The 57,671-nt window shown below is 64.9% G+C and carries 50 protein-coding genes (2 of these 50 cut by a window edge); 30 read left to right on the top strand and 20 right to left on the bottom strand.

Going from position 1 to position 57,671, the window contains the following annotated elements; genetic code table 11:
• From EYQ35_03620 to EYQ35_03640, 5 genes are all read left to right on the top strand, one after another.
• Positions 1–938: the 3' portion of a type II/IV secretion system protein gene (locus EYQ35_03620; GenBank protein ID HIF63229.1), read on the top strand. 268 nt of this gene lie to the left of the window's left edge; 938 of the gene's 1,206 nt are visible here — the last part of the coding sequence; its start codon lies beyond the left edge, outside the window; the stop codon is at positions 936–938.
• The gene (locus tag EYQ35_03625) at positions 935–2,035 is read left to right on the top strand and encodes a hypothetical protein (GenBank protein ID HIF63230.1); all 1,101 of its coding nucleotides are present in this window, start codon (positions 935–937) and stop codon (positions 2,033–2,035) included. The genes EYQ35_03620 and EYQ35_03625 overlap by 4 nt, the downstream gene beginning before the upstream one ends.
• Positions 2,032–2,466, top strand: coding sequence for a prepilin-type N-terminal cleavage/methylation domain-containing protein (locus EYQ35_03630; protein ID HIF63231.1), 435 nt, complete (start codon positions 2,032–2,034; stop codon positions 2,464–2,466). Before EYQ35_03625 ends, EYQ35_03630 begins: the two co-directional genes overlap by 4 nt.
• A gap of 171 nt (positions 2,467–2,637) precedes the next feature.
• Complete coding sequence (locus EYQ35_03635) at positions 2,638–3,450, top strand: prepilin peptidase (protein HIF63232.1); 813 nt, start codon at positions 2,638–2,640, stop codon at positions 3,448–3,450.
• Positions 3,451–3,458: 8 nt separating this feature from the next.
• Entirely contained in the window at positions 3,459–4,124 is a 666-nt protein-coding gene (locus EYQ35_03640) for a DNA-3-methyladenine glycosylase 2 family protein (protein HIF63233.1), read from the top strand.
• A gap of 47 nt (positions 4,125–4,171) precedes the next feature.
• On the opposite strand, the gene EYQ35_03645 is transcribed toward EYQ35_03640, so the two are convergent.
• Positions 4,172–4,582 carry an MAPEG family protein gene (locus tag EYQ35_03645; protein ID HIF63234.1) on the bottom strand — a complete coding sequence of 137 codons (411 nt, stop codon included), beginning with the start codon at positions 4,580–4,582 and terminating at the stop codon, positions 4,172–4,174.
• A gap of 236 nt (positions 4,583–4,818) precedes the next feature.
• Here EYQ35_03645 and EYQ35_03650 point away from each other — a divergent pair, with 236 nt between their 5' ends.
• Positions 4,819–5,547, top strand: a complete 729-nt coding sequence (locus EYQ35_03650) for an enoyl-CoA hydratase (protein ID HIF63235.1) — start codon at positions 4,819–4,821, stop codon at positions 5,545–5,547.
• A gap of 16 nt (positions 5,548–5,563) precedes the next feature.
• On the opposite strand, the gene EYQ35_03655 is transcribed toward EYQ35_03650, so the two are convergent.
• The 3 genes from EYQ35_03655 to EYQ35_03665 are packed head-to-tail and all read right to left on the bottom strand — an operon-like array spanning position 5,564 to position 8,972.
• Positions 5,564–6,643 carry an acyl-CoA dehydrogenase gene (locus EYQ35_03655; GenBank protein ID HIF63236.1) on the bottom strand — a complete coding sequence of 360 codons (1,080 nt, stop codon included), beginning with the start codon at positions 6,641–6,643 and terminating at the stop codon, positions 5,564–5,566.
• A 2-nt stretch (positions 6,644–6,645) separates the two neighbouring features.
• Positions 6,646–7,839 carry an acyl-CoA dehydrogenase gene (locus tag EYQ35_03660; protein HIF63237.1) on the bottom strand — a complete coding sequence of 398 codons (1,194 nt, stop codon included), beginning with the start codon at positions 7,837–7,839 and terminating at the stop codon, positions 6,646–6,648.
• A gap of 47 nt (positions 7,840–7,886) precedes the next feature.
• Entirely contained in the window at positions 7,887–8,972 is a 1,086-nt protein-coding gene (locus tag EYQ35_03665) for a ferritin-like domain-containing protein (GenBank protein HIF63238.1), read from the bottom strand.
• A 276-nt stretch (positions 8,973–9,248) separates the two neighbouring features.
• Here EYQ35_03665 and EYQ35_03670 point away from each other — a divergent pair, with 276 nt between their 5' ends.
• The 10 genes from EYQ35_03670 (at position 9,249) to EYQ35_03715 (ending at position 17,654) form a co-directional block, all read left to right on the top strand.
• The gene (locus EYQ35_03670) at positions 9,249–10,742 is read left to right on the top strand and encodes a hypothetical protein (protein ID HIF63239.1); all 1,494 of its coding nucleotides are present in this window, start codon (positions 9,249–9,251) and stop codon (positions 10,740–10,742) included.
• On the top strand, positions 10,561–11,784 hold the full coding sequence (locus EYQ35_03675; GenBank protein HIF63240.1) for a tRNA glutamyl-Q(34) synthetase GluQRS: 1,224 nt from the start codon (positions 10,561–10,563) through the stop codon (positions 11,782–11,784). The genes EYQ35_03670 and EYQ35_03675 overlap by 182 nt, the downstream gene beginning before the upstream one ends.
• 48 nt (positions 11,785–11,832) lie before the next feature.
• Complete coding sequence (locus EYQ35_03680) at positions 11,833–12,285, top strand: type II secretion system protein (GenBank protein ID HIF63241.1); 453 nt, start codon at positions 11,833–11,835, stop codon at positions 12,283–12,285.
• Complete coding sequence (locus EYQ35_03685) at positions 12,282–12,632, top strand: hypothetical protein (protein ID HIF63242.1); 351 nt, start codon at positions 12,282–12,284, stop codon at positions 12,630–12,632. Before EYQ35_03680 ends, EYQ35_03685 begins: the two co-directional genes overlap by 4 nt.
• On the top strand, positions 12,629–13,141 hold the full coding sequence (locus tag EYQ35_03690) for a hypothetical protein (protein ID HIF63243.1): 513 nt from the start codon (positions 12,629–12,631) through the stop codon (positions 13,139–13,141). Before EYQ35_03685 ends, EYQ35_03690 begins: the two co-directional genes overlap by 4 nt.
• Positions 13,142–13,202: 61 nt before the next feature.
• Positions 13,203–13,523 carry a hypothetical protein gene (locus tag EYQ35_03695; protein ID HIF63244.1) on the top strand — a complete coding sequence of 107 codons (321 nt, stop codon included), beginning with the start codon at positions 13,203–13,205 and terminating at the stop codon, positions 13,521–13,523.
• 70 nt (positions 13,524–13,593) lie between these two features.
• Positions 13,594–14,235, top strand: a complete 642-nt coding sequence (tmk, locus tag EYQ35_03700; GenBank protein ID HIF63245.1) for a dTMP kinase — start codon at positions 13,594–13,596, stop codon at positions 14,233–14,235.
• Positions 14,232–15,296 (top strand): DNA polymerase III subunit delta', encoded by a 1,065-nt coding sequence (locus EYQ35_03705; GenBank protein ID HIF63246.1) that lies wholly within the window; start codon positions 14,232–14,234, stop codon positions 15,294–15,296. Before tmk ends, EYQ35_03705 begins: the two co-directional genes overlap by 4 nt.
• A gap of 16 nt (positions 15,297–15,312) precedes the next feature.
• Positions 15,313–16,878, top strand: coding sequence for a methionine--tRNA ligase (gene metG / locus EYQ35_03710; GenBank protein HIF63247.1), 1,566 nt, complete (start codon positions 15,313–15,315; stop codon positions 16,876–16,878).
• On the top strand, positions 16,875–17,654 hold the full coding sequence (locus EYQ35_03715; GenBank protein HIF63248.1) for a TatD family deoxyribonuclease: 780 nt from the start codon (positions 16,875–16,877) through the stop codon (positions 17,652–17,654). Before metG ends, EYQ35_03715 begins: the two co-directional genes overlap by 4 nt.
• A gap of 3 nt (positions 17,655–17,657) precedes the next feature.
• Here EYQ35_03715 and EYQ35_03720 read toward each other — a convergent pair whose 3' ends face one another.
• The 4 genes from EYQ35_03720 to EYQ35_03735 form a co-directional block, all read right to left on the bottom strand.
• The gene (locus EYQ35_03720; GenBank protein HIF63249.1) at positions 17,658–19,964 is read right to left on the bottom strand and encodes a c-type cytochrome; all 2,307 of its coding nucleotides are present in this window, start codon (positions 19,962–19,964) and stop codon (positions 17,658–17,660) included.
• A gap of 102 nt (positions 19,965–20,066) precedes the next feature.
• Positions 20,067–20,438 (bottom strand): transcriptional repressor, encoded by a 372-nt coding sequence (locus tag EYQ35_03725; GenBank protein HIF63250.1) that lies wholly within the window; start codon positions 20,436–20,438, stop codon positions 20,067–20,069.
• A gap of 63 nt (positions 20,439–20,501) precedes the next feature.
• On the bottom strand, positions 20,502–20,831 hold the full coding sequence (locus tag EYQ35_03730; protein HIF63251.1) for a hypothetical protein: 330 nt from the start codon (positions 20,829–20,831) through the stop codon (positions 20,502–20,504).
• A gap of 21 nt (positions 20,832–20,852) precedes the next feature.
• A complete protein-coding gene (locus tag EYQ35_03735) occupies positions 20,853–21,581 on the bottom strand; it encodes a hypothetical protein (GenBank protein ID HIF63252.1) in 729 nt (242 codons plus the stop codon).
• A gap of 125 nt (positions 21,582–21,706) precedes the next feature.
• Here EYQ35_03735 and EYQ35_03740 point away from each other — a divergent pair, with 125 nt between their 5' ends.
• From EYQ35_03740 to EYQ35_03750, 3 genes are read left to right on the top strand one after another with little or no spacing between them, the layout of a single operon-like run.
• Positions 21,707–22,570, top strand: coding sequence for a carbon-nitrogen hydrolase family protein (locus tag EYQ35_03740; protein HIF63253.1), 864 nt, complete (start codon positions 21,707–21,709; stop codon positions 22,568–22,570).
• Between the two features lie 2 nt (positions 22,571–22,572).
• Positions 22,573–23,832, top strand: coding sequence for a molybdopterin molybdotransferase MoeA (locus EYQ35_03745; GenBank protein ID HIF63254.1), 1,260 nt, complete (start codon positions 22,573–22,575; stop codon positions 23,830–23,832).
• Between the two features lie 15 nt (positions 23,833–23,847).
• Complete coding sequence (locus EYQ35_03750) at positions 23,848–25,467, top strand: hypothetical protein (protein ID HIF63255.1); 1,620 nt, start codon at positions 23,848–23,850, stop codon at positions 25,465–25,467.
• An 8-nt stretch (positions 25,468–25,475) separates the two neighbouring features.
• On the opposite strand, the gene pyrF is transcribed toward EYQ35_03750, so the two are convergent.
• From pyrF to rpoD, 6 genes are all read right to left on the bottom strand, one after another.
• Positions 25,476–26,204 carry an orotidine-5'-phosphate decarboxylase gene (gene pyrF, locus EYQ35_03755; protein HIF63256.1) on the bottom strand — a complete coding sequence of 243 codons (729 nt, stop codon included), beginning with the start codon at positions 26,202–26,204 and terminating at the stop codon, positions 25,476–25,478.
• A 14-nt stretch (positions 26,205–26,218) separates the two neighbouring features.
• On the bottom strand, positions 26,219–27,931 hold the full coding sequence (locus EYQ35_03760) for a proline--tRNA ligase (GenBank protein HIF63257.1): 1,713 nt from the start codon (positions 27,929–27,931) through the stop codon (positions 26,219–26,221).
• Positions 27,932–27,991: 60 nt separating this feature from the next.
• Complete coding sequence (locus EYQ35_03765) at positions 27,992–29,014, bottom strand: ROK family protein (GenBank protein HIF63258.1); 1,023 nt, start codon at positions 29,012–29,014, stop codon at positions 27,992–27,994.
• The gene (locus EYQ35_03770; protein ID HIF63259.1) at positions 28,954–29,592 is read right to left on the bottom strand and encodes a DUF502 domain-containing protein; all 639 of its coding nucleotides are present in this window, start codon (positions 29,590–29,592) and stop codon (positions 28,954–28,956) included. The genes EYQ35_03765 and EYQ35_03770 overlap by 61 nt, the downstream gene beginning before the upstream one ends.
• Positions 29,589–30,686, bottom strand: coding sequence for a flippase-like domain-containing protein (locus EYQ35_03775; protein HIF63260.1), 1,098 nt, complete (start codon positions 30,684–30,686; stop codon positions 29,589–29,591). The genes EYQ35_03770 and EYQ35_03775 overlap by 4 nt, the downstream gene beginning before the upstream one ends.
• Before the next feature lie 68 nt (positions 30,687–30,754).
• Positions 30,755–32,674, bottom strand: coding sequence for an RNA polymerase sigma factor RpoD (gene rpoD / locus EYQ35_03780; protein HIF63261.1), 1,920 nt, complete (start codon positions 32,672–32,674; stop codon positions 30,755–30,757).
• Positions 32,675–32,945: 271 nt separating this feature from the next.
• On the opposite strand from rpoD, the gene EYQ35_03785 reads away from it, so the two are divergent.
• Positions 32,946–34,385, top strand: coding sequence for a hypothetical protein (locus EYQ35_03785; GenBank protein ID HIF63262.1), 1,440 nt, complete (start codon positions 32,946–32,948; stop codon positions 34,383–34,385).
• 10 nt (positions 34,386–34,395) lie between these two features.
• Here the strand turns inward: EYQ35_03785 and EYQ35_03790 are convergent, their stop codons facing one another.
• Entirely contained in the window at positions 34,396–35,151 is a 756-nt protein-coding gene (locus EYQ35_03790; GenBank protein HIF63263.1) for a hypothetical protein, read from the bottom strand.
• Positions 35,148–36,974 (bottom strand): hypothetical protein, encoded by a 1,827-nt coding sequence (locus tag EYQ35_03795; protein HIF63264.1) that lies wholly within the window; start codon positions 36,972–36,974, stop codon positions 35,148–35,150. The genes EYQ35_03790 and EYQ35_03795 overlap by 4 nt, the downstream gene beginning before the upstream one ends.
• Before the next feature lie 75 nt (positions 36,975–37,049).
• Here EYQ35_03795 and EYQ35_03800 point away from each other — a divergent pair, with 75 nt between their 5' ends.
• The gene (locus tag EYQ35_03800; GenBank protein HIF63265.1) at positions 37,050–38,240 is read left to right on the top strand and encodes an MFS transporter; all 1,191 of its coding nucleotides are present in this window, start codon (positions 37,050–37,052) and stop codon (positions 38,238–38,240) included.
• On the opposite strand, the gene EYQ35_03805 is transcribed toward EYQ35_03800, so the two are convergent.
• Positions 38,210–39,124 (bottom strand): PDZ domain-containing protein, encoded by a 915-nt coding sequence (locus EYQ35_03805; GenBank protein ID HIF63266.1) that lies wholly within the window; start codon positions 39,122–39,124, stop codon positions 38,210–38,212. The genes EYQ35_03800 and EYQ35_03805 overlap by 31 nt on opposite strands.
• Positions 39,125–39,201: 77 nt before the next feature.
• Here EYQ35_03805 and EYQ35_03810 point away from each other — a divergent pair, with 77 nt between their 5' ends.
• Together EYQ35_03810 and EYQ35_03815 are read left to right on the top strand one after the other, a co-directional pair.
• Positions 39,202–40,581: an anthranilate synthase component I family protein gene (locus tag EYQ35_03810; protein ID HIF63267.1), complete on the top strand. Its 1,380-nt coding sequence runs from the start codon at positions 39,202–39,204 to the stop codon at positions 40,579–40,581.
• The gene (locus EYQ35_03815; GenBank protein ID HIF63268.1) at positions 40,578–41,489 is read left to right on the top strand and encodes a hypothetical protein; all 912 of its coding nucleotides are present in this window, start codon (positions 40,578–40,580) and stop codon (positions 41,487–41,489) included. The genes EYQ35_03810 and EYQ35_03815 overlap by 4 nt, the downstream gene beginning before the upstream one ends.
• Before the next feature lie 29 nt (positions 41,490–41,518).
• On the opposite strand, the gene EYQ35_03820 is transcribed toward EYQ35_03815, so the two are convergent.
• Both EYQ35_03820 and EYQ35_03825 read right to left on the bottom strand, forming a co-directional pair.
• Positions 41,519–41,836, bottom strand: a complete 318-nt coding sequence (locus EYQ35_03820) for a hypothetical protein (protein HIF63269.1) — start codon at positions 41,834–41,836, stop codon at positions 41,519–41,521.
• A gap of 4 nt (positions 41,837–41,840) precedes the next feature.
• Positions 41,841–43,010 carry a 1-deoxy-D-xylulose-5-phosphate reductoisomerase gene (locus EYQ35_03825; protein HIF63270.1) on the bottom strand — a complete coding sequence of 390 codons (1,170 nt, stop codon included), beginning with the start codon at positions 43,008–43,010 and terminating at the stop codon, positions 41,841–41,843.
• Here EYQ35_03825 and EYQ35_03830 point away from each other — a divergent pair.
• From EYQ35_03830 to EYQ35_03850, 5 genes are all read left to right on the top strand, one after another.
• Entirely contained in the window at positions 42,958–45,153 is a 2,196-nt protein-coding gene (locus EYQ35_03830) for a TonB-dependent receptor (protein ID HIF63271.1), read from the top strand. The two genes, EYQ35_03825 and EYQ35_03830, sit on opposite strands and share 53 nt — an antisense overlap.
• The gene (locus tag EYQ35_03835; GenBank protein ID HIF63272.1) at positions 45,143–46,495 is read left to right on the top strand and encodes a hypothetical protein; all 1,353 of its coding nucleotides are present in this window, start codon (positions 45,143–45,145) and stop codon (positions 46,493–46,495) included. Before EYQ35_03830 ends, EYQ35_03835 begins: the two co-directional genes overlap by 11 nt.
• Positions 46,496–46,582: 87 nt before the next feature.
• Positions 46,583–48,604, top strand: a complete 2,022-nt coding sequence (locus tag EYQ35_03840) for a hypothetical protein (GenBank protein ID HIF63273.1) — start codon at positions 46,583–46,585, stop codon at positions 48,602–48,604.
• Positions 48,605–48,660: 56 nt separating this feature from the next.
• Positions 48,661–50,208, top strand: coding sequence for a hypothetical protein (locus EYQ35_03845; GenBank protein HIF63274.1), 1,548 nt, complete (start codon positions 48,661–48,663; stop codon positions 50,206–50,208).
• Positions 50,209–50,433: 225 nt separating this feature from the next.
• Positions 50,434–52,479, top strand: coding sequence for a hypothetical protein (locus tag EYQ35_03850; protein ID HIF63275.1), 2,046 nt, complete (start codon positions 50,434–50,436; stop codon positions 52,477–52,479).
• 80 nt (positions 52,480–52,559) lie between these two features.
• Here EYQ35_03850 and EYQ35_03855 read toward each other — a convergent pair whose 3' ends face one another.
• A complete protein-coding gene (locus EYQ35_03855) occupies positions 52,560–52,982 on the bottom strand; it encodes a hypothetical protein (GenBank protein ID HIF63276.1) in 423 nt (140 codons plus the stop codon).
• Positions 52,983–53,422: 440 nt separating this feature from the next.
• On the opposite strand from EYQ35_03855, the gene EYQ35_03860 reads away from it, so the two are divergent.
• The gene (locus tag EYQ35_03860) at positions 53,423–55,504 is read left to right on the top strand and encodes a hypothetical protein (GenBank protein HIF63277.1); all 2,082 of its coding nucleotides are present in this window, start codon (positions 53,423–53,425) and stop codon (positions 55,502–55,504) included.
• 253 nt (positions 55,505–55,757) lie between these two features.
• The coding region annotated (locus EYQ35_03865) for a hypothetical protein (protein HIF63278.1) crosses the window boundary (this coding region is incomplete at its 3' end): on the top strand, positions 55,758–57,671 show 1,914 of its 2,745 nt. 831 nt of the annotated region lie beyond the right edge of the window.

A 57,671-nucleotide genomic window follows, 5' to 3' on the forward strand; every position in this document is an offset into this window, starting at 1 on the left:
CCGAGCGACGCCTGCCCTGCGACGGCCGCTTTCGCTGGCAGGGCAAGTCCTCGGTGACACTGGACCTGAGGGCTTCGTTCCTTCCCGTTGACGGCGGCGAAAAGCTCGTCCTGCGCCTGATGCCAGGCGACGGCCACCCGCGCCCCATCGAAGACCTGGGCATGGACGAGGCCGACCTCGCGCTGCTCGAAACCACTCTCGCCCGCCCCTCTGGCATGCTGGTCTGCGCGGGCCCCACCGGCGCCGGCAAGACCAGCACGCTGTACGCTGCCCTGGCGCGCCTCGCCACCCCGCGCAGGGCGACCGTCACCGTGGAGGACCCCGTAGAGATGCGCCTTGACGGGGTTACCCAGGTGCAGGTCGACGACGACGCCGGGCGCAGTTTTGCCGTCGTGCTGCGCAGCCTGCTCAGGCAGGACCCCGACGTGGTGATGATCGGCGAAATGCGCGACGGCGAGAGCGCCGCCATAGCCTGCCGCGCCGCACTCACCGGCCACCTGGTACTCACTACCCTGCACACCGCCGACACCCACGAGGCCGTGGTGCGACTTCGCGACATGGGCGTAGCGTCTTACCTGGTGTCGGCCACCGTGTCGCTGGTGGTCGCGCAACGACTGCTGCGAAAACTCTGCAGCCACTGCCGCCGCCAATCCAAGCCGGCAGCCCACGAATCGCAACTGTACCGTGCCTGCGGACTGGCAGTCCCCCGGGTCCTGGCACGGGCAGTGGGCTGTCGGTGTTGCCGGGGCGAGGGCTACTCGGGGCGCAGCGCGGTGTTTGAAGTCATGAACCGCGACGGTGGGGTCGACCGGCCACCACGGCGCACGCTGATGACGGCAGCACTGGCGGCGGCCGCTGACTTGGGCACCACCTTCGACGAGGCCGTGGCCGCTTGCCCGGCACCACACGAATCGCTTGCAGGGAGGCCAACCGCATGAGCGCCATCGCCGGGCGCCGTAAGCCCGGGCGCCGTAAGCCCGGACACCGTAAACCCGGACGCAACGACCTGCTGGTTGCCGCCACGCGCCTGGGCGAGCTGCTCGATGCGGGGCTTTCAACACCCGCGGCCCTGTCGGCGGCCGCACAGCCACGCGACCGAGCCGCGTGCATGGTGGGCGCCGCCGCGGCGGGCGTGGCACGCGGACAGTCGCTGTCGCGCGCGCTGATAACAGCCGGCGCGCCGCTCGACCGCGTGGACCTTGCGCTGCTCGAAGCCGGCGAAGCCGGCGGCGACATTGCCCGCGCGCTGGCACTCCTGGCCGACCGGCTCGAACAACGCGCCGCAATCCGCAAGCAGATCACCGGGGCGCTGTCCTATCCCGCCATGCTCATGCTGGTAACCGTGGTCGTGTTGCACGGCATGTCCTTGTTCGTGCTGCCCTCGCTGGCCTCGATGTACGAGAGCATGGGCATAGACATGCCCACGAGCAGTCGCATACTGATGGCCGCGGGGCGGGCCTCGGCCAGCCACGGCCCCGGGGTACTGGCCTGCCTGCTGCTGCTGGTCTCGCTCCTGATGACCGCACGCTCGCGCTCACCACGGCTGCGTTTGTTCTGCGACGAAACCCTGCTGCGGACGCCCTTGCTGGGCGGCATGTTCACCTCGTTTCAGCACGCCGCGGTCTACTCGGTGGTGAGCGCACTGCTGGAGGCCGGTTGCAGCGTTACCGACGCACTGCAGATGTCGGCTCGCTGCACGGGCAACACGGCCGTGGCCCGCGCGCTCGAACTCTCCTGCCGTCGCATACGCCGGGGCGTGATGCCCGGCACGGCGCTGGGCGCGGGTGCCCTCGATCCATCCGGCGAATCTGCCGGCATACTGCGCGTGGCCGAAGCCACGGGCGATTACCCTGGCGCGTTCGCGAGACTGGCTCGCCTCGCCGCTTGCCGGCGCGACCGCGCCGTTGAGCGCTTCGGCAAGCTGGCCGAACCGGCCGCCGTAACCCTGATGGCCGTCGCCGTGGCCGGCGGAGTGCTCGCGCTCTACCAACCGGTGCTCGGCTCGGCCTCACTACTGCAAGGAGGAACACAATGAAACGCCCACTAAGAAACCCAACGGTCACCCGCTTGACCACCGGCAGCCATTCATCGGCTGGCGACGCAGAGAAAGGATTCACCCTTTTCGAGCTGCTCATAGCGGTGGCGATAATCGGCATACTAGCGGCGGTATCGATACCCCGCTTTACCGACTACCGCGCCGCCGCCTTTGACAGCCGTGCCCAGCAGGACCTTCGCAACGTGGCCTCGGCCCAGGAGCTGCACCACGCGACCAGCGACACCTACGCCGCGGCCACCGCCGACCTGGCGGGCTTCTCGTCGTCGCCCGGAGTGGTGATGGCCATAGCGGCGGCCGATGCCGCGGCCTTCGTGGCAAGCTCCAGTCACCCCGGTGGCAAGAACGTGTACAGCTGGGACAGCGCTGCCCAACCCGCCATGTCTTCGGCCCCGCAGGCGCCGGCTCCCTGACGGCGAGTCTCCCTGGCGACCGCGACGCCGGGGGGTCTGCTCAGAAGGCAGGCGAATAAGGCCGGCGGCGGCTTGCGACTGCCGTCGGCCGCTATAACAATTCGTTTCGCCGTCCCGGACGCTCAGGATAGCCGTGATCGAGCGACGCGAAATCGCCCAGAGTAAAAATTGATGCTGGAGTTATTTGCCTTCCTGCTCGGCCTGGCAACGGGCAGTTTTCTCAACGTGTGTATCGTCAGGATCCCCAGGGAACTGTCGGTGGTGCACCCGCGCTCGCACTGCCCCGCCTGCGAACGGGAACTGTCCTGGTACGAAAACCTGCCGCTGTTGAGCTACCTCGCGCTCCTCGGGCGCTGTCGCTCGTGCAAGCAGCCCATCGGCCTGCGCTACCCGGCGGTCGAGCTGATCACCGCGCTGTTGTTCCTGGCCCTGTCGATGCAGGGATTCTCAACGGCCGCTTTTTTTGTCTACGCGACGCTGGCATCGGCACTGGTGGTCATAACCTTTATCGATATCGACCACTACATCATCCCCGATGTCATCACGCTCCCAACCATCATTGTGTCGCCAGCCCTGGCGTTGTTCGTGCACCACGTCAGCTTCACAGATTCACTGCTGGGCATACTAGTGGGCGGCGGCCTGCTGTGGTCTGTGGCCTGGGCCTACGAAAAACTGCGCGGCCAGGAAGGCATGGGCCTGGGTGACGTCAAGCTGCTGGCCATGACCGGCGGACTGCTGGGATGGAAGGCGGCACTGTTCACGCTGGCGGCAGGCTCGGTGGTGGGCTCGGTTGTGGGCATCGGGGTGATGATCGCCCAGCGCAGGGGGATGGGCACGGCCCTGCCATTTGGGCCGTTTCTCGCCGCCGGTGCACTGGCCTGGGTTTTCTGGGGCCCGCAGTTCCTCGACTGGTACCTGTCGTCGGCCGGGGGTTGGTCTGCGGGGACGTGGTCGGCCGTTGTGTTGCCGATGATCGGGGCCTGAATGCCGCGGTGACTTCCGCTTCAAAGTCCCTGCCTGCGCGACCCACGAGGTCGCAGCTGGCCGAGCTCGCCCGACGCGACCCGGTCATGGCGCGGGCGCTCAAACACTACGGGCCGTTCCCAGGTTTTCCGCAGCCCGAGAACCGCCGCGTACCCCACTTCGAATCGTTGGCACGCAGTATAGTTTTCCAACAGCTCGCAGGAGCAGCGGCCCGAGCCATATGGCAACGCGTGATCGCGCTCACTCCAGGAGCGCGGCTGGCCCCACCAGCGCGCTTGCTGTCCCTGCCCGAAGACCAGCTGCGCGGCGCAGGCCTGTCTCGCAACAAGGTCGCGGCCCTGTGCGATCTCGCGCGCAGGGCCAACGACGGCAGCCTGGGTTTGCGCCGAGCGGCGTTGCTGGGGGACGACGAAATCATCGAGCGCCTGGTCACCGTTCGCGGCATAGGACCGTGGACAGCGCAGATGTTTCTCATGTTCAAGCTGGGCCGGCTCAATGTCATGCCCAGCACCGATCTCGGCGTGCAGGAAGGCGCGCGCGCGCTCTACCGACTCGACCAGCGGCCCACGCCCGGCGAGCTGACCGAGCGGGCGCGTTCCTGGGCGCCACTGCGCAGCGTGGCCGCGTGGACGCTATGGCGCGTGAAAGATGGCGACGACGAAGGCGGGTGGTAGGCGAGCAGCCGATCCAGCACGGCTACCCGCCCGAGGGCTCAAGACGCTCAGCCCATGCTCAGCTGCAACGCCATCCACACCACGCACACGACCTGGGTGCCGTACATGGCGAAGCGTACCGACACCGCCGCCTCGCTGGCCGAGGCTATGTGCACCAGCGACTGGCCTACGCGGGCAAACACGTACACGCGCGCGAGGTTGTCGAACAAGTCCGAGCCATAGCCTATGGCCGCGGCCACCAGCACGACCGCCGCGAAGATGGGCAGGTTCTCTAGGCAGTTGGCGTGGGCGCGGTTGAGCCGCCAGTACATGTCGCCGCCGTGTTGTTGTCCGCTGGGAAAGTCACCCGAGGTGGCCTTGCCGGTCGCGACCTGGCTGATCCTGACCGTGGCGATACAGAGCACCAGGAACACCGTCCAGTATACAAAACCCATCAAGCAGTGCAGTGAAGCAGTCATATTGATTCTCCTTTTTTGTCAGCGCGTTCCGTCAGCGCGCTATGTCGTTGCGTTTTGTCGGCGCGTGTCGTCGAAGCACAACCCGGCGACCCCTCGATAATAGCCTGCCGAAGGCCGAGGGGCCACAAATCAGCGCGCCCACCTTGTCACGCCCCGTGCCCACGGCTAACAAACAAGCCATGGATAACAAAGACTACGAGTTCATAGACTGCCAGGTCGACGGCAGCGTTTTAACCATGACCATCAACCGGCCCGAGCGCATGAACGCCCTGCACCCGGCCGCCAACCGCGAGATGGCCGAGGTGATCGACGGCTTCGCTGCCGATCCCGAGCTGTGGGTGGCCATCGTGACCGGGTCGGGCGAGCGCGCCTTCTCAGCCGGCAACGACCTCAAGCACACCGCCGAGAACAAGGGCGACATGGCCATGCCGCCGTCGGGTTTCGGCGGGCTCACTCATCGCTTCGATCTCACCAAGCCGGTGATAGCCGCGGTCAACGGTGTGGCGCTGGGCGGAGGCTTCGAGATCGCCCTGGCCTGCGACATCATACTGTGCTCGGACACCGCCGTGTTCGGCTTGCCCGAGCCCAAGGTGGGACTGGCCGCGCTGGCCGGCGGCATCCATAGGCTTCCGCGACAGATCGGCATGAAAAACGCCATGGGCATGATGCTCACCGGCCGCCACGTGGACGCTGCCACTGCCGAGCGCTACGGCCTGGTGCAGGAGATCTGCGCACCCGACCAGCTCATGGTGCGGGCGCGGGCCTGGGCCGGCGAGATCGCCGCTTGTGCACCCTTGTCTATACGCGCGAGCAAGGCAGCCGCCATGGGGGGACTGGGACGACCGCTGCCCGAAGCCGTACAGATGCGCTTTGACGAGCTCAAGGAATTGTTCGAGTCCGAAGACTTCATCGAGGGACCCCGTGCGTTTGCCGAAAAGCGCGCGCCCGAGTGGAAGGGACGCTGAGCTGCAGGGACAACTCTTACAGGGATAGCGCACGGGCGCGCTCGGCAACCGGCCCGCCAAGGGCTTGCCGGTTGTAACCCACGCGTTTGAACCACAACTGCTGATTACATTCCCAGGTGAAACCCATGCCACCGTAGACCTGGGTGGTGGTCATGACCGACCGGGTCGACACCTCGGCCGAGTGGGCCTTGAGCAGGGCCACCGTGCGAGCCGCGTCGTCGCGTTGCTCGTCCCAGGCGAAGGCCGCGTACCAGCCCAGCGACCGCAGCGGTTCAAGCTCCGCAAAAGTCTCGGCGCACATGTGCTTGACGGCCTGGAAGCTGGCGACCACACGTCCAAACTGCTCGCGCATACCGGCGTACTCTATGGCCTCCTCGAGCGCCCGCTCGCAGGCCCCAAAGGAATCGGCCGCCAGCACCACTCGAGCAGCGTCGCTCACCCGCGCGACCAGGCCCGCGAGGTCGTCGCTCTCGGCCAGGGCTTCGGCTGGGGTGTCGCTGAACTGCAGTTCACCCAACTGCCGGGTGGTGTCTATGTTGTGGTAGTCGCGGGTCTCGAGGCCGGCGGCGTTGCGCTCGACCAGCCACGCCCGGGCTTCGCTACCGTTACCCGACACGACCACGAACGCGTCGGCCGTAGCGGTGTCGGGCACAAACCTGAGCTCACCCGTGAGCACGCCGTCGCGTTCTTCCAGCTCGCCCACGGCAAAAGACAAAAGACATTTGCCGCTGGATACGCCGGGCAACCAGCTCGATTTCTGTTCGGCGCTGCCCGCGCCCGCCAACAACAACGGCGCGGACACGCAGGCCGAGTGATAAGAAACCGTTGTCAGCGCCCGGCCCATCTCGGTGGCCACCACCACGGCGTCGAGCAGTCCAAGGCCCGCACCACCGTGCTCCTCGGGCAGCATCACACCGAGCACCCCTTGCTCGGCCAGCCCCTGCATAGCCGTGGCGTCTCCCGCAGCGCGCCTTGCGGCACCCGCATCGTCGCTGTCCAGGGTCTCGCGCACGCGTTCGATCGGAAGCTCGTCGGCCAGCCAACCCCTGAGCGAGTCGCGCAACAGTTCCTGCTCGGGTGAAAGTCCGAAATCCATGCTCAGCTACCCGTCGTCGCCCTGGGTTCGCGGGGCATGCCAAGCCCGCGTTCCGAAATTATATTCTTCTGGATCTGCGCCGTGCCACCGCCGATGATCATGCCCAGCTGAAACATGTACTGCTTCTGCCACGCGCCGTCGTCCACCGCGTGCGGCGAGCCGCGGTACAGAATGCCGTAGTCCGCCAGCCCGTCGATGGCCAGCGAACAGATGTCATTGTTGAGCTGGCAGCCGTTGAGCTTTGTGATCAGGCCGGCCGCGCCCGGGTTGCGCCCCTTGAGCCGGTCGGTGAGCATGCGCAGGCCGTGGTACTTCATGGCCAGGGCGCGAGCCTCGAGCTGCATCAGCCGGTCGCCGTGCACGAGATTACCGCCGCCCTGTTCGTCGGCACCCGCGGCAAGTGTTTTTCGGCAGGCGGCCAGCATGCCCTCGGTAAGCGCGCTCGAACCCAGGAAATTACGCTCGTGCACAAGCGTGGTCTTACCTATCTGCCAGCCCTGGCCTCGTTCGCCCACGAGATTTTCCCGTGGCACGCGCACGTCTTCGAGAAAAACCTCGTTGAAGTCCGAGCTGCCGGTCATCATGCGCAGCGGGCGTATCTCTATACCCGGCGTGTCCATGTCGACCAGCAGGTAACTGATACCGCGGTGCTTGGAGGCCTCGGGTTCGGTGCGCACGAGTATAAACATCATGCCCGCTTCAACCGCGGTGCTGGTCCAGATCTTGTGGCCGTTGATCACCCACTGGTCGCCGTCAAGTTCAGCCCGCGTCGACAGGCTTGCCAGGTCGCTGCCCGACCCCGGCTCGCTGTAGCCCTGGCACCATAGCAGTTCGGCATTGACGGTGGGTGGCACGTAGCGGCGTTTCTGTTCTTCGCTGCCGTACTCGAGCAGCGTGGGCACGAGCATGCTTATGCCCTGGCCGGCGGCGCCCTGCGACACGTGCGCGGCGCTGAACTCCTCGGCTATAATCATGGTCTCGAGCAGGTCGGGTTCGGCGCCGTAGCCACCGTACTCGCGCGGTATGGTACGCGCAGCGTAGCCCGCTTCGATCAGCGTTTTCTGCCAGTCGACCACCTCCTGGTTGTGTTCGACCACGCGCATGGTCATGCGCGGCGCACGGTCGGCATTATCGGCGAGGAATGATTTTACTTCGGCGCGGAAGTCTTCGTAGCGGGGGCCGTAGCTGAGATCCATCCCCCGTATTTAGCCGTCCGACTGCAGTGCGGCAAGCCTGCCCGCGCTCAGGCAGAGCCGGGGGCCTGGAGTTCGGACATGACGGCCAGCAGCTCTTCGGGCGGCAGGGGCTGCGCGTCTTCGGTTGAATCCTTACCGCTTTCAAAATGCAGTATGCCCAGGCGGTCGAACTCCTCGCGCACGCGAGGCGTGAGCAGCCCCAGGCGCCTGAGGTTAGGCACGATCTTGGAGAACAGCATCTGCCTGAAACCTGTCATGAAGGGCGTGTGTATGGCCCATTCTATCCAGCGGTCAACGTCCAGGCCCATGCGCTCGTAAACCTGCTCCATCAGCAGGCGGTCGTGCATGAGATGGGTCGCCTCGATGACGAAGTCCTCGCGCTCGCGCAGTTCGGAGGCGGTCAGCCCGCCTTCGTAAATACTCTCAAGAGTGAGTACGCCGAAGGCCACGTGCCGAGCCTCGTCCTGTAGAATCCGCGAGGTGAAATCCTGCAGCAGGGGCTCGTCGGGCATCTGCACCTTCATGAACGAGAAGGCAGCCAGGGCCAGGCCTTCAACCATGATCTGCATGCCCAGGTAGGTCATGTCCCACCTCGAGTCGGTGAGTATATCGTTGAGCAACACGCCCAGGTGCTTGTTGACCTCGAAGCTGCGGCCCACTTTCTCGGTGATGTAGCGGTGATAGACCTCCACGTGGCGGGCCTCGTCCTGCACCTGGTTGGCACCGTAGAACTTGGCCTCCTCGTCAGGCGCCTCGAGCACTATCTTAGAGGTGGCCAGCAACGCGCCCTGCTCTCCGTGGAGAAACTGTGAGAGCATCCACGCGTTCATATTGAGGTTGAGCTCCATGAACTGTCGCGGCTCCAGTTTTTCGGGCGGCGACAGCATTTCTTCCATCACCTGCTGGGCGCCCGCGTGAATGCGTTCGTCTATCCAACCTTCGAGGTCTACCGGGGTGTCCCAGTCAAGATCCGCCGCGTTCCAGCTCGCGGCCTTTCCTTTCTCGTACAGCGCCAGCAGGTCCTCGCGCTCGAGCTTGTAGCCCCAGTCAAAGACGGTGCCGACCTCGGATACAACGGTTTCGTGGCTGCCGCCCGGGGGCAGGGGGAGAGGGTGGTTCTGGGTGTATTTCATGGAGTAATAGGCCGGCCGCGGGCGTCCCGCTCGGGTGCGGACACGCGCAGGCGACAAGGCGTACGCCATTGTATACAGAACAGCACAGCCCTTCCCAGCACTGTGAGCACAGAAAAGCCCCCGCCGCCCCCCCTGTTTGGGGGGCGGCGGGGGGGCTTTTCATGGATACGGGCGCCGGCAGCACATCCATGCTCCTGGGCGTGCAGTAAGCACGCGGGCGAAGCGCCCTTTGCCGAAACACAGCCTTGGCGCGAACCCGCCGCTCGCGTTATACAGGTGACGATGAATTATGTGCCCACAGGGAACCCGCGCACGCGGGGCGCCGCTGCCGGCCGCGTGCTGGGCCTGCTGGCCCTGGTCACTACCCTGCTGGTGCTGGGCCTGTGGGTGTGGGGCCGCTACGTTTTTACGCCCGAATGGGTCGACAGCAATGTCTTTGCGTCCCTCGAACAACGCTGGCAGCGCGATCTTTCGGTAAAGAAGGTCGCGCTGCGAAGCGACGGCTTGCTGCTGGGCGGGCTGGTCATCGGCGAGCACGCCGATTTTGCCGACAGCGAAGGGGACGTGTTCGCTTACTCATCGCAGGTTGAACTGCGAATAGACTGGGCCGAGCTGCTCAACGGAAAGCTGCACGTGAGCCGGGTAGACCTGCGGGAGCCCACCGTTTACCTGCGCAGAGCCGCTGACGGACGACTCAACGCTTCTTCGCTTGTCGCCATGCTCACCGACGACCCGCAGCCGGGCGATGACAACGGCGACCCCGAGGACGCCGAGCCGCTGAAAATAACTCTCAACGTGAAGCACGGCGTAGTTGAGTACGGCGACCTGCTGGCGCAGGACATAAAGGCGCAACTCCGCATTTCAGGCGACCGGGTGAAACTCACCGAGCTGAGCCTGGAGACCGCCGACGGCACACTGACGGCAAGTGGCGAGGCCGACCTCGGCGACTCACCCCCCTCGCTGGGCGTGGGCATGTGGGCCGAGGAGATCGACCTCAAAATTTTTGTAGAGGCTTTCGACCTGCCCATCCGCCTGAGGGGAGAGCTCTCCCTGGAGGCCAACTTCTCTATGACCAACACCCGTTCTTCGAAGCAGCAGAAAGTCGAGGGCAAAGAAGCGCACTGGACCGAGCTGCTTCAGGGCCGAGGCAGGTTCAATATCGACAAGGGCCGAATCGAGGGCTCCGAGCTGCTCAACACCGTAGCGTCGCTCACCGGACTCGGGGGGCTCACTTCGCTGCCGCTCAACAAATCCGGTGGTGAACTCATCGTGACCTCGGGCAGCGTGAGCAGCGAGCGCATCGTGCTGGGAGGCGAGAGCGAACGCGTGCTCTTGATGGGTACGGTAGACCTGGACGGCGACTGGGACGTCGAGGCCTGGGCGGGCGCCAACGACGAGGACGACAAACTCGACCTGCCCTCATGGGTGCGCCCCCTCATGCGCTGCGAGACCGAGCAGATCGAAGATGACACCGATCCCACCGGCAGCCGCACGTTACGCTGGAAGTACGTCCCCTTCGCGATGACCGGGAGCGTTAACGAACCCCGGGTGGCGTTTCCGCGACGCGCTTTCACCCCCACGGCGCTGCTTGCCACCCTGCTCAGCGACGGCAGCTGTGATCAGCCGCCCGGCAGCAAGAGCGGTGCGTCGGGAATCAACGACATCGGTAACAACGCGGCCCGCGCGCTGCGCGACGGCATCGACAGTATCCTGGGCGACGGTGCCGACTGCGTCCCCATTCCCTTCATTCGCGACTGCCCGGCCGAGTAGGCACCGCGTGGCGCCCCGCGACCAAACTGACCAGGCCGGCAAAGCGGCCAGGGGCAGACTGGCCCCCTCGCCGACCGGCCCACTTCACCTGGGCAACGCTGCCGCCTTGCTCATGGCCTGGCTGTCGCTGCGCTCGTCGGACGGCACCCTCGTGTACAGGACCGAGGACCTCGACAGCGGCAGGGTCGTGCCCGGCATGGCCGACCAGCAACGCCGAGAGCTCGAGTGGCTGGGGCTGGACTGGGATGAAGACGACACCGTCGGCGGTAACCACGGCCCCTACCTGCAATCGCTCCGCGGCCAGCGTTACGAAGCCGCGTTGCGACGGCTCGACACAGCGGGCCTCCTGTTTCCCTGCGCGTTGTCACGTCGCGACCTTGCCGGTATCGCTTCTGCCGGCAGTGCCGCCGGTGATAGCGCGGCGGGTGATAACGCCGCTGCTGGCTACCCGGCACGGCTGCGCCCCGACCACAACGAACCCGGCTGGCTCGAACGCATTCTCTCGGGCGAGGACCGCGATAACTCGGTGCGCCTGCGCGTACAGAACGAAGTGATGAACTTCGATGACCTCGTCCTCGGTCCCCATGGCGACAACCCGGCATTGGGTAGTGGCGATTTTGTTCTGCGCCGCCGCGACTCGCTGTTCGCCTACCAGTTGGCGGTAGTTGTAGACGACATCGAAATGGGCATCACCGAGGTAGTGCGTGGTGCCGACCTGCTCGGTTCCACCGCCGGCCAGCTGCAGTTGTGGCACGCGCTCTCGGACCGCGAGCCGAGTTGGGCCCACCTGCCGTTGCTGCTCAACGACGCGGGCGTAAAGCTTTCAAAGCGTGACGGTGGGCTCGAGTTGGCCAGCCTGCGCGCGGCCGGCGTGTCACCCGAACGGTTGGTGGGTTGGCTGGCCGGCGCGCTGGGACTGCGACCATCGGCGGCTGCTTGCCGGCCGGTAGAACTGCTGAGCGATTTTTCACTGCGAGGCGTGGTCCGCCATAACATAAGCGTAAGCAACGCTGCGATGGACGAATTGCGGGCTGTTTCTTAACAGCAATGTCATTGTCCGGCTGGTACCCGCGGGTGCATACTGCAACCCGTGACGGCCTCTTCTCACAACCGTGTCTCCAACAGCAAACGCCGCGCCGGTGGCTGGACACTGCTCGAACTGCTCGCGTCGATGACCCTGCTTTCATTGGCTGCGGTAGCCGTCACCGCCAGCTCGCTCAAGCTGTCGTCGGCCGCGGCTTTGTCGGCTGCGCGCACGGTCGCCCTGCGCGCAGCCACCGATGCTCGGCGCCTCGCCTATATCGAATCTCGCTGGTTCGACCTCGAGATCACACCCGGCATGACCGAGATCGTGGTGAGCGACGGGCTGCTCCGCCACGACCCCTACCCACTCCCTGGCGGAGTCTCGGTTTTGTCTGCGCCTACCCGCGGCTACGTGCGCTTCCAGGCCGGTGGCTTTGCCGACAACTCCACCATGGTGCTGGCCGGACGGCGCGGTGGCACCGTGAGGCTGGTGATTAACCAGCGGGGATTGGTTCATTGAAAGCAGCGCCAACGGCACCCGCGGGGAGCTCGCTGTTAGAGTGCATGGCCGCGCTGGCGCTGGCCTCGTTGCTGGCCGGCCCTCTGGTGGGCCTGGCGCGCTCAGCCGCTTTGTCCTTGTCTCTCTCCCGAGCGGGGAGCGCCGCTCTTGACGCCGCCCGCAACAGGCTCGACCTCATGCTAGCGGCTCCCTGCGGGCCGGTACTCAGCTGCCCCGCTGGTCTCGATTGCTCGCGCAGCTTGAGCCCCGGCCCGGGTGCACTAGCCGTGGCCACGGTCACAGTACAGTCGGGCCCTTACCAGGCCAGGCTGGCCGCCTTGCTGCCGGCCTGCGAAGCGCAACCTTGAGCAGCAGCCTGATGGAGAGCGCCGCCGTGCTCGGTCTTGAAATGGCCCTGCTGGTTTCGCTCGCGGCTATCATGCTGTCGGGGCTCGCGGTGCTGAACGACGGCGAACGAGCCGGCGCCGACCTGCTGCGCCACCGGCAGGTAGAACGACTGCTCGCCGGTAGTTTCGAGAGCTGTGCCACCGGCCCCGGCGTGGTCGTGGAGGCACTGTCGGACAAGGTCGTGCTTGCCTGCGACAGCGACGGAAACGGCGAGATCGACCTGCACAGTTCGGAACTCACCACGCTGGCCGTTCGCGGCAGTGGTTCACAGCGAAGACTGGCGCAACAGTTTGGTGGCCAATCGCGTACCCTGGTCAAAGGCCTGCCGGCTGGCTCGGCGTTTTCTTACTACGACCAGTCAGCTGGCATCTCGAGCTCGGCCTCCAACAGCAGGGCAGTGGCAGTACCCACGGCCGCGGGCCTGTTGTTGTTCGCACTACCCGAGACGGCAGAAAGCAGCGGTGGCTGAACAGCCGCCACAAGGCGGCGCTGTATCTATTGGGCGCCGGCCACAAGGCGGCGCTGTACTCATGGCCACCCTGTTGCTGTGTCTCGCCACGCTGTCACTCGTCGTGGCGCTGGCCGGGCTCTCGCGCGGGCTGGTCGTCGAGCTGCAGGCGCGGCGCGACTCGCTTTGCGCCCGTTACGCCGCTCGCGCGGCAATCACCCTGGCCATGGCTGGCGCTGAGTCGGGCTGGGCGGTCTCACTGCTTGGGCCACCGGTGAGTTGGGCCAGCGCAGCCCTGCTACCCCTGCCTGCTGGAGCTTGCGTGCTCGAAGGGCTGGGCCGCTGCGGCGGGGCCAGCAGACTGCTCGTGCAACGCGACCACGGGCTTAGCTGCCCGCCCTGACGCCTCCAAGGGGACCAGGAGTCCCGGCCACGGTTGCGATTTCGCAAGCGGGCCATAATCATCGCGGCCGATGGCAGCCCTTGTGACACTGGAAGGCATCGAGGGCTGCGGCAAGTCTACCCAGGCGGGTCTGCTCGCGGCGCACCTTGAAGACCGCGGCCTCGAGGCCGTCCTCACCTGCGAGCCGGGTGGCACGCGGGTTACCGCCGAGATCCGACGCCTGTTGGCCGACCCCGCCTCCGAGTTGGACCCGCGGGCCGAACTCCTGCTCTTCCTCGCCGATCGCGCCCAGCACGTAACCGAGGTCATACGACCGGCGCTCGAACGCGGAGCGGTGGTGATCTGCGACCGCTACAGCGACTCCACTATCGCCTACCAATGCCACGGCCGCGGACACGAGCGCGCCCTGGTAGACGAACTCAACGCCTGGGCGGCGGGCCAACTGGTGCCGGACCTCACGCTATGGATAGACTGCGAAATAGAGATCGGACTCGCGCGCGCACGCGATCACAGCGGCGGGCCGGGCGACCGCTTCGAGGCCGAGCCAACGACTTTTCACCAGCGGGTGCGAGACGGCTTTGCCGGCTGCTACAAGGATGAACCCGGACGCGTGCGCCGCATTGACGGCAACCGCGACCAGGCGAGTGTTACAGCCTCGGTGCTGTCGACAGTGGATGAGTTTCTCGCTTCACAATCCGGGGCAGATCGATGAGCGCTGCCGATCTTTCGCCGCTGCAGGGTCACGCCGAGCAACTCGACAAGCTCCGACGGCTGGTGCCGCGGCAAGGCGAGGGCGATCGACGCCATCACCACGCGTTCATTTTCTGCGGGCCGATGGGCACCGGCAAGTTCAAGGCTGCGTTGTGGCTGGCCGCGCGGCTCAAGTGCGAGCAACCCGAGAACTGCCGCGGACTGTTTGAAGAAGGCGCCGGCCAACTGTGCGATCGCTGTGGACAGCTGGCCGCGGGCAGTCACCCGGACCTCGTGGTGGTCGAGCCCATGGAAGACGGCAAGCCCATTTATCTCGCCCAGATCGTTCCGCGCAAGAAACCCGACGTTCCCCAGCGGCCGCTCGTGTCCACACTGGCCACGAGCCCGCAGCGGCCCGGCCCGCGCGTGGCGATCATCCGCGACGCCGAGCTGCTCAGAGTCGAGGCGCAGAACGCCATGCTCAAACTGCTCGAAGAGCCGCCGGGCGATTGCGTCCTCGTTCTGGTGACCGCCAACCCGACGGCCCTGTTGCCCACCGTGCGCTCGCGCTGCCAGTTTGTTCGTTTCGGCCTACTCGGCGACGACGAACTCGGCCGGGTGATGGCCGCGCAGGGCATCGACAGCCACCGCTCAGCCGAGATTGCATTGCTGGCCGGCGGCCGGGCCGACCTCGCGTTGTCTAGTGACGAACGCGCGATCGACGAAAGACTCAAGCTGGTGAGCAGCTGGGAAGAACTGCTCGCTAATCCCTTGCTCCCCCTGGAGCCGCTGGTGCGGCAGCTCGCCGGCAAATCGGGCAAGGACAGCAGCACTCCCGAACGCAAGCGCCGAATAAAACTGCTCGCCGAGTGGCAACTGGCCAAGGCGAGGACCGCCCTGGGGCAATCGCGGCCTCAGGGTAACGGTGAACTCGATCGACTACTGGCCACCGCGGCAGCGGCACGCAGCCCGCGCCGACTGGTGCACGATTCGCTGACCATGAACTCCTGCACGCTGGCGCTGGGCCGCAACGCCAACGCCAAACTGGCCATCCGCGAAGCCCTGTTGCATATAAGAGGCTGAGCACCACACCCTCGTCATGACAGGCAAGCCTTCCACCATCGAACTCACCACCCCGCTTTACTACGTGAACGCGGAGCCTCACCTCGGGCACACCTACACCACGGTGATCGTAGACACCCTGGCACGTTTTCATCGTTCGATGGGCAGGGAAGTGTTCTTTCTGACCGGCACCGACGAACACGGCGACAAGATAGCCCGTGCGGCTGAAGCCGCCGGCTGTGAGCCGCGTGAATACGCCGACCGCGTGTCGGATGTTTTCAGGTCAACCTGGGACGAGTGCTCGATAAGCTACGACCACTTCGTGCGCACCACCGACTCCTACCACGTGGACTTTGTGCGCGAGGTGCTCACGCGCGTCAACGACGCCGGCGATATTTACTTTGACAGCTACGGCGGCAACTACTGCACCGGCTGCGAACGCTTCTACACCGACCGCGAACTGGTGGACGGCAAGTGCCCCGACCACGAGCTCGAGCCCGAGTGGATAGAAGAGCAGAACTATTTTTTTAAGCTGTCGGCTTACCAGCAGCGACTGCTTGACCACCTGCACGACAATCCCGACTTCATCCGCCCCGAGGGCTACCGCAACGAGGTACTCTCCCTGCTGAGCGAACCCCTCGAAGACCTTTGCATTTCACGCCCCGTGAGTCGCCTGGAGTGGGGTATCCCGCTCCCCTTCGACGACAACTACGTCACCTACGTGTGGTTCGACGCCTTGCTCAACTACCGCTCGGCTCTCGAGTTCGCGCGCGGCGACAAGGCCGACGAGTTCTGGCAGAACGCCAACCACTTCATAGCCAAGGACATACTCAAACCACACGCAATTTTCTGGCCGGCCATGCTGATGGCCGCCGGGCTGCCGCTGTACGATCGGCTAAACGTACACGGCTACTGGAACATGGGCGAGAGCAAGATGTCCAAGTCGCTGGGCAACGTGATACGTCCGCTGGAAATGAAAGAGCGCTTCGGGCTCGACAGCTTTCGTTACTTCCTCCTGCGCGAAATGTCGTTTGGTTCCGACTCCAGCTTTACCGAGGACGCCTTCGTACGGCGCTTCAACGGCGACCTCTCCAACGGGCTGGGCAACCTCGTGAGCCGGGTGCTGTCGATGCAGAACAAGTACTTCGACGGCCTCCTGCAGGCACCGGCCACTGAAGACACATCCGCCGAAGACACGGCTGCCGACGCGACAGTACACGCGGCTTTTGAAAAGGCCGAGCAGAGAGTGCCCGAGTTGCTCGAGCGGCTGTCTTTCCACCTCGCACTCGAAGAAACCTGGCACGCTCTTGCTGCCTGCGACAAGTACATAGTCGATACGGCGCCCTTCAAGCTTTACAAGGACGAGAGCAAGCGCGGGCGGGTGGGCGAGATACTGCTGCTCTTGTGCGAAGCCCTGTTGCACGCGGCCCGACTGCTGGCGCCCTTCATGCCCGACAGCTCAGCGGCTATCTCCAGGCTGCTCAATACCGACCCGCTAGAGATGGCCGAGCAGCCGCCTGCCTGGGGGACAGCCTTTGAGCCCGGCCACCGCGTGGGCAAGCCCGAGCCGCTGTTTCCTCGCATAGAGATAGACAAGCAGTGACGCCCGCGATCATTGACACCCACTGCCATCTTTCCGACGCCAAGTTCAGCGCCGACGTCGACGAAGTAATCGAGCGTGCCGTGGCCGCGGGCGTTACCCGCATGGTGGCCGTAGGTGGCGGTGGCCCCATTGAAGATAGTCGGCGCAGCGCCGAGATGACCGAGCGCTACGACTGCCTGCGCTCCACGGCCGGCATTCACCCCCACGACGCAGCGTCGGTCGACCAGGCCACGATCGACGAGCTGCTGGGCCTGCTCGCCCGGCCGACGGTGGTGGCGGTGGGCGAAACCGGGCTCGATTACTACTACGACAACTCCCCCCGCGACCTCCAGCGCGAGGCACTGGCCCGCCACCTGCAGTTGGCCCACCAGTGCTCGTTGCCGGTTGTGCTGCACTGCCGGGACGCGCACCAGGACCTCCGCGACGTGCTCGAAGCCGAGGGCGTGCCTGCCGCAGGCGGCGTTGTGCACTGCTTTACCGGTAACTACGAAGAGGCCTGTTGGTACCTCGACCACGGACTGCTGCTTTCGTTCACCGGGATAATCTCATTTCGCAATGCCGGCGAACTGAGGGACGTGGCCGCGCGGGTTCCGCTCGACAGCATGATGCTCGAGACCGACTCACCCTACCTCGCGCCCGAGCCCAACCGCGGAAAGCGCAACGAGCCCGGCTACGTGGTGCACGTGGCCGCAGCGATGGCGCGCGCACGCGATTGCAGCATCGAAGAAGTGGCCCGGGCCACCACCGCCAACGCCGAGAAGATGTTTTTCTCCTGAGGCTCAGCCTGGTTGGTCGACCGACCCACGGCGAGCACGCAACAGCACGGCCGCAGCCAGCACAGCCGCGGCCAGCATCAGCCCCTGGGCCATGGCCGTTTCGAGATCGGGAGACATGCCCAGCAGCGAGAATTCCGGCCACCAGCCCACGGGGGTGAGCGCCATGACTCCGCCTTCCTGCAACTCGGTTATGCCCGCGCCTGCAAAACGAAACGCCAGCAGGTAGAGCAGGCTGCCGGTGGCCGAAAAGAACGGCCGCAAGGGCACGCGGACACCTAGCTTGAAGATCCCGAGGTATAATAGGAAGAGCAGCAGGCTGCCGACCCCGAAGCCTCCCGACACGGCCATCACCTGGCCGCCGTCGGCCAGCAGGGCACGGTAGAACAACACTGTCTCAAACCCCTCGCGATAAACGGCGAGGAACGCGATCCCGGCCATGGCCCAGCGCGAACCGGCGCCCAGCGCGCGGTCGACCTGCCCCTGTATATAGCGCTGCCAGCGCTCGGCCTCTGCGCGCGACAACAGCCAGTAGCTCACGCTGAACAGCACCAGGGCCGCGAGCAACATGGTGACACCCTCTATGAGTTCGCCGGCCAGGCCGACCCCTCCAAGCAGCCACTGGGCCGCGGCGGCGGTGGCGATGCTGAGCAGCACGCCCACCGCCGCACCCTCGAACAGCCAGCGCCGGGCGATCGTGTGTCCGCCACGCGACAGGTAGGTCGCGAGCGCGGCGATCACGAGTATCGCCTCCAGGCCTTCCCTGAGTATGATCACCAGCGAAGCGAAGAAGGCCGAGGTTGAGCTGGCGGTCGCTCCCAACAGGACAGCCGCTGCCTCGAGGTCGCGGGCTATCATATCGAAGTCGACTTCGCGTCCAGCCAGCAGGTCGGCGCGGGCACGGGCAAAGCGTTTCTCCAGGGTGCCGGCCAGCGCAGAATCACGGGTGGCGATAAGTTTCTCGGCCTGTTCAAAAACCATGTAGGCCTGCAGCATGACAGCCGCGGCGCCAACCGAATCGTCCTCGGCCATCGCGCGCGCCCGCTCCACCAGTTGGAGCACCTCACCGAGGTCGTTCGACTTTGTTTCGGCGGCCTCTACCCCCAGGCTGGCACGCAAGGACTCGTCGAGTCGGCCGGCAGCAACAGCCACCTGTCCCGCTGGCCGCTGCGAATAAACTGCCTCGGTGAGCTCCTGCAGCGCTGCGGCCACGGCGGCGCTGTCTGCCTCGGTGATAGCGTCGCCCAAAGCGTCGATATCGGCCGCGACCGTGGCCAGGAAGATGCGCGCTTCACCGTACTCAAGCTTGTTGACTACCTCGCCGTCGCGGACACCGTCGTTGTACTCCTCTACCACCAGCTCAAGGGCCGACAAGAGGTGACGCGGATCTACTTCGCGCTGCTCGTCGGCCGCATCGCCGCTATCGGCCGAAGCCAGGCGCGCAGCGACCAGCAGCGAGGCCGCCGCGCTACCGTCGTCATCGCCGTGGGCACTCGAGCGCTCGAGTGCCGCCAGCAGGCGACGGTCAGACAAGCCCGCAGTCGCCATCGGGTCGGACAGGTCCAGGGCCTTGCCATTACCGTGGCAGTCGCCGCAGTTTGAGAGATCGCCGCCAGCTGCTCGGCTATCGACCGCGGCTGCCTCAATAATCGCCGGAGGCGATTTCAAGGTCCACAGGAACCACACGATATCCCAGCGCTCCTGGACGGTGAGCACGTGATCCCAGGCCGGCATGGCAGTGCCCGGCAGGCCCATGCCCATCACCTGGAAAAACTCCTCGGGCGTCTCGTCGAGCAGCTCCGGGGCGGCGGTAAAATCGACCGGCCGCGGGCCGGTAACCTGGTCGGCCAGCGGGCCATTGCCATCGCCCTGCTCGCCGTGACACGAGGTGCAGTAGCGCAGGTAAAGTGTGTGTCCGCGCTGTGGCGAAGGCCTGCCCGCCGGAGCCTCGAATCCCACTCCATCAGCGTGAACACCAGCCCACTGCTCGTAAGCCCTGGTCAGCTCCTCCACCGGGGCGCGGCCCTCTGCCAGCGCAATGACAGCGTCAAGCTCGGGCGACGGAGAGGAATCGGCGAGCAAGGAGAGCAGCGCCATCGCGGTTGCGAGTTCGTCGGGATCGACCACCTCGCCACCGCGTACGCCTTCGCCGTATTCCTGCACGGCCACGCGCAACATACCCAGCTGCCGGACCCGGTCGGGCTCGCCCATGTCGAGCGGACCCGAAGCTCCGGACAGCCGCGCGTACACGAAGGCCGTCGCGGCAAGAGCAAATATGCCGCATAAAAGGGCGGGTCGGAATCTTTTCAGCATGTGTACAACAGGCACCGGGGGCGGCAGGCATCTTGAATACGATTGTCAATATCATTGATACCAGCGCTCAAGTGCCCTGTAAAGCATGGCGAGGCGCCCTTTTCAGCGGCAGTTGCGGCAGAGGCCGTAGAGTTCGAGCCGGTGGCTCACCAGCGAAAAGCCCAGCCGCTTGGCCGCGGCCTCCTGCAGGCTCTCGATCTGGTCGTTCTCGAACTCTTCGATGCGACCACACTCGGTACATATGCAGTGGTCGTGGTGGGCCTCCAGGTTTTCGTACAGGGCCTCGCCCTTGTCGAAGTGGCGTTCCTGCACCAGGCCCGCCTCGCAGAGCAGTCGCATGGTCCGGTACACAGTAGAAAAACCTATGCTGGGTTCTATCACGCGCACGCGGGCAAAGATCTGCTCGGCGCTGAAGTGACCGTTTATTCCGAGAAACCAGCGCGCTATTTCTTCGCGCTGATGGGTGTTTTTCATGCCGTGTTCGCGAATGAAATCGCGAAACCTATCCAGCCGGATGGTTTTGTCGATGGCCAATGGTCAGGCGGGGGACCCGGCTGACCCACCGGGACCGTCTATGAGTTCTCTCAGCTCGGGGTCGAGATACTGGCCAACGAGATCGGAATCTTTCAGTGCAATGGCGAGCAGTTCAAGTCGCTCGGCCACCGGCACCTTGCGGTCCAGGAGCAGGACTTCCTTGCCGTCCACCGTGCACAGGCCGCTCTGCACGCTGTAGCCGGCGTCGCGGTGAAGTTTTTCTTCGCGAACCTCCAAGCCAACGCTTTCGGCTACTTCCTTGAGCCGATCCAGCAGCGCGCGGTTGCGCTCATCGGCGGGTGACATTTTTGCGGCCTTACTCTTCTTCGCCATAAAGGACACGACGAGCGCGACTTAACGGTCGACGCTCTCCCCCCCGGCCGGCGTGTCGAGAAAACTGTCTTCGCCCTCCGACTCCCCGTCCGCGGGTGCCTCCGGGGCAACTGCATCAGGGGCAGACGACTGGGCAACGGGCGAATCACCAGTGGGCTCCTCGCCAGCGGCGGCCCGGGGGCCGTCGCCTTCGTCCTCGCCGCTACGCACCAGGCCCACGGCATTCTCCAGCGATTGCAGGCTCCTCTCCACGCGCTCGAGTTCGCGCTGCACCACCGAATTACTGCGCGCGCTGTCCACCGACTCCCTGAGCCAACTTCGCAATTCCTTGAACTGTTCCTGTGGACGCGCGACCAAGTCATCGATGAGGTGCCGCCCTTCTTCGATTGCGCGGCCACCGCCACCCACCACGTCGCGTACCCGTTCGCTGGCGCGCTCGGTTATTCCACCCAGCACTTCCATTCCGCGCGTAGCCCGATCGCTGATGTCCTGCACCGTTGCCCCGCCCGATCGAATCAGCTCGCGCAGAAACGAAACTGAAACCAGGCTGCTGCGGGTTTTCTCTTCCTCGAGTATGATCTGGGCAAACGTGATCGCAGTGAGATCGTCACCGCTCTCATTGTCTATGACCCTGAGCTCCTCGCCGTCACGCACCATCCGGGCCAGGCCCTTGAGGGTAACGTAACGGGACTTCATTGTGTCGTAGAGTTTGCGGTTGGCGTACCGCTTGATAATGCGTTCTCTGCTCATGATTTTATCCCCGGTACAGCCAACTCTTCACGATGATGGCTAGCAAAACGGGGGCTAACAGGCAAACACACCTCGGCAGCGGGTTGACCACCACCGTGGCGCCGGTTAGCGTCGGGCGAACAGAGATGAAGACGCTCAAGGCAAGCGCCGTGCAGATGAAATCGGGACCGGACCGTTCGAGCAACCTCGAACGCGCCGGCCAACTGCTGCGGCAGGCGGCCCGCGAGGGCGCACAGCTGGCGGTACTGCCCGAAATATTTTCCTGGCGCGGGCCCCAGGCCGATGAACTGGCGAACGCCGAAACGATACCGGGCCCCAGCTCGAAAGCCGTGGCAGAACTGGCCGCCGAGCTGAAAATCTGCATCGTGGCCGGCTCCCTGCTCGAATCGGCCGACGCTGGAACGGCCGACAGTAACACCGGCAATAACAAGCAGCCCGTCAACGCCGCGCCGCCCGAAGCCTGCTACAACACCAGCCTGCTCTTCGGACCCCAGGGTGAACTTCTGGCCTTCTATCGCAAGATGCATCTCTTCGACGTAGACATGCCCGGCAGCGTGAGTTTTCGTGAAACCGACACCCGGCTACCCGGCGACCGCGCGGTCGTGGCCTCCACCGGGCCTGCCGTACTCGGGCTGTCGGTGTGCTACGACCTTCGTTTTCCAGAACTGTATCGTGAGCTGACCGCGCGTGGAGCCGAGATACTGACCGTGCCCTCGGCGTTTACTTACCCCACCGGCGAGGCCCATTGGAAACTGCTGTTGCGAGCGCGAGCGGTCGAGAACCAGGCCTGGGTTATTGCTCCCAACCAGTACGGCGAGGCCGGCTACGGCTTTGCCGACTACGGGCACTCGATGATCATCGATCCCTGGGGCCGCGTGCTGGCCGAGGCCGGTGACGACGAGGACATGGTTCTCACCTGCGAGCTCGACGCTGCGGTGCTCGACAAGGCCAGGCGCGAGTTACCCTGTGCCGACCACAGGAGAATGTAAGCGTGCCCCGTTTTCTTGAACTCGCCCGCCTCGAAGAAGCTACGCAGCTGCTGGAGGTCTTTACCGCGCTCGACATCGAGTCAGTGGACGCTCGCATCGCCGAGGCCCGCGTACTCGCTGAAACCGTTACCGCGACGGCCGACGTACCCAACTCGACCCGATCGAGCATGGACGGCTACGCCCTGCGCGCTGCCGACACTGCCGGGGCCAACGAACAGAACGCCGCCGTGCTCAAGCTTGCGGGACAGGTCGAAACCGGCCATGCCCCCACCACCGAGCTCGAGGCTGGTAGTGCGCTGCGCATATCCACCGGCGGGGTGCTCCCAGCGGGCGCTGATTCGGTGGTCATGGTCGAGTACACCGACACCGATAGCGGCACTGGCGGCGACAGCGGAACCGCCGCCCGGGTGTTCGTACGCAAGCAGGTGCAGGCGGGCGACTGCCTCGTACCCAAGGGCGAGGACATGCGCCGTGGCGACCTTCTCATGCAGCCCGGCCGGCGCTTGAGAGCGAGCGACACCGGGGTGCTGACTGGGACCGGCCACGAAAGCGTGCGCGTATTCCGGGTGCCAGTGGCGGGCGTAATCGCCACTGGGGATGAGATCGTCGAACCCGGCACCGAGCTCGGCCCCGGGCAGGTTTACAACGCCAACCAGTACTCGTTAGCCGCGCTGCTGCGCCGGCGCGGCATAACGCCCGCCGTCAGCATGGTCGTGCCCGACGAGGCCGAACGCTTCACGAGGGAGCTGTCACTGGCGATAGAAAAATGCGACGCGGTGTTCGTGTCGGGTGGCAGCTCCAAGGGCACCCGCGACCTGACGCTGGCCACCATCAAGAACCTTGGCGGCAAGGTCCTGCTGCACGGCCTGGCCATAGCGCCGGGCAAACCCACCATCATCGCCCGCGTGGGTAACTGCGCCGTGGTAGGAGTACCCGGTAACCCGGCAGCCGCCGTGGTGGTCTTTGCACTGCTCGGGGCGTCGCTGCTGCGTCACCTCGAGGGTGAACCCCTCGATCGAATACGCGCGACCATGCCCCTGATTCGCGCGAGGCTGGGCGCCGACGTCAAGGGCAGCAGCGGCCGCGAAGACTGGCTGCGCGTGCGGCTGGAAGCCGGCGAAGACCTGCCCACCGCGCAACCCGTGCCTGGCCGATCGTTGTCGCTATCGTCGCTCGCCCGCGCAGACGGACTCGCTCGCATAGCCCTGCACCGCGACTCGGCCGCCACAGGAGAAACAGTGGAGGTCCTGCTTCTCGACTGAGAGCTGACAAGCGGAGTGGGTAAAAAATCCGACAACGCGCGCGCCACTGTGAGCGCGCCTCGCCTCTCGCTGGCCGCGGCCCGTGAGCTGCTGCTATCGATTGCGCGCGCGACAGGCGAAGAAGAAATTGAACCGTCGCTCGCGCTAGGCCGTACCAGCTCGCGAGCGGTGTACAGCCGCCACGCCAATCCCAACTACCGGGCTGCCGCAATGGACGGAATTGCCGTTTGCGCCGCCGACACGAGCGCCGCGAGCGAAGCCTCTCCCTGCACCTTGCCCGAACACCGCGCCCGGGACATGGCGGCCGCCGGCACTTGCGCGCCGGTGGACACCGGCATGGCCATGCCCGACTGGGCCGACGCGGTGGTCATGGTCGAACACAGTAAGCAGGTCGACGGCGGCTGGCAGATCACCTCGCCGGTGGCGGTCGGCAAGCACGTGCGCAGGGCGGGCGAAGACGTCGGCGCCGGCGTGCAACTGCTGGGTCGCGGATGCCGCGTGGGCGCGGCCGAAATCGGCGCCATGCTCGCGACCGGTGTCGAATCGCTGAAATTACGATTGCCCCCCACCGTGGCGATCCTCGCCACCGGCGACGAGGTGGTGCAACCCGGCCAGGCGGCCGCGCCGGGCGCCGTGATCGAGTTCAACTCGCGGGTACTCGCAGCCATGCTGCAAGAGCGCGGGGCAAAGCCCGTGTACCTCGGCCACGTGGCCGACGACCCCGCCGAGTTGGCGCGGGTCATAGGCGAGGGCGCGGCCAGCCACGACCTGCTCTGCGTTATTGCGGGCAGCTCTGCCGGCCGCCGTGACCACACGGTCGACGTGCTCGCCGGGCTCGGCGATGTGCTCGTTCGCGGCGTGGACCTGGTGCCGGGCCGACCTGCTATTGTCGCCCGTGTCAGCGGCACCCCCATACTCGGTATTCCCGGCTACCCGGTATCGGCCTGGGCCGTGTGCCGGGAACTGTTGTTGCCATTGGTAGACGCCTGCCTGGGCGGGCAGGCAGGCCAGCCCACCGTGGTTACGGCCGAGCTGCTGCGCGCCGCGCCCTCGAGACTCGGCGTCGAAGAACTGGTGCGGGTATGCCTGCGCCGTGATCGCGAACGCCTGCTGGCGACACCGCTACCGCGTTCTTCGGGTTCGATCACCACGCTCCTGCGCGCCGACGCGATTTTGCGCATAGCGGCCCACGCCGAGGGCGCCGAACCCGGGCCGGTGGAACTGGAGATGCTGCGCCCGCTCGATCGGGCGCTCGACACGCCGCTGCTGGCCGGTGACCCTCATCCAGTGGTCGAACTGTTAGCCGAGCTGTCGTGCCGCGGGCAGGGACACGACGGTAAGGGCCACAACAACGCGCCGGCGCCGGCCTGGTTAGGGCTGGGCACGGCCGACGGCCTGCTCGCCGTAGCCCGTGGTGAGGCTGACCTTGCGCTGCTTGATGAACAGCAAGCCGCCAGCCTTGGCGAAGAGATCAGCCGGACAGCCGAGACGGGGGCGCGTTTGCTCAAGCTGGGCTTCGAGGACAAGACCTTCCTGCTCGTGTTGGCCGAGCACGGCCCGGTGGCAGAGCGAATCGCGCTCGCGCTGGCCGACCAGTCACTGCTGGGCGACACCCGGCTGGCGCTGCTCGACTGACGGACGACTCAGCTCAAGCCTTCTACGATTTCTTCTATGATCTGCCTGGCGGCCGCGCGCGGATCACCGGCGTCGCGAATGGGCCGCCCGACCACGACGTAGTCGGCCCCTCGCCTTACGGCGTCGGCCGGGCCCGCTGTGCGCTTCTGGTCACCCTTGTCGCTTCCCGCCGGTCGTATACCCGGGGTAAGCACGATGAAGTCGCGGCCACAGGCCTCGCGTATAGCGGCTATCTCGCGGGGCGACGCCACCACCCCGTCCATGCCCGAGTCCCGCGCCAGCAGCGCCAGTCGAACGACCTGGTCGTCGAGCTCACCGTCAACACCTATGGCACGCAAGTCGCTGGCGTCAATACTGGTGAGCACGGTCACGGCGAGCATGCGCGGACGTTCAAGGTTCTCGGTACGGCAAACCCTGTCTACCGAACGCACGGCCTCGCACATCATGGCCGCGCTTCCAGACGCGTGCAGGTTAAAAATCGAAACGCCCAGCCTCGTGGCCTCCATCGCCGCGCGGGCGACGGTGCGCGGGATGTCATGGAACTTGAGGTCGAGAAAAACTTCGCTACCCCGCTCCTTCACGTGCTCGATCACCGGCGGGCCGCTGCTCATGAACAACTGCTTACCGACCTTGAACATGCCAACGCTGTCACCCAACAGGGTTATCAACTCGTCGGCTTCGGCGATCGTGCCTACGTCGAGGGCAAAAATGAGTTTCCTGCGGGCGACCTCGTAGATTTCGGACGAGGCCGTCACCGCGCGAGCGCCTCGCTGACCGCAGCCACTATGTGTTCGGCGGCCGAGTCCAGCGCCAGGTCACTGCTCTCGCCGCTTCTTCGCTCGCGCAGCTCAACGGTCCCCTGCTTGACGCCACGCGGTCCGATCGTGACCCGCCACGGTATGCCGAGCAGGTCGGCGTCGTTGAACTTGACTCCCGCCCTCTCGTCCCGGTCGTCGAGAATGACCTCGACGCCGGCCGCCAGTAGCTGCTCGTAGAGCTTTTCCGAGGCCGCGCGGGTTTCGTCGTCCTTCCACTTGACGGGCAACAGCAGCACCTGCACGGGAGCGATGGCCGGCGGCCAGATTATGCCGTCGTCGTCGTGGTTCTGCTCAATGGCAGCAGCCATGGTACGGGTGATACCGATGCCGTAGGTGCCCATCTGCATCACGCACTCGTTGCCATCGGTATCGAGGTAAGTGGCGCCCATGGCCTCGGAATATTTGCTGCCAAGGTAGAAAACCTGGCCTACCTCTATTCCGCGAAAAGCCTGGTAGCTGCCGCCGTTACAGCGCGGGCAGGGGTCACCCGCAGCGGCTTCGCGCAGGTCGTGGAACTCGGCCACCGGAAAGTCTCTTTGCTGGTCTATGCCCGACAGGTGAAGGTCGGCGCGATTGGCCCCGGTAATCATGCCCGTAGCACCGCGCAGTCGCAGGTCGACGACCAGTTCGATCTCCAACCCTACCGGGCCGGCGAAACCCTGCGGCGCGCCGCTCATCTTCTTCACCTCGTCGGCTTCGGCCATCCGCAACTCGGACACGCCCAGCGCCCGCTTAAGCTTTGCCTCGCTCAGCTGGTCATCGCCCCTCACGAGCGCTGCCACTCCACGGTCGTCGGCAACGAACAGCAGCGTCTTCACGAAACGCCCGGCTGGCTCCGACAACATGGCCGACACGTCTTCTATGCTTCCCGCTCCCGGCGTTGAGACCTCGGTGGGCTCTGACGATTCGAAGAGACCGGGCTCGCCGACCGCCAGCTCGGCCTTCTCTACGTTGGCCGCGTAGTCGCAGTGGTCGCAGCTGAGGATCAGGTCTTCACCGGACTCGGCCAGCACCTGGAACTCGTGCGAACCCGACCCTCCTATGGCGCCGGTGTCGGCCTCCACCGCCCTGAAGTCGAGACCGCAGCGGGTGAAAATTCGCGCGTAGGTGTCGTACATCAGTTGGTATTCGCGGCGACAGTCTTCCTCGTCAACGTGAAACGAGTACCCGTCCTTCATCAGGAACTCTCTTCCGCGCATGAGTCCGAAACGCGGACGGATCTCGTCCCTGAACTTGGTGTCTACCTGGTAGAGATTGAGCGGCAGCTCCCTGTAAGAACGCACGTTGCCACGAACAAGATCGGTCATGACCTCCTCGTGGGTAGGGCCAACACAGAACTCGCGGCCGCTGCGGTCAACGAGCCGCAGCAACTCGGGTCCGTAGGCATCCCAGCGTCCACTTTCGCGCCACAACTCGGCCGGGCTCAACAGCGGCAGCGACACTTCCTGGCAACCGGCCGCGTCGAGCTCTTCCCTCACGATAGCTTCTATCTTGCGAACGGTCCTCAGGCCGAGGGGGAGTATATCGTATATGCCGCGGGCTACCTGGCGTATCAGGCCCGCGCGCAGCATCAGGCGGTGACTGACCACCTCGGCGTTGGAGGGGTCTTCCTTTACTGTATGGAGAAGCAGTCGGGTGTAACGCATGGATGACTCTCGCGTCGAACTTCTACGACAGGGTAGCCACGACGGCAACAGGCCCGGGTTTCAGTCGACGCCCACGCCAGCGAGCCCGGCCAGGCGGGCCGCCCCCATGGCACCCGCCAGTCGGCCGTGAACCGCCGCCACCGTGCGCAGCTCGTCTATGCCGCGGGCAAACAACGCGGCTGCAATCTCGCGCCTGATATCGTCCACTCGAGCCATGAAGACCGGGGCCAGTCCGCCACCCAGTACGATCAGTGGCAGGTCCATCGAGTTGACGGCCGACGCCAGGCCGACTCCCAGCGCGGCGATCATGTGCCCGACCAGGCGCGCAGCGACTTCGTCGTCCCCGGCGTTCTCGAACAGGCTGTGGGCCAGCCCCCGATCCTCCTGCTCTGCGCGGGCAAGCAATCTTGACCGCTGCTCGGTGTCGAGTTCTTCGACCATGGCAACCGTCGCCGTTTCGGACACGTAGGCTTCAAGACAACCCCGGGCCGAACAGCCGCAGCGGCGCCCGCCCTGCACGATCACCGTGTGCCCAAGCTCGCAGCCACGGCCCGAAGGTCCGCGGTAGAGCTTGCCGCCCAACACCAGGCCCGAACCCAGGCCCGTGCCCAGGGTCACCAGCAGGTAGTCAGGCGCGCCCTCCGCGGCGCCGCCCAAACCCTCGGCCAGGGCTGCGCAGTTGGCGTCGTTTTCAACCAGCACCGGCCGGGCTAACGCCGCGGCCAGGCGCTCGGCAAGTACTACGCCCTGCAGGGCCGGAAGGTTGGGACTGCCAAGCAGGCGGCCGGCAGAGTCGAGTACGCCGGGTACGCCCAGCCCGAGAGCCGCGCTGCTGTCGGGGGTCTCGCCGGCCGAAGACTCCAGTCCGCCAACCAGCGTGGTCAACATGTCGGCCAATCGCGGCAGATCGGTGTCGGCGCCGCTGGGCAGAGAGGCCTGGTCGAGCAGCACGCCGGAGGGCGACACCAGCACGGCCTTGATGATCTGCCCGCCCAGGTCGAGGCCCACGTTGGCGGTGGCCTTCAAGACGCTGTGTCTACACGCGCAGCCGGGCACAGGGTGGCCGGCATCGAGCCGCCGCAGGAGAGCACAGCAGAAATCCCGTCTTCGAGACTCATCTCGGCATCGAGTACCCGGTGCCGCGGCAGCAGCATGACGTCGCCCAGGTAGAGATGGTTGGTGGGCACGTACACCGTGGCGTACTCGAGCGAATCATCCGGGCCACCGGATTCTGCCCCTGCACGATCGAAGACGAATTCACTGGTGAGAAAGCCAAGGCTGCTGGGGAGTCCGGCTTCGTCGAGCACGATGACAGTGCGCTTGAAATTACTCGATTCGCCGCCGCTCGAAAAGCCACGCACCACCTGCTGGACGGTGCCGTACACCGATCGCACCAGCGGCACCCGCGACACGACCTTTTCGAACCTATGGACCACCGCCTCGCCCACGAGGTGGCTCGAAAAGTGGCCAAGGACAATGACAATGACCAGGGTAAGAACTACGCCCGCGCCCGGTATGTCGCTGCCGAAGTAGATGCGAAGCAGCGGCTGCGAAAAATCGTCAAGAATGGAGAACAGCACCTGCAACACCCAGAGCGTCGCGGCCACCGGCAGTATGACCAGCAGTCCGCCTATGAACTTGTTGCGCAGCCTGGCGATCACGACAGCATCTCCTCGGCTTCGGCTTCTTCGTCACTCACCTCGGCAAACGCTCCACGCGCCAGCAACAAGGCCAATGCCACCGGGATCACGTAGAAACATACCCTGAAAATCACGATGGGAAGAAACGAATCCTTCAATGCGATGCCCACGCCGGCAAAGGTGGCCGCCATGGTAGCCTCGAGCACGCCCACGCCCCCGGGTACAAAAGATATGACCGCCACCACGATAGACACCGAAAATCCCACTGCCACCTGGCTGTAAGTGGCCGGGTAGCCCACGCTGTAAAAGGCCGCGTAGAGAATTCCCACCGTGAATAACCAGTCAAAAAATATCCACGCCACCGGGCGCGACAAGGCGGCCGGCCGTTCGGCGAGGAACTCCATGCCCTCGTTGAGGTGAGACAGAAGCAGGTCCAGGCGTCGGCCCTGCGGCTCCTGCTTGCCGAGACGCTTGAGTACCCAGTGGCCGGCGCGCGCGCAGAAGCCGAGAAAGCGGTTACGTAGAGAGCGGCGCAGTATCATCGTTGTCGTGGCACCGAGAAACAGCACGAGCAGGACCACCACCGTAACCGCCGCGGTGACGCGGGCGTCGCCGGCCTCGCTGCGCAGTAGCAGGTGACCCATGCCGTAAAGAATAAACAGCAGCAGCATGAAATTGGTTATCAGCGTCTGCGTAAACGAGATCAGCACCGATTTGCCCGAGTTGACACCCTTCTTGCGCAGCATGACCGTGCGCAGGGCAAAGCCGCTCAGGCCCCCGGTGGGCAGCAGGTAGTTAACGGCGTTGGCCACGAAAGTGATCCTCAGCATGTCGAGAGATTTGACCGGACTGCCGGCGGCACGCGCTATGCCCTCGTAGGAAAGGGACATGGTGATATAGCTGATCAGGGTGGCCGCTATGGGTAGCAACAGCAGCAGGGGAGATACGCCCGACAGGGCTTCGAGCATTTCGCCTGCACCGGCCATCCAGGCCATGGCGGCGTAGACCAGCAAGAGACCGATTCCGCCGAACACCGCGCCGCGGGTCAGTCGATCGGTCAGAGAAGCTGGCCGACCTCCGCTGATGTCATCGCTCGCCCCGTCCACGGAACCCATTGTTTCAACTATGAAGCCGATTTACCAGTCCGGTGGGCCACCCCGACGGGCGCCCCACCTTTACTGACTCAGGAAGGAGCCGACGGCGGATCAAGGGAGGGAGCCCGCTGTGGCTGGCGAAGCTTGCGCAGCGCCTTGGCCTCGATCTGGCGGATACGCTCGCGCGTCACGGCAAACTTCTGGCCAACTTCCTCGAGAGTGAAGTCGGTCTTCTCGCCTATGCCGAAGCGCATCCTGAGGATCTGCTCCTCGCGCGGGGTGAGCGTGGCCAGCACCTTACGGGTCTGCTCTTCGAGGCTCAGCGCCACGGCGGCTTCAGCCGGGGACACCGACTGGCGATCCTCTACGAAGTCGCCGAGCGAACTCTCTTCGTCATCGCCGATGGGAGTCTCGAGCGAAACCGGCTCCTTTACGATCTTGAGCACCTTGCGAATCTTGTCCGCAGGCATCTCCATCTGTTCAGCGATTTCATCCGGCGCCGGCTCACGACCAAGCTGCTGCACGAGGTAACGTGACGTACGCAGCACCTTGTTGATGGTCTCGATCATGTGCACCGGGATGCGAATGGTTCGCGCCTGGTCGGCAATGGCCCGGCTGACGCTCTGGCGAATCCACCAGGTCGCGTAAGTCGAGAACTTGTAACCGCGCTGGTACTCGAACTTGTCCACGGCACGCATCAACCCGATATTGCCTTCCTGTATAAGGTCGAGAAAGCCAAGTCCGCGATTCGTGTAACGCTTGGCTATCGAGACCACCAGTCTCAAGTTAGCCTCGATGAGATCCTTCTTGCCTTTCTGCGAGCGCTCCTCGCCGCGACGGATGATACGCACCGCCCAGTCCAGGTCCTCGGTCGACATGCCGATCTCGGCTTCAATGGCGCGCAGGTTACGCCGCGCTTCGCGTATGGCCGCTCCCATCTTGATGGCAGCATCGGTGCTCATGCGCAGGTTGCCGGTAGCCTTGCGCTTGTCGTTAGTGTCTCCGGACGAAATCTTCCGGACCAGCTCGAGGATCTGCTTGCTATCCCTGCGGGTGCGCTTTTCGGCGCGGATTATCACCCGCTCCTGCTTCCGGGCGAGCTCGCGGGCTTCCTTGAACTTGCCGACTATGCGGGTGACGTGGGCCTCGCCCAGTCCCATGTCGATAAGATGGAGCCGAACCTTTTCTTTCGAGGCTTCGAACTTGTTTTCCCTGTCCGTGGGCTTGCGGCGAGTCTTGACGTTCTTAGCCGGGGCAAAGCGCTTGGGCTTGCTCCCCTGGTAGGTGCTGGCCATGCGCTTGAGCGCGGTGACCTCCTTGAGAAACTTTTTGAGCTTCCTCTCGTCTTTCTCAGCGCTGGCCGCCCGGTCTTCCTCTGACTCGTCGGCAAAAACATCCCGTGGCTCTATCTCGCCCGAGCGAACACGCACGGCGATGCCCACCACGTACTCAATAGCTACCGGCAAGGAGTACACGCAGTCACGAACCTCGTGCAGGCCGGCCTCGATCTCCTTGGCGATGGTTACTTCCTGCTCGCGCGACAGCAGGGGCACACTGCCCATCTCCTGCAGGTACATCCGAACCGGGTCGGTGCTGTCGGACGCATAGTCCTTGGAGGCCGCCGCGCTGGGCTTGGGGCGCGCCTTGGCCGGCTTCGCAGCCACGCGCTTGGGAGGCCGATCCTCCGACTCTTCGCCCAACCACTCTTCTTCGTCGCCATCAAAAAGCGCGTCGTGGTCAGCGCCGGAGTCGTTGGAACTCGAGGGAGTATTGGCACTTCCAGCGTCCGCCTTGCGGCTGCCCGAGTAACCCTCCTCGAGTTCTATGTCGTTCTCGGTCAGCAGGCTGACGGCGGCGTTGAGATCCTCGGGCGTGAAATCGTCCTTGGGCATCACGCGGCTCACTTCGTCATAGGTCACGAAGCCACGGTCACGGCCCAGCTCGATGAGCTTGGCTACTACCTTGTCAAGATCCTGCCCACTGGTATGTTTTGCTGTATTTTTCTGCATTAAAGTTGCGGTCAGCAGTCGGTATGTATTCTTCGTCCAGACACGGAAAAAGCTGTACAAATAGTCGGTACACTGCTCATGTACCCCCGACAGCGAATAACCAGCCTTTAACGCTACGCAGGCCCATGTTACGAGTCAAGAAAACAACCCTGCAAACGCGCTCGAAAAGCCACCAAAGAGGCAAATACCCCTTTATTACCGAGCTTTTTCGAATAATACCGACTCCAGGCCAGATTCCCGGGCCGAGCTTGACGAAGGGGGGGGGTCCGGGATGAAGAAATTTCCACCCCTGCTGTCTGTACCGGGATTGGCCGGGATCCTGCTGGTTGCCGCTGCTGCCTGCCTGGGCTCCTGCACCCCCCATGTGGGGGGGAACGACCAGCCGATGTCGCTGCTGCTCGTAGTTGTTGACACTCTGAGGGCTGATCACCTGGGGCCGTGGCGCGATGCCGGCGCAGGCGAAACCGTCACGCCAGCGTTGGATCAACTGGCCAACGAGGCGATTGTTTTTGACCGAGCCTTTTCGCCAGCGCCGTTTACCATGCCGGCGATGGCGGCCACCATGACAGGACGCTGGCCCGACCGAGTGGGCGTGGTCAACCACGATCGACTTACCAGTCTGCCCAGCAACTACCCGCTGCTCGCCCAGCTCGCGCTCGAGGCCGGCTACCGTACCGCTGCCGTGGTGACCAACCCCTGGCTGGCCCGGCGCAAAAGCGGCTTCGGCCGCGGCTTTGAAGACTGGTACGACGGCGAGGGTGCCGGCTCACACCCAAGGCGCGGGGCGGCGGCAGTTACCTGGCAAGCCGAGGAGTGGCTGAACAAAAACAGCGCCGATCCTTTTCTGCTCTGGGCCCATTACATGGACACGCACATGCCCTACCTTCCCGACCCTGCCTGCAAGCCCAGGCCGGGATCTTCGCAGCGCAGCAGCAAGGTCATCAGCGACTTCGTGGAAGGCCAGCTGCAGCCGCAGGAAATATATTTTGGTGTGCAGGGCTACGCGGAAAGCGAACTCGAGGCGACCCGCCTTATCTACGACGATGCGCTGTACTGCGTGGACCAGCAGTTGGGGCGACTGCTCGCCACGCTGCAGAAGCTCGAAATTGCCGATAGCACGGTGGTGGTGTTCATGGCCGACCACGGCGAGAGCCTGGGTGATCACGGGCTCTATTTTGCCCACGATTTCACCCTCTACGAGGAGCTGCTGCACGTGCCGATGATAATGCGGGTGCCGGGTCGCAGGCCCGGCCGTCGGCCCGACCCGGTATCGCTGGTCGATGTTCTGCCGACCCTCTGCGCGCTGATGAAGCTCGATTGCCCGCAGCAGATGGACGGTCAGGACCTTTTAGGCCAGGCCCCGACGAGCGACCGGGTGCTTTTTGCGGCTGGGCCACCGGCGCGCGAACGCTACTCGATGAACCCTCGGCAGCCCGTAGCTGGCCTGGCTGGACGCTGGACGGCGGCCACGCGCTCGTCTCTCAAGCTGATACACCTGCCCTGGCCCGGGGGTGCCCGCATGGAGCTGTACGACCTGGAGCGCGACCCCATGGAAAAAGAAAACCTCTTCGGACAGGTCGACAGCTCGCTGCTGCAGGAGCAGCTGCACAACTGGCGACGGCAAGGTGACCAGCAGAGGCCAGGGGCGGCGCGTTCCCCCCTGGGACCCGACCGCCTGCGGCAGCTGCGCGAACTCGGCTACCTGCGCTGAAGCGAAAGAATCAGAAGCGCTCTACTACTTCGCGATACTGCTGACCCTTCCAGGCCAGCACCAGCCCCTCGCGTTCGATGCGCACGACCCTGAGACCGTTGACGATGTCGTTCTCGCGCACCATGGCCATGCCCCCCCCGGTGAGCCTGAGCGAGGCCAGGCGATCCTCGGGACCACGCGCCCACTGTATGAATATGACTCCCAGGAAAGGAGCATCCATGGGGCGGCCGTCGAGTATCTCCTCTTCTCGTGGCGCCGGAACAACCGGTGTCGGGCTGGGCGGCGCAGGCTTGGGCGCTGCCGGCTTGGCGGCGGCGACTTCGGGAGCAGCAGCTTTCGGCGGCGCGGGGCTGGGCGCTGCTGGCTTGGCGACAGCGACTTTCGGAGCAGCAGCTTTCGGCGGCGCGGGGCTGGGCGCTGCTGGCTTGGGCGCTGCGGGACTGGGCGGCGCGGGCCTGGGCGGCGCGGGCTTGGCGACGGCGACTTTGGGAGCAACAGCTTTTGGCGGCGCAACAGCCTCCTCTCCACCGGCAGTCAGCACCGGAGCGGACACGACCGGGGCGGGCTCGCTGCCCGTCCATGATCGGACGAACAGCACCACCGCCAGTACCACCACTACTCCCAGCAGCAGGTTACGCTTTCTGCCATCCTGCCCGCCGTTCGTCTCTTTACCGGGCAACTTTCCGCCCGAAGCGGCAGCCGAAGACGGCGCCCCGGGTGATCCCCCTGGACCACCGTCCCGCATGGCGTCGAGTATAGAGCTCAAGACAGCCCCCCGGCCGAAAGGGCCGCCCGCATTGCGTCGCTCAGCCCCGGGCGCTTACGACTGGTATCAGCGTTGTAGAGCACTACCTGGGTGAGCGGGTCAACCACGCCGTTGGGACTCAGTCCCGAAGCCGACTGGAAGGCACGCACCGACTCCTTCAGCGCGTCGTCGTATATGCCGTTGACGGCTCCGTCAAAGTGCCCACTCCTGGCCAGCAGCGCCTGCAGCCTCATGACCTCCGGCCCGCCGCTGCCCGGACCAATGCTGCGCACCAGGCTCTCCCTGTCTTTCCAGAGCAGGTGGCCGCGACCATTCCACGCCTCTTCAAACGCCGCGCGACCCACCAGAAATGAACCGCCCAGGTCGAACAACACGCGCTCCTCGTCCATGCCGCGCAGGAGTACGTAGCGCACCTTTCCGCCGTTGCCGGGGTCGAGCTCGACAATAAGCGGAAGGTCCACGACCCTGAGCAAGGCGACAGTCATGTCGCCGGAAAGATAACGCAGCCCCCTGTCCTCGGCCTGCGAGTCGAGGTCCAACGAGGGCACGCGTGACTCGTCGGGTGTGACCGGGCGACGCCCCCAGGCCTTGAACAACTCCGACATCGCCGTGACAGCGCCGTCGAACACCGGCTGTTTGCCCAGGCGTCGCAGAAAAACATCGGCCGACCTGGTATCGCCACGCTGGGATAAACCACCGCCCGAAGAAGTACCGCCCAGCGAGGCCACCACCGGGACTGCATGCCCCACTGGCGTCGCAATCGACGCGGCACGCGCTTCGCTCACCACGGTAGTGCCGGGCATGTCAGGGAGGCTATCGAGCGAGGGCGAGTTCCTGGCCACCGGTGCTGCCGGCGGACCGGCGGGGCCCGGGTAGTCATCCACCGACCATACGAGCAGAAAAGCCACGCCGGCGGCGGCCGTAGCCACGCCGGCGGCAACCGACAGCCGCGCCCCCCAGCCCATAGGAGGGACTGCTCGCAGCGGAGTCCGTACCTCGTGCAGTTCGGCCCTCGCAGCCACGGTTTCGTCCTGGCCCACGCTGCGACGGCCACGCGTCCACGCCACAAGCAACGAGCGATGGGCGAGTATATTGATCAGCCTGGGTATACCCCCCGAAAAATCATAGAGCACGTCCATCGCCTGTTCGTCAAAAAGCCCGGTGGCTTTATCGCCACCGGCAACGTGCAGGCGTTTGGCCATATACTCGCCCAGCTGCTCGCGGTCGAGAGGCTCCAGGTGCCAACGCACCGTGATCCTCTGCGCCAGCTGTCGGAGATCGGGCCGCGCGAGCAGGCCACGTAACTCAGGCTGGCCGACCAGCACTATGTGAATAAGCTTTTCGGTCTCGGTCTCGAGATTGGAAAGCAGGCGAAGTTGTTCGAGGACCACCGGGTCCAGGTTCTGGGCCTCGTCTACTATTATGACCGTGTTGCCGCCGTCGGCTTTCTGGTTGATGAGAAACTCGTTGAGGAGCTCGGTGAGTTCCTTCTTGCTCCTGCTGCGCGACGGCAGGCCGAGCTCAGCGTTGATCGTCTGCAACAACTCGACCGGGCTCAGCACGGGGTTGAAGATGTAGGCCCAGGCCAGGTTGCCCGAGTCGCGCAGGTCGCGCATCAGCGCCCTCACCAGCGTGGTCTTGCCCGAACCGACCTCGCCGGTAACGGCAACGAAGCCGCTGCCCTCGTCGACGCCATAGCGCATGTGTGCGAACGCCTCGGCGTGTTGTTCACCGAAGTAAATAAAGTCCGGATCCGGGCTGAGCCGGAACGGCAGGTCGCGTAGGGAAAACCAGTCCTTATACATGGGACCGCCCTCCATCATTCCCAACCAGGGGGGGCATTACAAGTTCTCTCGCAATCCGTTGCCAGTGTGCCGCGCTGCGGCTAGAAGGAGGGGATGCCTGCTCGCATTCCGTTAGCCTTTTTTACAGTCTCGCTGGCCAACTTTCTCTCGTTCTTGAATTTCGCCTTCTTCTTCCTGCTGCCGGTGTGGGTTCTCAAGCAAGGCGGCGGCGAAGAAGCGGCGGGCAGGATCATAGGCGTAGCGGGCCTGGCGGGCTTGATCGTGCTGCCAGCGGTGGGCTACCTGCTCGACCGGATGGGCAGGCGGCGTTTTCTCATCCTCGGCACGGCAATGGGAGCCCTGACCTCGCTGGCCTTCATAGGCGTTGATGGCATAGGCTGGCAGATCTACGCCCTGCGCGCGTTGCAGGGCGTGGCCTTCACCTGCTCGTTTACCGGCGCGCAGACCCTCGCGGTACTCTTCGCTCCGGCCTCGCGGCGGGCCGAAGCACTGGGCTGGTTCGGCATCTCCACCATCCTGACCCACGCCATAAGCCCCGCCCTGGGCGAGGAAATCGTCCGGCGCTTCAGCTTTGACCACATGTTTGTCTGCGGTGCCGTGGTGGGCGTGGCCGCCTTCCTGGTCAGCTGCCTGCTGCCACGCCCCCCCGAGCTGCACGCCCACCCCGACGACACGCCGGCCGACAGGGGTATGGCGCGCCGGGCGGTGATCGCCGCCTGCCTGGCCATGCTCTGCTACGGCTTCGGATTTGGCAGCGTGCAGACCTTTGTACCGGCCATGATCACCAGGCTCGACCTCGGCCGCGTCGGCGTCTTCTTTACCTGCTGGAGTATATCGGCCGTGGCCACGCGGATATTTCTCGGACGCGCGTCTGACCGCTTCGGCCGCCGCGCAGTGCTGGTGCCGGCCATGGCGACAATGAGCCTGGCCGTGGCCATGCTCGCCTTTGCCCACGACCTCCCCATGGTGCTGGCTGCCGGCGTCGTGTTCGGCCTGGCCCAGGGCCTGCTCTACCCGACCATGAACGCCCTGGTCGTGGACTGGAGCCACCCCGAGAACATAGGCCGCACCCAGTCACTGTTCAGCGGGTCGTACAGCCTGGGGATCTCGGCCTGCTCGTTCCTCTTCGGAACCATAGTCGAAAACCACGGCTACGCCGCCATGTACGTGGCATCGCTGGCCGTTACAGGCATAGGCCTGCTGTTTTTCGTCCTCAGGGGACCGTCTGACCGTGCCCCGACCTGGCCGGGAGCTCAGGCCGATATTTCGTCCGACGAGAAGTAGTCCTCGGCGTCACCGGTAACCACCGGCAGGTCGAGTATTTCGCCCTCTCGCTGCACGCGCAGGCGGACGGTGTCGCCCGGCTTGTGCATCCACAACAGGTGGTAGAGATCCGCGCGGTCCTCGAGCTCGGCGTCGTTGAGCGCCAGCATCACGTCGCCGGTGTGCATGCCCGCGCGCTCACCCGGACTCTCGGGCATTATGCCAGCCAACACCGTCTGCCCGGGTAGCGAGTAGCAGAACATTCCTATCCAGGCCCGCGCCGGGCGCGAGACCCTCCGCCCGCTGGCCAGCAACTCCTCGCCGTGGTCGTAAAAATGCTCGGCCGGAATCGCCAACGACTGTCGGCCGACTATGCCCAGGTTTAGCGAGACAATGCCCAGCAACTCGCCCCTGCTGTTGGCCAGCGCGCCACCGCCCTGCCCCGGACTGGCCACCGACAGGCTGAGCGCTCTTTCGAGGCGATACTCCCAGTAGGCATCAAAAGGCTCCACCGAGGTAACCACACCACTGGCCGTGCGCCTTTCCATGCCCTCGGTGGCGGCCACTATAAAAACGTCGCCGCCGGGCTCAACGGTATTCGAATTGCCGGGCGCTATTGCAGGAACAACCTGGTCGATGTCGACCACCGCCAGCCCGCTGCCGTAGTCGTGGGCAATAACCCGCCCTTCTACACTGGAGCCCTCGAGGTCGGTCACTTGTACGCTGTCGGCACCAACTACCACGTAGTTGGGAACCAGCACGAGGCCGGCCTCGTCAACGACAGTGCCGCTGCCCGAGCGCTTGAGCCCCAGCACCGCCACCGTGGGATGACCCGCGGGCACATTCACGTCGACGGCAACCGTACACCGGGCCACCGAGTGCAAAAGTTCGAGCGGTGCATCCACACGAGGAACTTATTCCCGGGCTGACGGCGCAGCAAGCCCGCTTGACCACACCGGGGTCCACACCTAACAGGTAGAGTGTGACTCGAACCCCTGCAGGACAGGCGGCGCAGGCCCCCACGTCGCTGCTGACAGGCAACGGGGGCAAGCCCTGGCCCTTCATGCTCGACCGCGCGGGGCCGGGCTGCGGAGGGCTGGCTTCCTGGGCCGGTTCGCGGCCAGCCTCGCTGTTGCTCATAGAGCCGTCGGGCCAATCACGGCTGTGGAGCGAGGGCGTCTGGTCCAGTCCTGACCTCGGGCCGGTTGAATCTATCGCGCGCTTCGTTGAGGCCGGACAGGCCGAGGCCCTCGCCCCGGTGCCTATGGGTGTGGGGCCACTGCCACGAACGGTTGGTTTCATAGCTTACGAGCTGGGTGCTTTCATCGAGAAACGCATGCCCAGGGCTGCGCGACCGTCGAAGCAGCCGCTTGCCGTGTTGTGCACCTACGACCGGGTGCAGGGCTGGGACCGCGCGAGCGGTAGAAGTTTTGCACTGGATTTCAGCCGGCGGCCGACCAATGCCTGCCCACCTCCCCTGCCCGTGCTCGACTGCGAAGCACGCGACGAGGACAACGACCGAAAACTCTACGCCAGCGGATTTGCGCGCATAGCCCGTGCCATACGCGACGGCGAGATCTACCAAGCCAACCTGTCACGTTGCATCGCGGTCAACTACGACGCCGAGCCCTGGCAACTGTACGAGAGCATGCGTCGTCACCAACCCGTGCCGCGCGGGTTCTTCATGGACTGCGGCGGGCTGCAGGTGCTGGGCAACTCTCCCGAATGCCTGCTGGCGATAGACGGCGAGAGAATATCTACCTTTCCTATCAAGGGAACCCGCGCGCGAGCCGCTCAACCCGCCCTCGACGAAGTGGCTGCGGCCGAGTTGCTCGCCGACCCCAAGGAGATGGCCGAGCACCTGATGATTGTTGATCTCGAGCGCAACGACCTCGGCCGCGTGTGTGCCACGGGCAGTGTAGAAGTCACCGACTTTGCCGCCCTGCGCAGCTTTGCGACCGTGCACCACCTCGAATCCCAGGTGCGCGGTCGACTACGCCCGGGAACGGGGCTGGAAGAAATACTGGGGGCGGTTTTTCCCGGCGGCTCGATAACCGGCGCGCCACGAATCCGCGCTGTAGAAATAATAGCCGAGGTGGAACAGGAAGAACGGGGCGTGTACACCGGTAGCTGCGGCAGCTTCAACGGCCCGCGTTCGGTGGACCTCAACGTAGCCATACGCACGGCCGTAGGCTCCGGTGGCCAACTGCGCTATCGCAGCGGCGGTGGCGTGGTTGCCGATTCGACCATGGAAAACGAATACGAAGAAACACACAGCAAGGCCCGCGCCTTTCTTGAAGCGCTGGCACTGCGCTCAGAGTCGGCCGCCGCAGGACCTTCGCGAGCCGGAGCACGGACGTGAGTAAAAGGCCGACGAACAAAGGGCCGTTCTGTTTTCTCAATGGTCGCTACCTGCCACTTGCCGAGGCCACCATCCCGGCGCTCGACCGAGGCTTCCTCTTCGGCGAGGGGCTGTTCGAAACCTGGCGCACCTACCGGGGCCGACCCTTCGCCGTAAAAGAACACGTCCAGCGCATGAAGCGCTCTGCCCGCATGCTGCAGATCCCCTTCGATCCCGACGAGAACTGGGAAGGGCGCACGCTGACCCTGGGTCGCAAGAACGGTATGGCCAGCAGCTCCTGCGCCGTGAGGCTGACCATCACCGGCGGCACCGGGCCGGTGACCCTGGTACCGGGGCCACGCCAAAAACCAACCCGGCTGATGCTGTTCAGGCCCATGGAGTCGGGCCTGGCCGAGGCCCGCGAGAACGGCGTCGCCGTTCACCTGGTGGACTTCGGCGACGGCGTCAACCCGACCGTGCGAAACCTCAAGGCACCTTCGAACTACCTCACTGCCGTGCTCGGCAGAACCGAGGCTCGCAAGCGCAACTGCTTTGAGTCTCTGTACCGGCTCAAAGACGGCACCGTACTCGAGGGCACGACAAGCAACGTGTTCGCGGTGATGGCCGGACAACTGATCACCACCCCGGTAGCCGACGGGGTGCTGCCGGGAATAACCCGCGCGCTGGCGCTACGGCTCGGCCGCAGGATAGCCCCCGTTGTCGAACGCCCGCTCACGGTCAAAGACCTCGCTGCGGCCGACGAGATTTTCATAACCTCGTCGTCCATCGAGGTGGTACCCGTCACCCGCGCGGGACGGCAGCGCGTAGGCAACGGCAAAGTCGGCGAGCTCACCCGCGAGTTGCAGAAACTCTACCGGGCCTACGTATCACGAGCGCTAGGCCTGCCGGTAGACGAGCTCGGCGAGTAAGCGACTGGGCTTCCGGGCAGCCATACGGCTCAGGAAAACACGTACAGGCCAACGATGCCGGTGAGCGCGTAAGCCACCGTGCCCAGCAGCGCCGCCCACATGACGGTCAGGCGGGTGCCCGACTGGCCAGTGGTTTCCCAGGTCCACACGCCCAGCGACAGCGGACCCGACAAGGCCAGCATGGCCCAGGGCATGGCCATGCGCTGGGGGTCACCGGCGAGCTCGAGGGGCGGTACCATGCCCCACTCGATGGTGTAGACCAGCACCGAAAGGGCCACGATGCGCAAGGCACGGCCGCGACCCCGGCCACCCGACATGGGAATGATCTGTGGAGTTTCGCCTGCCATATTGTCAGTCTGCCGACCAGCCCCCGGCGCGTTCGCGGGCCTCGCCGTCGGCCTCGAGCAGGGGTCCTATCTCGTCACAGGAAACCGGCTGGTGCCCAGCCATGACGTCGCCGATGAGCGCCGCAATGTCCAGAAACGCGATGTCGTCGGCGAGAAAACGCGCCACCGCCACCTCGTTGGCAGCGTTGACGACAGCGGGCATGCTGCCCCCCAGCGCCAGCGCCCGCCACGCGAGATCGAGACAGGGAAACGCCTTCGTGTCGGGCGCTTCGAAGCTGAGCGTGCCCGCGCGGGCGAGGTCAAGGCGCGGCAGGTAGTCAAGATCGAGAAGGTCGGGCCATGAAAGCGCGCAGGCCACCGGTATGCTCATGTCAGGAATGGCCATCAACGCCACCACCGAACCGTCCACGTACTCGACCATGGAATGGACGATACTCTGCGGATGAACCACTACCTCTATGGTCGACGGCTCGACGTCGAACAGCCAGCGCGCCTCAATTATTTCGAGGCCCTTGTTCATCATCGTGGCCGAGTCGATGCTGATCTTGTCGCCCATGTCCCAGTTGGGGTGGGCCAGGGCCTGCTCGCGCGTGACCCGGACCAACTTCTCGCGCGGCAGGCCACGAAACGGGCCCCCCGACGCGGTGAGCACCAGTCGCCTCACGTCCTGCCGCCTGTGCCCCTGCAGGGCGAGAAAAATCGCGTTGTGCTCGCTGTCCACCGGCAGCACCCGGGCACCCGAAGCCGCGGCCCTGCGACAGAGCAGCTCGCCGGCAACGACCATTACTTCCTTGTTGGCCAGGGCAACGGTGTAGCCCTTGTCCACGGCCGCGAGTGTGGGCTCCAGCCCCACCGCCCCCACCAGTGCCGACAGCAGCACGTCGGTGCCCGGCGCGGTAGCCACCTCCACCAGGCCAGCAGCCCCGTGCGTGACGCGTGTGGACGTGCCCTTGAGCTGCTCGGCCAACTCGCGGGCGTCGTCGGCGTCGGCCACCGACACCAGCGACGGGCGAAACTGCTCCACCTGGGCCTTGACTTCGGCCACACGTCGCCCGGCGGCCAGGGCCGTCACATCGAAACGGTCAGGAAAGCGCGCTATCAGTGCAAGCGCAGTAGTGCCTATGGAACCGGTAGACCCCAGTATCGACACGCGTTTTTTTTCGACGGCAGCCACGAGAACGGCTACCAGTCATGGCCGTGACGGCCGACAAAAGCACCCCGGAGCAGGCATCCCGGCGATGTTGCCGCCACGCCTGTTGCTGTTGGCAGCGCTGGCCGTGACGCTGGCGCTCGCGCCGGCAGACGCTGCCGCCCAAGCGGAAGTGCTCGAGCAGGAAGAGCCGCTGGCCAGGCCCGCGCGCGCCAGCAGGCTGCCTGCCGTGGTGGTGTACGCGGCCGAGCAGGCGGGTGGTGCAGCCGATGGAACGGTGGCTGGAAGCGGCACGGGCTTTTCCACGAGCATCGCTGCGTCCAGCGCTTGGTCGGGCTACCACAGCGTGGCCGAGTTGCTCGAGCAGGCGGTCGGCGTGCAGGTGCGTCGCTTCGGCGGCCGAGAGGATTTTGCCACCCTGTCGGTACGCGGCTCAACGGCTGCCCAGGTGCGCGTGCTGCTCGACGGCGTGCCGATGACGCGCGCGGCCGACGCGGTGGTCGATCTTTCAAGCCTGCCGCTGGAGGGCATCGAACGAATCGAGGTCTACCGCGGCTCTGTTCCTGTGGGCATGGCCGCTGCCGGTGCGGCGAGCGTGGTCAACCTGGTCACCCGGCGCGGCAAGCCCGGCCTCGCCACCTCGTTGTCGGTCGGCTCCCTTGACACCTGGCGCGTGGCCCTGGACGCTGATCGCCCGCTGGCCGACGGACAACTCGACGCGTCGCTTTCTTTTCGTTCCACGCGCGGCGACTTCGAGTTCCCCAGCGACAACGGCACGCCACTCAATCCGCTCGACGATAGCGTCGAGCGCCGGCGCAACAACGAAAGCCGTGCCCTGTCGTTGCGCACGCGCTGGCGGCAGGAGCTCAGCCAGCGGCGCGGGCTGGAGGTCTCGGCCAGCGCCTACCACTCCGAACATGGGCTGCCCGGACTGCCACCGTTCGAGTCTTTGAAGGCCTGGCGGCGAAGCTCGCGCGGCACTGCCGGAGTTACACTGGACCAGGACAACGGTAGCCTGGCGCTGGACCTGCTGCTGGAGGACAACACCCTCGCGGACCCCCGCGCGCCCGGCGAACCCGGGCTGGGACTCGGCTACTCGAAGGGCGATGACCGCAGCTGGCGCGTGGGCCTTCGCGGCAACCACCGCCTCGCTTTCGGAGCGCACCTTGCCGAGCTGTCCTTCGAAGGAGCCTTCGAGGATTTCAGCGAACGCCGCGCGGTAAGTTCCGGAACCCTGCGCTCTGCTGCCCAGCGCAGTTCGCTGGCGCTCGCGATAGGCGATGAACTGCTGATCGAAAACGCCGGCCTGCTCGTCGCGCCGCAGCTGCGCTTCGAATCGCTGTGGAACGACTTTGCCTCTTCTGCTGGCGGAACGTCAAAACGCGAGCACTCGTTCGACCCGGGCCTGGGCCTGTCATGGAGCGCGACACCGACGCTGCTGCTGAAGGGCAACATCAACAGCTACTTTCGCGCGCCCGACTTCTCCGAGCTGTTCGGTAACACCGGCTTCTCGCTGGCCAGCCCCGACCTCGAACCTGAAAGCGGCCTGAACCGCGACCTCGGCTTCAGCTGGCAGCGGGCCTGGCATCGAGCCCGGCCGGGTGGCCAAAGCTCGGCGCGGCTGGAGTACGCCTGGTTCAACAACGACTCGGACGACCGCATCGTCTTCATCCAGACCGGCACGCGCCAGACAAGGGCCATCAACATCGGCTCGGCCCGCGTACGCGGCCACGAATTCTCGGCGACAGCCAGGCTGGGCCGCATCCCTTTCACGGGCCAAGCAGGCGGCAGCCTGCTGCTCGAAGCCAATCTCACCAGCCAGGATGCGCGCAACCTGTCGGGCCAGCCCTCGGAGTCGGGCCGCCGCCTGCCGGGCATCCCCGACCGCGAGCTCTTTGGGCGCGTAACGTGGCAACGCGGGCCGGCATCGATAGCCTGGAACTACCAGTACCGCGACACTGTTTACTACGACAAGGCCAACGTCTTTTCGTCTGGCTCCTCGGCTCGACACGGACTCGAGTTGGCCTGGCTCGCGAGCGCCGACTGGAAATTTACACTGCAACTGGACAACCTGTCCGACGAACAGACGCCCGACGTGTTCGGTTTTCCGGTTCCCGGGCGAGCCCTGTTCCTTGGCCTGTCCACCGCCCTCGACAATGACGACTGAACACTCAACCAGGATAATGACCGCCGCGTTGTTGATGGCGCTGTTGCCTGCGCTGGCCACCAACAGCTTGGCCCTGTGCGGTGACGCAGACGGCGACGGTTACACGCAGGCCGGCGATGCCCTGTGGACCTTGCAGGCGGCGGTGGGACTGGAGCAGCCATGTCCCACTTCGTCGGACTGCGAGCGCCTCCAGCGTGCCGATATAAACAGGAGCGGAAACATAGAGGCGTCCGACGCGCTGGCGACGCTGCAAGCCGCAGTGGGCCTGCTCCCTACGCTGGACTGCGCGGGCGCCCTGCAGAAGCGCGCGCTGGTGGCCACCGCCGGCTGCGATTTTATCTCGGGCGGGGTGGGCGAAATCGACCTCGCCACGCGCAGCCTCGTGCGCCATTTGCCCGGCGTTCTATCCGGCGACAGCGTGTTGCGCGAGCAGGAAGGCCGCGTATTTGCCCTGAACCGCTTCGCGGCTAACAACGCGCAGGAGCTCGACCCGGCCGCCGAGCTCACCACCCTGTGGCAGTGCAGCACCGGCCCCGCCAACCCCCACGACCTGGTCATCGACTCGCGGGGCCTGGCCTGGATCAGCCGCTACGACTCAGCGCTGTTGCTGCTCGCCGACCCCGATGCCGGGCCCACCTGCGCGGACTTCCTGGTTGACGAAATCGACTTGTCGGCCTGGGCCGACGCCGACGGCATACCGGAAATGGACCAGCTGCTGCTACGTGGCGACCGCTTGCTGGTGCTGCTGCAGCTGCTTGACCGCAACGATCTCTTTCGCCCTTCCGGCCCGGGCCGGGTGCTGGCCATTGATACCATCAGCCGCGCGGTGGTTGCCTCCACTGACCTGGCAATCAGCAACCCCTTTGCCGAAACCAAGGGCCTGCTGCTGCGGCCCGGCAGCGGGGAGCTGCTGGTGGGTGGGCCGGGGCTGCTGTTCAGCGACCTCGACGACGGCGGCATCCAGGCGCTGGACCCCGACAGCCTGGCTGACCACGGGTTGCTCATTACGGGTAACGAGCTGGGAGGCGACCTCGTCGACTTTGTCATGGCGGGGCGTGACCGCGGCTTTGCACTGGTGGCAGACGCGGTCTTCGCCGTATCGCTGGTGGAGTTCGACCTCGCGCTTGGCAAAGTGAACCGCGTGCTGTTCGCAAGCGCCACGTTGCTGTCCGACCTCGAACTGGCCGACGATGGCAGCCTGTGGCTGGCCGATCACGACTGTGGCGGCGACGGCCCACCCGCCCCGGGACTGCTGGCCTTTTCTGCGTTTACCGGCGAACCGCTACTTGACGGTCCCCTGGCCACCAGCCTGCCCCCCTTTAACCTGCTGCCGCTGAACTGACTCCAAAAAGGGGCGCTGGATTTCAATGGTGAGCCGGGCTACGAAGCCAACCGGAAGCGGCACGGGCCGCAGGAGATAATACGACACATGAAACTCTTCTCTTATGAACTCAAAGGCGACACTGCCCACGTGAGCTTTGACTCGGGGTCGATGAACACCCTGTCGCGCGCGGCCATTGCCGAGCTCGGCCAACTGGTCGAAGAACTTGAACAGCTGCACGCCGACACGCCACTCGCGGGGGTCATACTCAAGGGCAACCGCTACGGCCTGGGTGCAGGAGCCGACATCGGCGAGCTCAAAAACAGCAGCCGTGAACAACTCGAAGAGCTCATCGACGCCGGCCACGAGACTTTCTACCGCATAGAGGAGGGCGAAGTGCCCTGGGTTGCGCTCATCGACGGCTACGCGCTCGGGGGCATCTACGAACTCGCGTTGGCCTGCGACGGCATCGTCGCCACGGGGAAGTCAACGCTCGGATTCCCCGAAATCAAACTCAACATCTTCCCCGGGCTGGGCGGCACGCAGCGCATGCCCCGGCGCAGCGGACTCATCAACGCAAACGACCCGGTCGCGGGCGCGGCCGGTTTCACTGCGGTGCTGCAGGGGGGCAACTTCAAGGCTCCCGCCGCCGCGGCCATCAACATGATCGACGCCCTGGTCCCCGAGGGAGAAGACGCCGACAGTTTTGCCGAAAAGTTCCTGCGCGAAACCCTGCCCACGCTCGACCGCAGCCTGCCGGCCGACCTGGCCGACGCCGAATCGCTGAGGGAGCTCGTGCTGCCCACAGTGCAGCGCGCCACCGGCGGCCGCAGCGACCCGCGCGCGCCTTACGTGGCGCTGGACGTGATGATAAAAGGTGCTTCGCTACCGCTGCGCGAGGCCAACCGCCTTGAACGCGACGCCTTCATAGAGGTGGCGAGCTCGGCACAGGGCAAGGCCGGCATGAGGTTCTTCTTCACCCAGCAGGCGGTGCAGAAACTTCCCCGCGACTTCGCCACCGCGGCAAAGATCACCCGCGTGGGCGTAGACGGTGCCGACGGTTTCATGGGCAACGCCATCGCCTGGCTGGCCCTGGAGGCCGGCTACCAGGTCGTGGCCCACGTACCCCTGCCCGAGTTCGCCGACTCGGTGGCGGACAAGCTGCGCGCCAAGTACGCGCGCCTGGTCAAGAAGGGTCGCCTCGACGAAAAGCAGGTGGAAGAAAAAATCGCCTCGGTGACGGTGGCCACGTCGGTGGCGCAGCTGGCCGACTGCGACCTCGTGGTCGAGGCGCGCATGGAAAACCGCGAGGTGAAAGCCGAGTTCTACCGTGAACTGGGAGCGGTCATGAAAGCGGGCGCGGTGGTAGCCTCGAACTCGAGCTCGATGGGCCCCGGCATGCTCACCGAATTTTTTACCGAGGGCGGCGGCGACGCTTCGTGTTTTGTAAACCTGCACTTCTTCAGCCCCGCGGAGAACCCGCGCATGCAACTCGTCGAGCTGGTGCGCTCCGCCGCGAGCAGCGATGAGTCGGTGGCCACCGCGCACTCGTTCGTGAAAAAGATAGGCAAGACCCCGGTCGTGCTTGGCGACGGCAGCGCCGGCTTCCTGGTCAACGCCGGGCTTGCCGCCTACATGCTGGCCGCTGAGCAAATCTACCACGAGGGGACGCCCGCGGCCGACATAGACGCCGCGATGAAGGCGTCGGTGTTTCCCATGGGCCCCTTCGAGCTCGGCGACATGGCCGGGGTAGACGTCACCGCCGGCATGATGGACACCATAGCCGAGCAGGAAGGCGGCGTAGGCCAGCCGCTGGTGTGGGGGCTGAGAGACGCCGGTCGCAACGGCGTCAAGGTTGGCGCCGGCTTTTACAATTACAGCGACGGCGCGGCCACCGGCGAGTGGGAAGGGCTTGCCGGGCTCGCCCCCGGCCGCGGCGACCGCGTAGCCGTGGCAGACGAGATCGTGGAACGCTGTATGAAAGCGCTGCACGCCAAGGTGCGTGAACTGGTCGGCGCCGGGGTTGCTCCCGACGAGGAGCAGGCCGACCTCTGCTTCGTACTGGGCCTGGGCTTCGCCATGCACCTCGGTGGGCCACTGTTCTATGGTGAACAGGAGGGCTGGAACTGAACCTCGACTCTCCCTCGGCCACCACCAACCTGGCCGTAGCCGGGGCCGTACTGTTCATGCTCACCGCGTGGGCGGGACGGCTGGACTTAATGGAGCCCGACGAGGGGCGCCACGCCGAAATCGCCCGCGAGATGGTGGCCACGGGCCACCTGCTCACACCTCGCCTGCACGGAAAGCCTTATCACCACAAGCCCCCGGCCTTCCACTGGCTGGTCGCGGCCTCGCTGGCGACCTTTGGCCCGAGCGCGATGGCGGCGCGGCTGCCGTCGCTGTTGGCAGCCCTGTGGACGGTCCTGATCACGGCCTGGTGGGCATCGCGCGCCTGGGGTCCCGCCACCGGCCGCCTGGCGGCACTGTTGCTCTCAAGCATGGTGTTGTTTATGGCCGTGGCGCGCTGGACCGTGGTCGACATGTTGTTCACCGCGGTGCTCACCACCGCCTTTGCCTTCCTCGGCAGCTGGCTGCTCGACCCCGGAAGCCGCATACGTACCCCCTGGCCCTTCTACTTCACGGTGGGAGTCGCCACACTGGTCAAGGGACCGGCGGCGATCTTGCTCAGTGGTGGGCTGGCGCTGGCCTGCGTAGCGCTGTTGGGTGGTACAACCACGCTGCGACGCCTGCGACCCGTAAGGGGCGGCCTGCTGGTACTGGCCGTAGCCACCCCCTGGTACCTGGCCGCGTGGCTGGCCGAACCCGAGTACATAGAGACCTTCCTGTTCACCCATAACCTGGGTCGCTACGCGGTCGCGGGAGCCGTCGGCCATCAGCAGCCATCGCCCTACTACCTGTTGGCCCTGCCACTCGCCCTGCTGCCATGGATTTTATACCTGCCCGACGCGCTGGCCGGGCAAGTGCTCGCACGTGGAAGAAAAAAGGCCGCCGTCTTCGCGAGCCTGTGGGCTGCCGTGGTGGTCGGTTTTTTTCTCCCCGCCAGCGCCAGGCTGATCACTTACATGCTGCCGGCTTTTCCTCCCCTGGCCGCCCTGACGGCTGCCTGGCTGGTCGACCGCGCCCGCACCAACCAGGGTCTGCCCCGCCGGGTCGCAGTCATGCAACTGACCTGGACGGGGATAACCTGCCTGCTGGCCTGCACTGCAGCGATATACCTGGGCTGGAGCGGAGAAGTATCGATAACCCGCTGCCTGGCCCTGGGCCTGGGTCCGCTGGCGACCCTGTCGCTGGCCCGGCGAGGCCTGCGCGACCGCGATTCGCAGGCGACCGTACTCGCAGGTGTGCTCAGTTCGGCCGTTCTCGTGACCACCGCGTGGGGGCTTGCCCCCGAATTTATAAACAGCCAGCGCAGCCTGCGGCCCGCCGCTCTGCAAGCGCTGGCTTCAGCCCCGGCCGATCGCGAGCTGCTGGCTTACAAAGCCTCCGGGCACTCACTGGCCTTCTACTCAAAACGGCTCCTGGCCCGTGACGACAACCCGCAGTCTGTACACGACAAGCTCGCACAAAAGCCCGTCCCCTTGCTGCTCACCAAGTCTAAGTACCTGTCTGAACTAGGAAAACTCCCACCTCATATCGAGATCGCGTGGACCGGAGCGAGGGGCAAAGTGCTGCTGGCGGAGAAGGGAGGGAGTCGAACCCTCCATCGACCGTAAAGGCCGACATCACGGTTTTGAAGACCGGCCGGGCCACCGGGCCCGATCCCTCTCCCCACGCTGACCGGGCTCCGTTACTAGCGCCGGCCCTCCCCCCGGGCAAGCCGACCCCGATGAGCCGACAGAAAAACCCCCGCGCCCGTTGCATTAGAAGCCGGGTCGCGACTATAAAGGCCGGACCCGGCGCGGCCCACTTAAGGGCTGGCCATAATCAGGGGGACACTGATGAGGGCACTTGTTCGTAGCATAGCGATCGTCGCGGCGATCGCAGTTTTATCACCTGTCGACGCAGACGCCGGCTTCAAATACGGCGACCTGGACATTTCCGGGCACCTGCGTTCGACCAACCTGATGAGGCACCAGGATTACGACAACCTGGCCTTCATCATGCAACGCAACTCGGTCAAGCTCCGGCTTGAGTGGAAGTGGCTGCAACGCGGTAAGGCCTTTGGCCGCTACAACATACCTTGGCTGAAAAGGTCGGATATCTTCGGCCTGTTCCGGGGTGTCTACGACAGTACCTACGACACCACGCCGGGCATGCTCGAGCGCAAGGATTTCCAGGGCGACTACCTCGACGGCAGTTCGTCCGGTGCCAATGCGTGGAGACTCGCACGACTGGAAACCATCAGCGAAGACGTCCGCGACGAACTCAAGTTCAACGCGAGGTTTCGCGAGCTCTACGTCGACCTCTACTTCAAGCACATCCCTCTCACGATGCGCATTGGTAAACAGCAGATCGTGTGGGGGGAGACCGACGGCTTCCGCATGGCTGACCGCGCCAACGCGATTGACCTGAGCTGGCACTTCTTCCAGGAGTTCCCGCCGCCTGGCTACGGCTTTGATGAACTGCGCATTCCCCACTTCATGGTCAAGGGACTGTGGGACTTCAGGCAGCTGGGCAACCTCTCGCAGCCTTTCCTCGAGTTCTACTGGAACCCCGGCGACTGGGAGCCCGGCAAGATAGCCTTCCTGCCCCGGCCCTGGGGCGTAAAACTGCTCGACCCGATGGTCAACGCCGCCGGTACCGGCGCGCTGCAGTCAGCGTCGCTCTGCCCCAACGATGCCACGCCGGGTGACCCCACCCGCCGCTGCGTCGGCTTGCTTAACGGCACCCAGCTGTTCAAGCAAGGCAACTACAGCAAGAACCCGCTGGAGAACAGCCAGTTCGGCATACGTTTTCACTTCATCACCCGCAACGGTATGGAGTGGACGGTCAACTACCTGTACCAGCGCTGGAAGCCCGACGGGTCGCCCACTGCGCTGGTGCGTGGACTGCCCAAGGACGGCCGTACCTTTGTGGGCACAGGCGTGAACGGTGCTGATTCGGCCGGCACCATTCCCAACGAGACTTACTGCGCCAACGTCACCATGGACCCGAACAACCCGTTCACCCAGGTGATTGCGCCCTACGCCACCGGCGAAGCCTGCCTGGAATACTTCGCCCCCTACGTGCACAGCGTGGCGGTGTCGATGAACTACTTCGAGGCCAAGTACACGCAGACGGTGTGGAGGTTCGAGACCCTGATCGACTTCAACCTGCCCTTCTATGACGGCGACAAGCAGACCGCCCTGCTCGATCGCTCGCCCAACGGGCCCACCCTGATTCCCGGCATAAGCAACAAGCACATGTGGAAGGGCGTGATAGCGTTTGACCGGCCCACCTGGATACGGCCGCTCAACAAGAAAACCACCTTCTTCTTCACCGGCCAGTTGTTCTGGATGTACCTTATCAACCACGAGCGGCGGCGCTGCGCCATCGACGATCAGCCCCGCTACCTGCCCGACGGATCGCCCAACCCGGGCTTCGTGGGGTACTCGGCCAACCCGCTGGAGGAGCGATGCGGCAGCGACACCGAACTGCTGCTGCAAGGCGAGCAGGTGGGGCTGGTCGGCCCGTTGGATCTTCCCAAGCTGTCGGCACCCGCAGGCAAGGGCCGTGACAACATCCGGCAGTGGGAAGTCATAGGCACACTGGCCATCCTCGGCTTCTACAAAGGCGGATCCGTCGTGCCGGCGATCATCTACCTGGTCGACCCGGTGAACAGCTTCGCCCAGGAAATAGCCGTTGGAGTCGACTGGTTCGTGAGGCCCAACCTGGCCATAAACTGGACCACCAAGTTAATCTGGGCCGGCGCGCCCTGGGACCCATACGCTGGCCACAAAAACGACAACGACGTGGACCGCGGCGAGCTGTTCGAGCCCTGGTTCCTGGCCGGCGGCAGTCGTGGCCGTGGCGAGTCGGGAGTACAGATAACCTGGCAGTTCTAAGCGCGGGTAGATAAAGAACCAAGGGGGCTGCCGGAAACGGTAGCCCCCTTTTTTTATGCTGCGCTTGTCAGTCGTCGGATCTAGTCGAACTTGCAGCAGATCGCCATGGCCCGCGTGCGCTCCTCTACCGGGCACTCACTGCCGCCCGTCTGCATGCAGGTGTAAAACGCGCCGCGAGTCGAGCCGGGATGCTCGGCCAGGGTCTGTATGTAGCCCATCGCCGAAGTCTGGCAGCTTCCGTCCGCCTCGGGGCGCTCCTCGGGATAACATCCACCACCGGTAAGGAACTCGCCTTCGGCACATTTTACCCTCGAGGCCTTGAGCGCATTGCGCCCCTCTCCCGAGGCCTCGGGCGCTACCGCCTTGCGGCAGCCGGGCTCGGCCTGGGCGGGCAGCACGAGCAAAGGACCCGTGACAAACACAGCCGCGACAATGCAGGCAGCCAGTGCCGCGCTTTGCCGTGGGGCGGCAGCCGAACTTCGCCGACGACTCGTTGCGCTCATAGTAGCTTCAGTCCGATTCGATCCAGAACAATCCATATCTAACTTTTTCCTCCAGGCGGTAGTTAACTCCATCGTGAGAGCGCCGGGCGCCGCCGCGCGGGTATGGTCTACCGGGGTCCCACAGGGTAGCCCGTCGGGCGCCTGCGAGCCAGCCCGGGCTGGTAGCGCCCAAACGGCCTCGCGGTAATCCACGATACCGCTTATCGCGCCTGCCGGTCTCGCTCACCCCCGGACGGGGGGGAGCGCACGCGACGCTACGCAACATAGCGTCGAAAGACGACGTATCTCCCTTGACAGACAGGCCACTGTCGAACTAGCATCCGCTTAAGGCCGTAGAAGCGTAGAAGGGGCGGTGACAGAAACCGGTCCGTGCGCGTCCGGCAGAACCCTCGCCGGTGCGCAGCTGACTGCAGGGCGCTTGGTCAACAAAGGAGAACAGGATGAAAAAGTTTACTACCACGACGGCGCTGGTCGCCATTTCGGCTTTATTTCTACTTGCGGGAGCCCAGCAGGCCGACGCCGCGCTGAGTAAGGCCGACCAGGGCTGCCGCCAAACGATAGCCAAGGGATTTGGTAAACTGGCGGCCACGGCCGACAAGACCATAGCCGGCTGCCACAAGAGCCGTAACAAGGGTAAGATCATCCCAAGCACCGACTGCAACGACCTCGTCGCGGCCGACCTCAAGGGCAAGGTCGCCAAGGCCGCGGCCAAGCTCACGGCCGGCGTTGCCAAGAAGTGTCCTGAGAGCGGCGACAAGGCTATAAGCGGAGACTTCATAGACAGTTACCTGTCCTGCCCCGAGCCCTGCGGCACCGACCTCGCTCTGTCCAACCCCCTTACAGACAGTACCGAACTGGCCTCCTGCCTCGCCTGCCTGGGCGGCGACGTTTCGGAAGGCTATAACACCCAAGTCCTGGGCAGCCCCGACCCGCTTACTTTTTCCTCGCCAAACGACTCCGGCTGCGCATCTGCTGTAGCCAAGGGTTACGGCAAGCTTGTGGCCACCATTGTAAAAGACCGCACCGGTTGTCAGAAAGGCGAGGACAAGACCGGAGACGGTGACACGACTACCTGCTCGACCAGCGACGCCAAGGGCAAGATAGCCAAGGCGCTGGGCAAGGCAGAGGCCGGCCTCGACAAGAAATGCCCGGCCGCCGACCTGGTGAACGTAGATTCCTGCGCTACCGACACTCTCGTCAACCTGAAGGAATGCCTGGCTACCGACGCCAACGCAGCGGCCGATGAACTCTTTGCGGCTTCTTACGCTCTTGCTGCTACCATCTGCCCCACCGGCGTTGACAGCACCTTGCTCGCCGGCGTAGCGCCAAACGGCGACATAGGCCGCAGCTCGCTCAAGACCGGCCACACCGGCGTGGGCCACTCGGCTGATCTTCCGCATGGCTACAAGACCAGGCTCAACGTTGATTGCGACGCTGGCGGACCGCCCGCCAGCCCGCCCTGCGGGGACTGTACCGTCACCGGCGCCAAGACTACGGGCGATGCCGCCTACAACCTGCGCTGCCGCGACGACGCAACGCAGGTCTGCACCGTACCCTTCGGCGTAGACGGCAGCTGCCCAGGATTGGGTAACTGCGACGTAATACTGAGCCCGCCACTGGCGCTTTCGGCCGGCAGCGTGCCGGTATGCGTGGTCAGCAGGCTGGCCAGCGATTACAGCGGCACGGTGAACAACGAGACAGGATCGGCCAACATAGCCATCACGCTTCGCAGCGTGGTGCATACCGGTATTACCGTCAGCCAGCCCTGCCCCACCTGCGAGGGCGACACGACCTTTGACGATGGCGTGAAGGACGGCACCTGCTCGGGTGGACCAGGCGACGGCAGCAGCTGCGACGCCCACGGTGAAGACGCGACCTTCGGAGTGGTCAGCCTCGACTGCCCGCCCGACCCGCTTTCCAACATCTCGGGCCAGGGGCTTATAATAAACCTGACGGCCACCTCGGGCGCCGCAACCATGAACTACAGCAACACCTGCGACGCCCCGCTCAATGCCTACCAGTGTGCCTGCGCTGTGTGCTCGGGTGACGGCACATTCCCCTGTCGCGACGACGCCGAGTGCGCCGCGGAAGGCTTAGGAACCTGCACGTCGTTCGGCCAGGGTGCGGCGCGCAAGCCCAACGGCTGCGTTGATCTCGTGTGCTCAGCCGACCCGGCTAACCCCGGCATGGGCATCTGCAATGCGGGCCCCTCGGTGACCAACTGCGACGGCGCGCTCAAGGCCAACGGCGACGGCTACATTGGTTGCAGTACCGACTTTGACTGCGCCCAGCTGAACTCGGAGTGCCCGGGCAACGACTGCGGTAACTGCACGTTGATCGAAGACCGCAGCTGTTTTCTCGATCCGATCGTGCTCAGCGGCGTTGCCGACACCGACAACCCGCTGCTGGCTACCACCTTCTGCGTGCCGCCGGCCTCGTCGGTCTCGGTAAACAACGCAAGTGGCCTGCCCGGTGCCGGCCGCGTGCTCCTGGACTCAATCCCTACGCGTACCTACGACTGAGGAAGCAGAGAGCCCTTGACCAACCCCCCCGGCGGCGCACTGTGCCGGGGGGTTTTTTGTGCACCTCCCCCCCTGTCGGGTGGGTACAATAGAAACCATTGCACGATTTGTGGAGATAGCCCCCGGCTGCTCGGCTTTTTGCCTTGACAACCTCGTGGCTATTCTTCTACTTTAGGTACACTCGGGTTGGCTATGGGCCCGCCAAAGCAGGGCTGCTCTACGCGAGCTCGCACCCGCAAAAGGAGAATCAATAATGAAAGGTATTTTTTCGAAGGTGTTGTATGTGGCGCTGACCGCCGTTGTAGCTACCGCGCTGGCGTCGACGGCTTACGCTGCTCAGGTAACCAAAGCCGAGCTCAAGTGTGCCGGCAGCCTGGGCAAGGCCATGACCAAGGTGTCAAAAACGGTTTTCAAGGGCGTAGCAAAGTGCCGCGACGCCGACATCAGCGGTAAATCGGTCGGTGCCTGCCCCGACGCCAAGACCGCTGGCAAGATCGCCAAGGCTATCGCCAAGGCGGCCAGCAGCGGTGAAAAAGGCTGCGGCAGCACCTGCAGTGTTTCGGGCTTTGCCTGCGTTGCCGACAACACCTGCCCTCCCCTGGGAAACACCAAGGAGCTCTGCAAGGGCGGCGGCAAGGTCTTCGACCAGGCTTCGCTCAACTTCCCCGGTCCGTTCTGCGAAGCGACACTCGGCCACGCAATAGACACGGGCACTGACATGGGCCAGTGCGTGGGCGACGTGACCAGTGGCGTGTCTGACGCCATGGTAGACCTGGTGTACGGCAGCATCGACAACGGCGCCGGTCTCGACAAGGGCACCGGCAAGTGCCTCGGGACTATTGGCAAGGGCGCGGCCAAGCTCATGGGCACCATAGCCAAGGGCATCGTCAAGTGCCGGGCCAATATACTCGACGAAAAGCTGGTGGGCGTTCCTTCCGACTGCACCAGCATCGATACCAAGCTGGTGGACAAGACCGCCAAGGCCGTGAGCAAGCTTGAGTCGGGAATCGCCAAGAAATGCACCGACGCGCAAATACTCAGCCTCGACCTCTGCGGATCCGGCGTTGGCGCGACTCTCAACGTGGCCGACGCGCAGGCCTGCATTACAGCGTCGGTAAAGGAGCTCACCGATTCAGCCGAACTGCCCTCGAATCGCAGCTACTCAACGCGTAGTTTCGTCGAGGCGGCTTACCCGCCGGCGGCCAGCTGCGGAGACAACGTCGTTAACCAGGTCCGCCACAACTTCCTCCAGATCGGCGAAGAATGCGACGGCAGCGACGACAGCGCCTGCCCCGGCGAATGCATGCCCCCCGGTGACGTGTTTTCCTGTACATGCGGAGACATCGCGCGCTCGCGGACCTTTACCAACGGATTCACGGCCGACCTCGACAGTGGCTGGAACGGTAGCTCCCATAACGGCGGCACGTCGGACGGCGCCGGTTACATGACCCGCCGCATCAACTGTGACTGCGACGCGCTTACCGCCTGCTCCTGCACGGGCAACAGCGTTGACAGCCTCTGCGACATACAGGGTTACCAGAAGCCGGTCTGCTCATACGACCCCAACGGCGCAGAAAACTGCGACCAGAAGAACACGGTCAACCAGAACAACATCAACGAGGACGACGACTGCAGGGTCTGCGACGCCTACACGTCCAACTCTGGCACCTTCTGCCAGGACGACGGCGACTGCGGCTCGCAGTGCTACGACGGCCTCGGTGCGCCGACCGGCCCCTGCGACCGTCAGAGCGATTGTGGCGTGGGCGATACCTGCCGTGGCCAGTGTGACGTGACGGCTTATTGCATCAAGATCCACAACGGCGACCCCCTGCCCATATCCCGCGGCGGCTCCACCCCAGTGTGTGTACGCAGCGAGTTCAGGGCAGACGCCAGTGGCACGTCTGACCTTTCGGATGGCTCGAGCGAGAGTTTTATAAGCCTGTACAGCCAGGTACACATCGCCGGCGGCGGATTCGGCCAGGGCACACAAAAACCCTGCCCGACCTGCGGCGGCTTCTGCGATAGTGGCGCTCGCCAGTACCTTCCCTGCGAGGGAAGCTGCAGCTTGACCACAGCTACCAGTTGCCGCTTTGACACCGACTGCCCGGGCGGCGAGAGCTGCACCACGGCCAGCACCGACTGCGGCGCCGGCGTCACCTGCAACCTG

It is taken from the genome of Candidatus Binatota bacterium (assembly GCA_012960245.1).
Taxonomy (GTDB): domain Bacteria; phylum Desulfobacterota; class Binatia; order UBA1149; family UBA1149; genus UBA1149.

Bases quoted from the DNA above. Each gene is read 5' to 3' on its own strand.
- EYQ35_03625 (HIF63230.1), top strand. From the start codon at position 935: ATGAGCGCCATCGCCGGGCGCCGTAAGCCCGGGCGCCGTAAGCCCGGA.
- EYQ35_03630 (HIF63231.1), top strand. From the start codon at position 2,032: ATGAAACGCCCACTAAGAAACCCAACGGTCACCCGCTTGACCACCGGC.
- EYQ35_03635 (HIF63232.1), top strand. From the start codon at position 2,638: ATGCTGGAGTTATTTGCCTTCCTGCTCGGCCTGGCAACGGGCAGTTTT.
- EYQ35_03645 (HIF63234.1), bottom strand. From the start codon at position 4,582: ATGACTGCTTCACTGCACTGCTTGATGGGTTTTGTATACTGGACGGTG.
- EYQ35_03650 (HIF63235.1), top strand. From the start codon at position 4,819: ATGACCATCAACCGGCCCGAGCGCATGAACGCCCTGCACCCGGCCGCC.
- EYQ35_03655 (HIF63236.1), bottom strand. From the start codon at position 6,643: ATGGATTTCGGACTTTCACCCGAGCAGGAACTGTTGCGCGACTCGCTC.
- EYQ35_03660 (HIF63237.1), bottom strand. From the start codon at position 7,839: ATGGATCTCAGCTACGGCCCCCGCTACGAAGACTTCCGCGCCGAAGTA.
- EYQ35_03665 (HIF63238.1), bottom strand. From the start codon at position 8,972: ATGAAATACACCCAGAACCACCCTCTCCCCCTGCCCCCGGGCGGCAGC.
- EYQ35_03695 (HIF63244.1), top strand. From the start codon at position 13,203: ATGGCCACCCTGTTGCTGTGTCTCGCCACGCTGTCACTCGTCGTGGCG.
- tmk (HIF63245.1), top strand. From the start codon at position 13,594: ATGGCAGCCCTTGTGACACTGGAAGGCATCGAGGGCTGCGGCAAGTCT.
- EYQ35_03705 (HIF63246.1), top strand. From the start codon at position 14,232: ATGAGCGCTGCCGATCTTTCGCCGCTGCAGGGTCACGCCGAGCAACTC.
- metG (HIF63247.1), top strand. From the start codon at position 15,313: ATGACAGGCAAGCCTTCCACCATCGAACTCACCACCCCGCTTTACTAC.
- EYQ35_03720 (HIF63249.1), bottom strand. From the start codon at position 19,964: ATGCTGAAAAGATTCCGACCCGCCCTTTTATGCGGCATATTTGCTCTT.
- EYQ35_03725 (HIF63250.1), bottom strand. From the start codon at position 20,438: ATGAAAAACACCCATCAGCGCGAAGAAATAGCGCGCTGGTTTCTCGGA.
- EYQ35_03730 (HIF63251.1), bottom strand. From the start codon at position 20,831: ATGGCGAAGAAGAGTAAGGCCGCAAAAATGTCACCCGCCGATGAGCGC.
- EYQ35_03735 (HIF63252.1), bottom strand. From the start codon at position 21,581: ATGAGCAGAGAACGCATTATCAAGCGGTACGCCAACCGCAAACTCTAC.
- EYQ35_03740 (HIF63253.1), top strand. From the start codon at position 21,707: ATGAAGACGCTCAAGGCAAGCGCCGTGCAGATGAAATCGGGACCGGAC.
- EYQ35_03760 (HIF63257.1), bottom strand. From the start codon at position 27,931: ATGCGTTACACCCGACTGCTTCTCCATACAGTAAAGGAAGACCCCTCC.
- EYQ35_03775 (HIF63260.1), bottom strand. From the start codon at position 30,686: ATGGGTTCCGTGGACGGGGCGAGCGATGACATCAGCGGAGGTCGGCCA.
- rpoD (HIF63261.1), bottom strand. From the start codon at position 32,674: ATGCAGAAAAATACAGCAAAACATACCAGTGGGCAGGATCTTGACAAG.
- EYQ35_03785 (HIF63262.1), top strand. From the start codon at position 32,946: ATGAAGAAATTTCCACCCCTGCTGTCTGTACCGGGATTGGCCGGGATC.
- EYQ35_03795 (HIF63264.1), bottom strand. From the start codon at position 36,974: ATGATGGAGGGCGGTCCCATGTATAAGGACTGGTTTTCCCTACGCGAC.
- EYQ35_03800 (HIF63265.1), top strand. From the start codon at position 37,050: ATGCCTGCTCGCATTCCGTTAGCCTTTTTTACAGTCTCGCTGGCCAAC.
- EYQ35_03820 (HIF63269.1), bottom strand. From the start codon at position 41,836: ATGGCAGGCGAAACTCCACAGATCATTCCCATGTCGGGTGGCCGGGGT.
- EYQ35_03830 (HIF63271.1), top strand. From the start codon at position 42,958: ATGGAACCGGTAGACCCCAGTATCGACACGCGTTTTTTTTCGACGGCA.
- EYQ35_03835 (HIF63272.1), top strand. From the start codon at position 45,143: ATGACGACTGAACACTCAACCAGGATAATGACCGCCGCGTTGTTGATG.
- EYQ35_03840 (HIF63273.1), top strand. From the start codon at position 46,583: ATGAAACTCTTCTCTTATGAACTCAAAGGCGACACTGCCCACGTGAGC.
- EYQ35_03845 (HIF63274.1), top strand. From the start codon at position 48,661: ATGCTCACCGCGTGGGCGGGACGGCTGGACTTAATGGAGCCCGACGAG.
- EYQ35_03850 (HIF63275.1), top strand. From the start codon at position 50,434: ATGAGGGCACTTGTTCGTAGCATAGCGATCGTCGCGGCGATCGCAGTT.
- EYQ35_03855 (HIF63276.1), bottom strand. From the start codon at position 52,982: ATGAGCGCAACGAGTCGTCGGCGAAGTTCGGCTGCCGCCCCACGGCAA.
- EYQ35_03860 (HIF63277.1), top strand. From the start codon at position 53,423: ATGAAAAAGTTTACTACCACGACGGCGCTGGTCGCCATTTCGGCTTTA.